The sequence below is a fragment of the Blautia sp. RTP21359st1_E11_RTP21359_211015 genome (assembly GCF_040910705.1).
In the GTDB taxonomy this organism is placed as follows: domain Bacteria; phylum Bacillota; class Clostridia; order Lachnospirales; family Lachnospiraceae; genus Blautia_A; species Blautia_A fusiformis.
Genome location: NZ_JBDGAB010000034.1, coordinates 1 through 40503, shown reverse-complemented (window position 1 = coordinate 40503; position 40503 = coordinate 1). Strand labels below are relative to the sequence as shown.

At 44.5% G+C, this 40503-nt stretch carries 33 protein-coding genes and 1 tRNA gene; 13 read left to right on the top strand and 21 right to left on the bottom strand.

The genetic code is table 11. The features are described 5' to 3' along the window. Positions 1 to 163: 163 nt before the first annotated feature. The gene (locus AB5026_RS12265) at positions 164 to 1186 is read right to left on the bottom strand and encodes an ABC transporter substrate-binding protein (RefSeq protein ID WP_021652568.1); all 1023 of its coding nucleotides are present in this window, start codon (positions 1184 to 1186) and stop codon (positions 164 to 166) included. A 268-nt stretch (positions 1187 to 1454) separates the two neighbouring features. Between AB5026_RS12265 and AB5026_RS12260 the strand changes: the two genes are divergently transcribed. The 7 genes from AB5026_RS12260 to AB5026_RS12230 all read left to right on the top strand — a co-directional run bounded on the left by AB5026_RS12260 (position 1455) and on the right by AB5026_RS12230 (position 8293). Continuing rightward, a complete protein-coding gene (locus AB5026_RS12260) occupies positions 1455 to 2492 on the top strand; it encodes a helix-turn-helix domain-containing protein (protein ID WP_059086116.1) in 1038 nt (345 codons plus the stop codon). Positions 2493 to 2634: 142 nt separating this feature from the next. Next, positions 2635 to 2790 (top strand): hypothetical protein, encoded by a 156-nt coding sequence (locus AB5026_RS12255; RefSeq protein ID WP_021652569.1) that lies wholly within the window; start codon positions 2635 to 2637, stop codon positions 2788 to 2790. Between the two features lie 449 nt (positions 2791 to 3239). Then, the gene (locus AB5026_RS12250; RefSeq protein ID WP_059086915.1) at positions 3240 to 3899 is read left to right on the top strand and encodes an IS607 family transposase; all 660 of its coding nucleotides are present in this window, start codon (positions 3240 to 3242) and stop codon (positions 3897 to 3899) included. After that, positions 3847 to 5010, top strand: coding sequence for an RNA-guided endonuclease TnpB family protein (locus AB5026_RS12245; RefSeq protein ID WP_059086117.1), 1164 nt, complete (start codon positions 3847 to 3849; stop codon positions 5008 to 5010). Before AB5026_RS12250 ends, AB5026_RS12245 begins: the two co-directional genes overlap by 53 nt. Before the next feature lie 177 nt (positions 5011 to 5187). Beyond that, the gene (locus AB5026_RS12240; protein WP_059086118.1) at positions 5188 to 6396 is read left to right on the top strand and encodes a MalY/PatB family protein; all 1209 of its coding nucleotides are present in this window, start codon (positions 5188 to 5190) and stop codon (positions 6394 to 6396) included. A gap of 104 nt (positions 6397 to 6500) precedes the next feature. Continuing rightward, the gene (locus AB5026_RS12235) at positions 6501 to 7859 is read left to right on the top strand and encodes a M20 family metallopeptidase (RefSeq protein ID WP_022426237.1); all 1359 of its coding nucleotides are present in this window, start codon (positions 6501 to 6503) and stop codon (positions 7857 to 7859) included. Between the two features lie 20 nt (positions 7860 to 7879). After that, positions 7880 to 8293, top strand: a complete 414-nt coding sequence (locus AB5026_RS12230) for a C-GCAxxG-C-C family protein (RefSeq protein ID WP_022426236.1) — start codon at positions 7880 to 7882, stop codon at positions 8291 to 8293. A gap of 245 nt (positions 8294 to 8538) precedes the next feature. Here the strand turns inward: AB5026_RS12230 and AB5026_RS12225 are convergent, their stop codons facing one another. After that, the gene (locus AB5026_RS12225) at positions 8539 to 10656 is read right to left on the bottom strand and encodes a glycoside hydrolase family 36 protein (RefSeq protein WP_368213400.1); all 2118 of its coding nucleotides are present in this window, start codon (positions 10654 to 10656) and stop codon (positions 8539 to 8541) included. 260 nt (positions 10657 to 10916) lie between these two features. Here AB5026_RS12225 and AB5026_RS12220 point away from each other — a divergent pair, with 260 nt between their 5' ends. Continuing rightward, on the top strand, positions 10917 to 11864 hold the full coding sequence (locus tag AB5026_RS12220) for an AraC family transcriptional regulator (RefSeq protein ID WP_118752894.1): 948 nt from the start codon (positions 10917 to 10919) through the stop codon (positions 11862 to 11864). 181 nt (positions 11865 to 12045) lie between these two features. Here the strand turns inward: AB5026_RS12220 and AB5026_RS12215 are convergent, their stop codons facing one another. From AB5026_RS12215 to AB5026_RS12205, 3 genes are all read right to left on the bottom strand, one after another. Further along, entirely contained in the window at positions 12046 to 14121 is a 2076-nt protein-coding gene (locus AB5026_RS12215; RefSeq protein ID WP_118752895.1) for a heavy metal translocating P-type ATPase, read from the bottom strand. Between the two features lie 14 nt (positions 14122 to 14135). After that, the gene (locus AB5026_RS12210; protein WP_118752896.1) at positions 14136 to 14468 is read right to left on the bottom strand and encodes a DUF6110 family protein; all 333 of its coding nucleotides are present in this window, start codon (positions 14466 to 14468) and stop codon (positions 14136 to 14138) included. A 259-nt stretch (positions 14469 to 14727) separates the two neighbouring features. After that, positions 14728 to 15186 (bottom strand): transcriptional repressor, encoded by a 459-nt coding sequence (locus AB5026_RS12205; protein WP_021651932.1) that lies wholly within the window; start codon positions 15184 to 15186, stop codon positions 14728 to 14730. Positions 15187 to 15517: 331 nt separating this feature from the next. Between AB5026_RS12205 and AB5026_RS12200 the strand changes: the two genes are divergently transcribed. After that, positions 15518 to 16633: an ABC transporter ATP-binding protein gene (locus AB5026_RS12200; RefSeq protein WP_015527387.1), complete on the top strand. Its 1116-nt coding sequence runs from the start codon at positions 15518 to 15520 to the stop codon at positions 16631 to 16633. A 104-nt stretch (positions 16634 to 16737) separates the two neighbouring features. Then, positions 16738 to 17826: a PucR family transcriptional regulator gene (locus tag AB5026_RS12195; protein ID WP_368213398.1), complete on the top strand. Its 1089-nt coding sequence runs from the start codon at positions 16738 to 16740 to the stop codon at positions 17824 to 17826. 85 nt (positions 17827 to 17911) lie between these two features. Here the strand turns inward: AB5026_RS12195 and AB5026_RS12190 are convergent, their stop codons facing one another. The 3 genes from AB5026_RS12190 to modA form a co-directional block, all read right to left on the bottom strand. After that, entirely contained in the window at positions 17912 to 18961 is a 1050-nt protein-coding gene (locus tag AB5026_RS12190; protein ID WP_110102790.1) for a sulfate/molybdate ABC transporter ATP-binding protein, read from the bottom strand. Beyond that, on the bottom strand, positions 18961 to 19656 hold the full coding sequence (gene modB / locus AB5026_RS12185) for a molybdate ABC transporter permease subunit (protein WP_015527390.1): 696 nt from the start codon (positions 19654 to 19656) through the stop codon (positions 18961 to 18963). The genes AB5026_RS12190 and modB overlap by 1 nt, the downstream gene beginning before the upstream one ends. Before the next feature lie 67 nt (positions 19657 to 19723). Further along, entirely contained in the window at positions 19724 to 20626 is a 903-nt protein-coding gene (gene modA, locus AB5026_RS12180) for a molybdate ABC transporter substrate-binding protein (RefSeq protein WP_173722538.1), read from the bottom strand. Between the two features lie 307 nt (positions 20627 to 20933). On the opposite strand from modA, the gene AB5026_RS12175 reads away from it, so the two are divergent. After that, positions 20934 to 21146, top strand: coding sequence for a molybdopterin-binding protein (locus tag AB5026_RS12175; protein WP_015527392.1), 213 nt, complete (start codon positions 20934 to 20936; stop codon positions 21144 to 21146). Then, on the top strand, positions 21139 to 22059 hold the full coding sequence (locus AB5026_RS12170) for a helix-turn-helix transcriptional regulator (protein WP_147602835.1): 921 nt from the start codon (positions 21139 to 21141) through the stop codon (positions 22057 to 22059). Before AB5026_RS12175 ends, AB5026_RS12170 begins: the two co-directional genes overlap by 8 nt. A 139-nt stretch (positions 22060 to 22198) precedes the next feature. On the opposite strand, the gene AB5026_RS12165 is transcribed toward AB5026_RS12170, so the two are convergent. The 9 genes from AB5026_RS12165 to AB5026_RS12125 form a co-directional block, all read right to left on the bottom strand. Beyond that, entirely contained in the window at positions 22199 to 23773 is a 1575-nt protein-coding gene (locus tag AB5026_RS12165; RefSeq protein WP_368213395.1) for a serine hydrolase, read from the bottom strand. A gap of 52 nt (positions 23774 to 23825) precedes the next feature. Continuing rightward, the gene (locus tag AB5026_RS12160) at positions 23826 to 24902 is read right to left on the bottom strand and encodes an acyltransferase (protein WP_173722536.1); all 1077 of its coding nucleotides are present in this window, start codon (positions 24900 to 24902) and stop codon (positions 23826 to 23828) included. Positions 24903 to 24917: 15 nt separating this feature from the next. Further along, a complete protein-coding gene (locus AB5026_RS12155; protein WP_173722535.1) occupies positions 24918 to 27686 on the bottom strand; it encodes a CDP-glycerol glycerophosphotransferase family protein in 2769 nt (922 codons plus the stop codon). Between the two features lie 23 nt (positions 27687 to 27709). After that, positions 27710 to 29374, bottom strand: a complete 1665-nt coding sequence (locus tag AB5026_RS12150; RefSeq protein ID WP_161209332.1) for a CDP-glycerol glycerophosphotransferase family protein — start codon at positions 29372 to 29374, stop codon at positions 27710 to 27712. Between the two features lie 14 nt (positions 29375 to 29388). Beyond that, positions 29389 to 30585, bottom strand: a complete 1197-nt coding sequence (locus tag AB5026_RS12145; protein WP_021651922.1) for a CDP-glycerol--poly(glycerophosphate) glycerophosphotransferase — start codon at positions 30583 to 30585, stop codon at positions 29389 to 29391. Positions 30586 to 30612: 27 nt separating this feature from the next. Then, the gene (locus AB5026_RS12140) at positions 30613 to 31536 is read right to left on the bottom strand and encodes a hypothetical protein (RefSeq protein ID WP_022426081.1); all 924 of its coding nucleotides are present in this window, start codon (positions 31534 to 31536) and stop codon (positions 30613 to 30615) included. Between the two features lie 24 nt (positions 31537 to 31560). Beyond that, a complete protein-coding gene (locus AB5026_RS12135; RefSeq protein WP_022426082.1) occupies positions 31561 to 32463 on the bottom strand; it encodes an undecaprenyl-diphosphate phosphatase in 903 nt (300 codons plus the stop codon). Between the two features lie 130 nt (positions 32464 to 32593). After that, positions 32594 to 35809 carry a carbamoyl-phosphate synthase large subunit gene (carB, locus tag AB5026_RS12130; protein WP_022426976.1) on the bottom strand — a complete coding sequence of 1072 codons (3216 nt, stop codon included), beginning with the start codon at positions 35807 to 35809 and terminating at the stop codon, positions 32594 to 32596. Continuing rightward, complete coding sequence (locus tag AB5026_RS12125) at positions 35809 to 36885, bottom strand: carbamoyl phosphate synthase small subunit (protein ID WP_015527400.1); 1077 nt, start codon at positions 36883 to 36885, stop codon at positions 35809 to 35811. Before AB5026_RS12125 ends, carB begins: the two co-directional genes overlap by 1 nt. A gap of 237 nt (positions 36886 to 37122) precedes the next feature. Here AB5026_RS12125 and AB5026_RS12120 point away from each other — a divergent pair. Continuing rightward, positions 37123 to 37206: transfer RNA gene (locus AB5026_RS12120), tRNA-Leu, on the top strand. A 67-nt stretch (positions 37207 to 37273) separates the two neighbouring features. On the opposite strand, the gene AB5026_RS12115 is transcribed toward AB5026_RS12120, so the two are convergent. The 4 genes from AB5026_RS12115 to AB5026_RS12100 all read right to left on the bottom strand — a co-directional run. Then, positions 37274 to 37741 carry a signal peptidase II gene (locus AB5026_RS12115; protein WP_021651918.1) on the bottom strand — a complete coding sequence of 156 codons (468 nt, stop codon included), beginning with the start codon at positions 37739 to 37741 and terminating at the stop codon, positions 37274 to 37276. An 81-nt stretch (positions 37742 to 37822) separates the two neighbouring features. After that, positions 37823 to 38515: a zinc ribbon domain-containing protein gene (locus AB5026_RS12110; protein WP_021651917.1), complete on the bottom strand. Its 693-nt coding sequence runs from the start codon at positions 38513 to 38515 to the stop codon at positions 37823 to 37825. A gap of 42 nt (positions 38516 to 38557) precedes the next feature. Beyond that, positions 38558 to 39943, bottom strand: a complete 1386-nt coding sequence (gene clpX, locus AB5026_RS12105; protein ID WP_022426973.1) for an ATP-dependent Clp protease ATP-binding subunit ClpX — start codon at positions 39941 to 39943, stop codon at positions 38558 to 38560. 136 nt (positions 39944 to 40079) lie between these two features. Further along, a partial coding sequence (locus AB5026_RS12100) for a S1C family serine protease (protein WP_368213392.1) occupies positions 40080 to 40503 on the bottom strand: 424 nt, incomplete at its 5' end.

Here is a 40503-nt window from a genome sequence, read left to right as displayed (position 1 = left end):
CTATGGTTTATTAGTTAATACAATTACTATTTTGTCCATCTTCAATTACTTGCATAAATTCGATGGACGCGTCTTATTCCCTCTTTATTACATACAAAAACCTGCGGTTTTTATAAAAGCCGCAGGTTTTTCCCATGTTTTTTTAAACTTTCTAAACTATTTTTTAATTTTCACATGCTTTCTGTGCATACTCTGTCTGCACCAGATTTTCATACGCTGTACGATCCGTCAGCTCACCTGCATCTTCCAGGATATCCTGCAGAAGCTCAAAGCTGTCTTTTTCAAAAATAAGATTTTCTTTCCAGGTATCCTGGTCATAATAACGTTTTACAATGGCAGTAATGGTTTCAAGATCTGTTTCTTTGAACTGCGGTGCGATCACTTCTGCGATTTCCTCCGGCGTATGACTCTGCACATAGTCCATTCCCTTCTGAAGTGCATCGGTAAATTTCTGGATGATCTCAGGATTTTCTTTCATGTAGCTTGCTTTTGCACTGTAGGATGTATATGGTACATAGCCGGATGCCTCTCCGAGAGATGCAACTACATAGCCCGCTCCTTCTTTTTCCAGAATGGTCGCAGATGGTTCGAATTCTACTGTATATGCCGCGGAATCATCACTGGTAAAAGCTGCTGCTGTGGAACCGAAATCAACGCTCTGGTCGATGGTCAGATCCTTTTGCGGATCAATGCCGTTTTTCTTCAGTATATATTCAAATACCATTTCCGGCATTCCGCCCTTACGACCGCCAAGAACCTTCTCTCCTTTTAGATCCTCCCATTTGAAATCAGGCATCTCTTCTCTTGCCACTAGAAAATTCCCCGCACGCTGGGTTAACTGTGCAAAATTTACGACAGGATCCGTGGCGCCCTCCTGATAAGCATAAACAGATGCCTCTGCGCCCATAAATCCAATATCTGCCTCACCGGAAATCACAGCAGTCATCGTTTTATCTGCTCCGAATCCCGTCACCAGCGTCAGATCCAGACCTTTCTCCGCAAAATATCCCTCCTCAATCGCCACATACTGCGGTGCGTAAAAGATTGAATGTGCGACTTCATTCAGTGTAACCTTTGTAAGCTTCTCTTCTGTGCTGTCTTTCTTCGCAGCAAATACTCCCATTGGCAGCGCCGTCACCGCCAGCACAACTGCTGCCGCCAGTGCAATCCATTTTTTATTTTTCATGCAGATACTCCTTTACAGACTTCTTCTGTTAGAGTATGCATAATTAATTAATTGGTGACCAGGGAAACATACAAAGTATCGTAAAACACAGTCTCCATGATTCCTTTTGTTAGGATATGCCCAAAAACCAACTGCTGATCACGATCAACTTTCCCATCAGTTAAAAAATATGAATTTTATTTAACAACAATTCAATTGTGTTCAATTTCCAATCCTGCTATGATTTAATCACAAAAGCTTTTGAAATTTCAATCAGGAGAGAATTAGGATGAATATTGGAAATGTGATAAAAAAATATAGAAAAGAGTCTGGTTTCACCCAGGAGGAAATGGCAAACCGCTTAGGAGTAACTACTCCAGCGGTGAATAAATGGGAGAACGGGAACTCCAATCCAGATATTGAACTGTTAGCACCAATTGCAAGACTGCTACATATTTCCCTTGATACCCTGTTGTCTTTTCATGAAAATCTGACAGACGTTGAAATTACAGAACTTATTCAGGAAATGGACAAAATGTTTTCAGCAGAAGGTTACGAAAAGACCTATCAATGGGCAGTAAATATCATAAAAGATTACCCTAACTGCAACATGCTTATCTGGCAGGTGGCGGTGATGCTTGACTCGCGAAGAATCATAGGTCAGTGTGAGCATCCCGATAAGTACGACGAACAGATTAATTCCTGGTACGAAATGGCACTAAATGACAAGGACGAAAAAATCCAGCACCATGCGGCAGATTCTCTGTTCGGATTCTACTTGCGAAAAGGGAATTATGAAATGGCAGAAAAATATCTGAACTATTTTTCCGACTATGATCCCATGAAAAAACTAAGACTTGGGCAATTATACATGGAACAGGAAAAAACAGAAGAAGCATATGAAAAACTGGAAAATATAATTCTTTCAGAGTATACTACTTTGAATCTTGCCTTTGGCATGATGATCACAAAAGCTCTTGACAATAAAGATCATAAATCCGCAAGATTCCTGGCCGAGAAAATGTATGCATTAGCAGGTATTTTTGAGATGGGAAAATACAATGAATGTGCAACCATGTTTAATGTTGTGGTGGCAGAACAAAATGTAGAAGATACTTTTAAGGTAATAAAACAACTGCTGGAGAATGTCGATACAATCTGTGATTTTCAGAAATCAAGATTATATAAACATATAAAATTCCAAGATGTAGAAAATCCATATGCTGAAGAAATGAAAAAAGAACTGATTGCAGGCTTCCAAAATGAAGAAGACTTTGCTTATATGAAAGGCTATAAACCCTGGAAAAAATTATTAGCAAAGTATTGATCCTGCTTATGTTTATTGCAAAATAAAAAACCTATTCATTCGCAATAGATCACATTTATAGATGAAAGAGATGCAGGCGTCGCGGCTCCTGCATCTCTTTTAACCCATAGGGTGCGTGATTGCAACGAAATTTACCACCTCAATGGATGATAAATTGCAATATATTTCAAAAATAAAAGAAGAACGTAATAAGGCACAGGACGAACTTGCTGAACTAAGGAAAATTCTTGAATTGCCAGATGATATTTCTTTGACAGAACACATTACAAAGATAAAAATAAATATTGACAAGGAGTAATTGAACCAGTATCATATAAGTACAAAGAAGTCTTTTTCCGGAGTGAGAAAGATATTATTACTTATTCAAAGGAAAGGGGCTCTGGACGAGTTCCTTTTTACATTTCATAAAATTTGATTTTATAACATATACTCTGAACACAAAGTAGCTCTGGATAGGATATTCGGAGTTGTAAAACGGCGGAAATATCATTGCTGGTATTTCCGCCACTTCTTTTATAGATTATTCGCACTATTCAATCCATCCACTCAATTACACAAAATCAAATCGTCTCATAATTTACATTAATATATGTACGCCACCCCCAAAATATGATAAGGTGAAGCAAATAGAATTTTTCAGGAGGTTATTAACAGTTAAATATAAATTATAAAATTATAAAATCATATAAGTACATGTTGAGTTTTATAAGATATTAGAGCAGAATATTATTGAAAGGAGTTGATGCTTTGAGTAAATATTATTCTATACATGAATTTTCAAAAATTATAGGCGTATCCGCCCAGACATTACGAAATTGGGATGCCAATGGAAAACTTCATCCGCATCATACTACAGTAAGCGGCTATAGATATTATTCTGACGAGCAACTCAACCAGGTAATAAATGTAAAGCCTAAAAATCGCATTACAATTGGATATTGTCGCGTTTCCAGCCATAAACAGAAAGATGATCTGGAACGACAGATTGATAATGTTAAGACATATCTTCTGGCAAAAGGACAGCCATTTGAGATAATAAGTGATATCGGTTCCGGAATTAATTATAAGAAAAAAGAACTCCAGGAATTGATCAGGCGAATATCTCAAAATCAGGTTGAAAAGGTTGTTGTTTTATATAAAGATCGGCTATTGCGATTTGGTTTTGAATTGATAGAATATATCGCTTCGCTTTATAATTGTGAGATTGAGATTATTGATAATACTGAAAAATCCGAACAGCCGGAACTTGTTGAAGATCTGGTTCAGATAATCACAGTATTCAGTTGCAAATTACAAGGAAAACGAGCGAATAAAGCCAAGAAACTTATCCGGGAACTGATACAGGAGGAAGTAGATGGTAAAAGCCATAAAAGCAATGTTGATACCAAACAATGTACAGAAAACTAAGATGTTTCAGTACGCAGGTGCTTCAAGATTTGCTTATAACTGGGCTTTGGCAATGGAGATAGAAAACTATGAAAAAGGCGGAAAATTCATTTCAGATGCAGAACTCAGAAAAGAATTTACAAAGCTTAGACATTCTGATGAATACGCATGGTTATTGAGTATTTCAAATAATGTAACCAAACAGGCGATCAAAGATGCCTGCACCGCTTATAAGAACTTTTTCAAAGGTTTGCAGAAATTCCCAAGATTCAAGCCAAAAAAGAGATCAATACCGAAGTTCTATCAGGATAATATTAAGATACAATTCAGCAATACTCATGTTAAGTTTGAAGGATTTTCTTCGAGCAGGAAAAGAAATAAACAAAAACTAAATTGGGTAAGACTTGCAGAGCATGGTCGTATTCCTACAGATGCTAAATACATGAATCCGAGAATATCTTTTGATGGGTTGAACTGGTGGATCAGCGTATGTGTGGAATTTCCTGATTGCATAGAAAAACTTAATGATGATGGGATTGGTATAGATCTAGGAATCAAAGATCTGGCTATTTGCTCTGATGGAGCTAAGTATAAGAACATCAATAAAAGTCAGAAAGTAAAGAAACTAGAAAAACAGAAACGCAGATTACAGCGTAGTATCTCTCGCTCTTACGAGAAAAATAAGAAAGGAGAAAGTTACTGCAAAACAAATAATGTAATCAAAAAGGAAAAACTTTTATTAAAACGAAATCACAGATTAACAAATATCCGTAAGAACTATTTGAATCAGACTACATCTGAAATTGTAAGTCGAAAACCAAGATTTATTTGTATTGAAGATTTGAATGTTAGTGGAATGATGAAAAATAGACATTTATCAAAAGCAGTTCAGAATCAGGGGTTTTTTGAGTTTAGAAAGCAGCTTGAATACAAGTGCAGCGATAAAGGGATCCAGCTTATTGTGGCTGATCGGTTTTATCCATCATCAAAGCTTTGCAGTTGCTGTGGAAACATTAAAAAAGACTTGAAATTATCTGACAGAATTTATAAATGTGATTGTGGAAATGTCATTGATAGAGATTTTCAGGCATCTATAAATCTCAAGGCTTATGGAGAAAGATTTGCAAGCTAACACTAAAACGTTAGTGCAAATATGTACGGGTACGTTAATCCGGAATTTACGCCTATGGAGAGTACAAGAACTTGTGAGTAGATAGATATTTATATCATCAAAAGCATACTCGTTGAAGTAGGAATGAAACATAGAAGTTTATAACTTTTTATAAGTTTTCAGTAACGGAGCATTCATATGAAATACGACTTCACTTCCATCATTGACCGACATGGCAGAGATTCCATCGCAGTAGACGGCCTGAAGGGCGATGGTTTCTCTCCTGCCCCGCCGAAGGAGGGCTTCGATGCCATCCCGATGTGGGTAGCAGACATGAACTTTCCTACTGTACCTACCATACAGCAGGCGATCATCGAACGGGCCAGTCACCCGGCCTTCGGTTACTTCGAAGCCCCGCCGGAATATTATAAAGCCATCATCCGCTGGCAGGAAACACGCCACGGTGTCACCGGTCTGAAGCCCAGGCACATTGGCTACGAAAATGGCGTTCTGGGCGGAGTTATCAGTGCACTGAACTGCATCTGCTCCCGCGGTGATAACGTCCTGGTCCACAGCCCGACATACATAGGCTTCACCTCAAGCCTGAAAAACAACGGCTACGAGGCCGTACATTCTCCGCTGGTAAGGGATGAAAACGGCATATGGAGAATGGATTATGCAGACATGGAAAAACAACTCCGTGAAAAGAAGATCCACGCTGCCATTCTCTGCAATCCACACAATCCCTGCGGACGCGTGTGGGAACGCCGGGAGCTGGAAAAAGCCATGGAGCTGTACCGAAAATATGATGTCTACGTCATCTCAGACGAGATCTGGTCTGACCTCATCCTGAATGGCCATAAGCATATCCCCAGCCAGTCCGTCAGCGAAGATGCCCGCCAGCGTACAGCAGCCTTCTACGCTCCATCCAAAACCTTTAATCTGGCAGGACTTGTTGGCAGCTATCACATTGTATACAACAGCTGGTGGCGGGATCGTATTTTGAAGGAGTCCAGTCTGAGCCATTATAATATGATGAATGTTCTGTCCATGCACGCTCTGCTTGGCGCTTATCAGCCTGAAGGCTATGAATGGACCGATGAACTATGCGAAGTACTAAGCGGAAATGTAAGCTTTGCCTGTGATTACATTGACCGGCACTTTAAGGGTGTCAACGTTTCCAGACCGGAAGGCACCTACATGCTCTTTGCCGACTGCACCGACTGGTGTACTGCCCATGGCAAAACAATCGAAGATGTGGAAAAAGCCTGCTGGGATGTCGGCGTTGCCGTCCAGGACGGCAGGATGTTTTTCGGTCCCTGTCACCTAAGAATGAATCTGGCCTCACCCCGTTCCCGCATAGAAGAAGCCTTCCGCCGAATGGATCGGTACGTCTTCAACAGGTAAAAATCCACTCTGCCATTCATTACAATCTATGCTATAATAGAGCTCATAACATCAGCGTTCCATCCTGTCACTTTCCGGAACGCTGTAAACAGGAGGAAATCAATATGGATATTAAAGAGGAAATCCACGCATTATCAGAAGAAATGCTCACAAATCTTGGCAGACTGGTTGCCATTGACTCCCAGCTCGGTACCCCTTCCGAGGGAAAACCATTTGGTGAGGGTCCTGCAAAAGCCCTGGAAGAGGGACTGAAGATTGCCGAAGAACTTGGCTTTAAAACCGTAAACCTGGATAACTACTGCGGTTATGCCGAAATGGGTGAGGGCGATGAGATCGTCGGCATCGCCGGTCATCTGGATATCGTTCCTGTAGGCGGAGACTGGACCTACGATCCGTTCCGCCTTACCCGTGAAGACGATCATGTATACGGCCGCGGGACCACTGATGACAAAGGCCCTATCCTGGAAGCGCTCTATGCCATGAAGCTTCTCCGCGACCACGGCGTGAAGCTGAACAAAAGAGTCCGCCTGATCATGGGCTGCAACGAGGAAACAGGTTCCAAATGTATGGATCACTACAATCAGGTAGCAGAAGAGCTTTCCTGCGGTTTCACACCGGATGCCAGCTTCCCGTGTATCCACGGTGAAAAAGGTCAGCTTGCCATGATCGCCTGCTCCAAAAACACCCGGATTATCTCCATGAACGGCGGTTTTGTATCCAATGCAATGTGTGACACCTGTACAACCATTGTTCCCGATGAGGACGGTCTGAAGGAAAAGCTGGAATCCGCACTTTCCCGGACGAAGCTCCAGGAATATAAGGTAACCGAAGAAAATGGTGAGCTCACCATCTACGCCAAAGGTATTCCGGCTCATGCCAGCACTCCCCATCTCGGTGTCAATGCTGCAGGAGTAACCTTTGAATGTCTGGCAAAAGCAGGCTTTGAAGATGACTTTGTGGAATTCTATAACTCCCATATCGGCACTGCATGTGACGGCTCCGGCATTGGTCTGAAATTTGCAGATGAATACGGCGATCTGACGTTATGCAACGGAATCGTAAAAACAGAAAACGGTGTCATTTCCTGTACCATCGATATCCGTGTTCCGGTAACTCTTAATGAGACCGATATCCGCAAAATGTGCCAGGACAGACTGGAAGATAAAAACGGTCGTATTGAGATCATAAAGGTTGTTGCTCCGTTATTCTTCCCAAGAGAATCTCCGCTGGTAAATGCTCTTTACAAAGCTTACACAGATGTGACCGGCGATACCGAACACAAACCAATGGTCATCGGAGGCGGCACTTACGCAAAATCCCTCAAAAACATCATAGCCTTCGGACCTGAAAAAGAGGGAATTGACTACCGTATCCACGGAGCCGATGAATTTATCCTGGTCTCCGGCATGGAAGAAGCAGTACTGATCTATATGGAAGCGATCAAAAATATGCTTGCGATCTGAAATCAGGAGGATAAGAAATCATGAGTACAAAAGCTGAACACGCTACAAAATTACACGAGAATGGCTGTAACTGTGCACAGGCAGTTGCCTGTTCTTTCTGCCAGGAATTTGGCATCGATGAAAACGAGATGTTCCGTATTGCCGAGGGCTTCGGCCTTGGAATGGGTGTTATGGAAATGTGCGGTGCTCTTTCCGGTATGGCTATGATCATCGGACTTTCCAACAGCCGCGGAAATACCGAAGAAGGTTCCGGCTCCAAAGGTGACACTTACAAAAAGCTCCGCACCTATATCCAGAAATTCAAAGAAAAAAACGGTTCCTGTATCTGCCGTGAATTAAAAGGTGTAGAGACAGGCAAGGTTCTCTGCAGCTGCCCGCAGTGTATCACCGATGCGGTTGCTCTTACAGAAGAATATCTTGCGGAAAACAGATAATCTCATAAAATAAAACAGCAGAATTGTATATTCCCTGTAATCCCGGGACATACAGCTCTGCTGTTTTCTGTTTCTATTCGCTTTTCACTGTCAGATCCTTCACCCATCTGTATTTCTTATAATTCAGGTACACAGCTGGGATCTTTGCAACTTCATCCAGACTGATGAGCTTTCTGGTAAAAATGCCGGCGCTCTTTTATTTTTGCCCACGCCTCTTCGTCAAACTTACGGTCTTTCCTGATTTTCTATTTCATCTCGATCTTAAACAGTCTGGCCGCTTTTTCCTGTGGCATCTTCACTACAAGATTTCCATTTTCGATCTTATATCCGCACATCTCTTCCTTCGGATAGATCACGGATACTCTGCGGACCTGCTCTGCATTTTCCAGCGGGATCACTGCTTCTGTTGTTCCCGGTGTCCATACCGAAAGATAGGTATTCTTCTCTGCTTTCACTCCGTAAGCAAGAACTTCAGATTTCAGAGTTCCAAAACCAAGCGGGAAGAACGGCACGCCGTCACGGACTTCCTCACGGATCTCCTTATACAGGGAGATTCCCTCCTTCATACGGTTCATGGAATTTTCGCCCAGCTTCCATACCATACCGCTGATATATGGGCGGAGAAGCATACCATTTACTACATTGTAGATCACATGCTCTTCTTCATCCTCATACGGATATACCCACATACCACCCTGCTCCGGAGTTACCGCACTGGCTACATTGGCAGCGATATTGGCATTGTAGAGATAATCTGTCTGATCACTGGTAGACTGCAGGCTTAAGATCTTCAGCATACCATAATCCATACGCTGTCCGCCGGAACCGCAGTTCTCCACAACAAGCTCCGGATGATCCCGGAAGATTTCCTCATACCACTGGTGAAGACATTCATAATGCTCACGGATGGCATCTGCACAGCTGTCACTGTTCAGATCACTTCCATATCCCATGGTTACGTTATAGTCCACTTTAAAGTACTCTACACCGTAATCATTGATCAATCTGTCTACTACATCACGGCAATATTTCCGTACCTCCGGATTGCGGAAATCCAGCATATAGCGTTTATTGTCAATGTGGCGTTTTCCATGACGGCAGACAAACCAGTCATCCGGAAGCTTGTTTGCCAGCTCGCAGGCAACTCCCATAACCTCGATTTCCAGCCAGAGTCCCATTTTCAGGCCTTTACTGTGTACATAATCGCAGACTTCTTTCAGACCATTGGGGAATCTTCCGGATGCTTCTTTCCATTCCCCGACACGGTCCCACCAGAATCCGTCGTCATACCAGCCTGCATCCAGGCAGTAATATTCGCATCCGAGCTCTGCTGCCTTGTCAATGATGGAAAGCTCCCGCTCCGTTGTAGGGTCTCCCATCAGGCAATTCATGTAATCATTAAATACCACGTTCAGCTTCTCATCGTCCGTATTCGGTCTGCGTACTTTTCTCCGATATCTGGTCAGTGCCGCTGCTGCCGGATTCAGGCCACCTTTTACAACCGCTGCCCCTGCCGGAACGGTTGTAAAGCTTTCTCCCGGTTTCAGATTCTTATACCAGCCATGCTCCTGCTCTGTGGCGCCGCTTAAGGCAAGATACAGATTTCCGCCCTGTGCAGAGCCATATTCTGCCAGCCACTGTCCGGAGCTTTCAATCTGGAAAATATACGTCTCCCCTGTTTCTCTGTCCTCGGCAATTCCCATGGGAAGATACTCACAGGTAGACCAGGTGCCCTTTCCACTGTAACAATAACGGTTCAGGCCATATCCCTGATGATTGAAGCCATCTACGACCATTCCGTTTAAATTCAGCGTTTCTGCATCGTATTTCTGCCACTGTGCCTCACAGCACCAGCTGTTAAACGGCACATAGATATCTGTTTTTTTATAATAAGGCTTCTCGCCGCCTCTGGAAATTCCCTGATACATAAAAGAAGAAACATAGGTCAGCCCCTGATCCTCGCTTCCCTCGTTGATGATCTCTGTCCAGGTCTGTACTGTCGGCACTCCGTCAAACAGGCGCATATGATATACTGCCTTCAGCTTTTCCGGGGAAATCATTACGATCTCCAGCTCTTTTCCGCCGGCCTGTGCCTTCAGCTCATGGTTCTCATAAACAAAATCCACAGAGGACTGATTGATGTTGTTTTTGTAGGCATGCATGTTTAAGCTTCCTGTGCCGCTTCTGTGGATCTCAACAGCCGGATAACAGATATCATCCTTCGGCTCCATGACTGCTTTTTTTACTTCCTGTGAAGAAAAATCTGCCAGCTCTACCACGCCGTTTTCCCGGATACGAAACTGGATATCCAGGCCATTCTCATGTAATTCGATCATTTTCATGTTTTCATTTCTATAGCTCATAGAAAATACCCTCCGTTTTTCTGATTCTGATCACAGTATAATATCTGTTTTTTTATAAGGTGACAGGTATCATCCCCTGAATGTAAAAATGCAATATATTGTCGTATTTATTTTTGCGTGATATACTGTTTGCTGACAGTAAAGAGTACAGTCAGTCAGACATGTAGGGCGATTTAATCGAATATCTGCATCTGTCCGACTCGCAATTTACAGCTGAAATATTTACATTCCGCTTCGCAGTATACTCAGGAGGTTTTTTCATGCCAGATATTTTCCAGGACTCTTCCCGATATTTCCATATTTCTGCTTTTTATGCTCTCTCCCTGCCTTATTATCATATGGAGCATCACACACATTCCAGCTATGAGATCATGTATATCACCTCCGGTTCCTGCCGGGTTTTCTGTCTGGATGGCACACAGGACACGGAATTCCCACTGAAATCCGGGCAATTTATCTTTATCCGGCCGGATGTACCTCACAGGCTGGAGATTCCGGATGGTTTTCCCTGCTCGATCCTGAATCTGGAATTTTCCCTTACTCCCGAAAAAAGTCCGGTTGCTCTGGAGCTTCTCCTGAAAAAGGATCCCGGATTTTCCTGGTTCTGGAATTTTACGGAAGCCTCCCAGGGCTTTTGCTCCGGCGCGGATTCCCGCAGCTTCGGATACAGCCTGAAGGATCTGCTCACCTTTTTACAACAAAATTCCGGTCAGATACAAAAGGAAGAATTTCTCTTCTTTCTTCTTTTCAGCCGCATGCTTACAGAGCTTGCATTCTGCGCCCGCTCCAGCCGGAGCCCCCAGGGAATCGTCTATCTGAAAAAAGCGCTCCGCTATATTGACGAGCATTATCTGGAAGACATTGATATTCCTGCTATCTCCGCATATGCAGGGATCAACAAATCCTACCTGCAGGCGCTCTTTACAGAAAAAAACGGCTGCACCATCAATACCTATATCAACCGCAAGCGTATGGAACAGGCCGCCTTTCTTCTGTGCAACAGTACTCTGCACATTACGGATATTGCCTTTTCTTCCGGATACAACAGCCGGCAGCATTTTGCACATACCTTCGAAAAATTTTATCATATGAGCCCCTCCAGGTACCGAAGCCTTCATACCCGGCCTCTCCGTTCGGATACCCAAAAGAAACGCTATCATATGACTGACGGACTGATGTTGGAAAGCGAACCCTTTCCTCAGGAATAAAACTTACTTCATACACCTACACCTTCAGGCTGATACCTGCGATCCACGTCTGAGCAGCCTAAAAAAGCCGGCCAGGTACGAAGCTCTTATCTCTTCGATAACCTGGCCGGCTTTTTATATTTATTGTCAAGCGGATATTCGCAATCCTACAGGGGACTTACTTGATTCGGTTAAAAATTTTCTATGGAAGCAGATTCTGCATACTCTTCAGGCTGATCGCCAGTGTGGAGGTATTATGCAGAAGTGCGGATGAAGTCGGCTGCAGGATACCTGCAACGCCACAGGCGATAAGACCTGCGTTAAAGGTAATAATAAAACGGTAATTGCGTCTGATACGCTTCATCAGTGCATTGCTGATCTCTTTCAGAACAACCAGCTCCTGAAGATCATCTGCACCTACAGTAATATCTGCAATCTCCCGGGCAATTTCAGCACCATCACTGATGGCGATACCGACATTGGCTGCGGAAAGTGCCGGAGAATCATTGATTCCGTCACCTACCATGATAACCTTTCTTCCGGCTGCCTTTTCTTTTTCGATGAAGTTGGCCTTATCCTCCGGAAGTACCTCGGAATAATATTCGTCCACTCCCACACGTCTGGCAATGGCTGCTGCTGTACGCTCACTGTCCCCTGTCATCATAACGATCTTGGAAATCCCTGCCCCACGCAGTGCTTCTACAGAAGCTTTCGCCTCCTCACGAAGAGGATCTTCAATACAGATCACGGCTGCAAGGCGTCCGTCAATGGCAAGATACAGATGGGAATACTCTTCCGGAATATTGTCGAATTTCTCCTTGCCATCCTCCGGGATCAGACATTTCTCATCTTCAAATACAAAGTGATAGCTTCCGATCACGGCCTTATGGTCTTCGATCGTAGTGGAAATTCCATGCGCTACTACATATTCAACCTTTGAATGCATCTCCTCATGGGCCAGATGCTTCTTCCTGGCAGCACTGACAACAGCCTTGGCCATGGAGTGTGGGAAATGCTCTTCCATACATGCGGCGATACGCAGCATCTCCTCCGGATCATTGTTGTCAAAAGGAACCACATCCACAACGGTTGGCTTCGCCTTTGTCAGAGTTCCTGTCTTATCAAATACGATGGTATCTGCCTCAGCCATTGCTTCCAGATATTTACCGCCCTTAACTGTAGCCTTATGTGTACCGGCCTCACGGATCGCAGACAATACAGAGATCGGCATTGCAAGCTTAAGCGCGCAGGAGAAATCCACCATCAGGATCGCAAGGGCCTTGGTGGCATTTCTGGTAAGGAGATATGTAAGTGCTGTTCCTCCAAGAGTATAGGGAACCAGCTTATCTGCCAGATGCTCTGCCTTTCCCTCCAAAGAAGATTTCAGCTTCTCAGACTCCTCGATCATGGTAACGATCTTGTCATAGCGGCTGGAACCACCTACCGTCTTTACGCGGATGGTGATCTCACCTTCCTCCACAACAGTGCCTGCATAGGCAACGCTGCCCTCTTTCTTGCATACAGGTACAGACTCACCGGTAAGAGAAGCCTGGTTGACCATAGCCTCTCCATCTGTAACACTTCCGTCAAAAGGAATTACGGTACCCATACGTACAACAACCTCATCTCCCGGCTGGACCTCTCCGGACTCTACCAAGATCTCCTGATCCTCTTTCTTCAGCCATACCCTGCCAACATTCAGGGACATGGTTCTTGCAAGATCACCTACGGATTTCTTGTGCGTCCACTCTTCCAGGATCTCTCCAATCCCAAGCAGGAACATGATGGAGCCTGCAGTACCAAAGTCCTGACGTAATACAGACACTCCAATTGCAGTGGCATCCAGGACCGGCACCTCGATCTTACGGTGAAGAAGTGTATCGATTCCCTTCCAGATATATTTCAGGGAAGTAGCTGTTGTATAAATGGCATTCAGCGGATATGGCAGAAAAAGCCTTCTTCCGTAATGGCAGATCACCTTGGAGATCAGCTTCTCCTGATATTCTGCATTCAGTGCTCTCCCTGAGCTCTGCAGCACCTGTGAAGGAACCTCTACATCCTGATAATGAAATTCGCTGATACCACGGATAACCGCAGCTCTGCTGCCCCGATAATTTACAACTGCGTCACAGGTTCTCTCATATACCTTGGCAGAAACCACTCCATCAAGATTCTCGAGATAATACAACAGCGTATCTGCCTGCCCGTAGCTCATCCTCTTCTGAGCAAGATGGATACGAAGCCGGCCTCTTGTCTCATGTTTGATATAAAATTTCACGGAAAATCGCCTCTTTACTCAGCTGTCTCTTCTGCTGTCTCTTCTGCTGTTTCTTTGAATGCATCCTCATCTGCAGTTTCCTCTGCTTCTGTCTCAACATCCTCTACAGCCTCTTCAGCTGCTGTTCTTTCCTCATTGATCTCCTTAGCTTCAGCATAAATATCTTCAGCATTCTCCTGAAGATTCGTAGCTGTTTTCATGATGCAGTCCTTAGCTCTTAAAACGGCTGCTGTGCATCCTGTGTAAAGCTTCTTCGCATCCTTGCTTGTGAGGATCTTGATTCCTGCTGTACCGAAAAGAACGCCTGCTGCAAAAAGTCCTGATTTCTTGAATTTAAAGTCTGCCATAATAATTTCCTCCTGATATATGATTTTTATTTTTTTCTGATTCCCGGTGAGGATTTTTCATGTCCGCCCCGATATTTTCATTATTATAAAATGTCTGTAAAAAAAAGTCCAGTGTTTTTTGTGTGAATTCAACACAATTCGTTAAATTTTCAGTTATTTTTGCCTAACAGTTAATTTTTACTAATAGTTTAATCTATCTAATTCTTAGTCTGTACAAACCTCTTCTTTCCTATTATATTGTGCCATAGCTTTTCCATACTCACCCGACCTCATGAACAGGCAGCAGCGCCAGGGTACGGATATTCTGTTCACTGATCTCCCCGCAGGCCCGAAGTCCTGCAAGAATCACTTCATTAAGCTTCTGTCCGGACAGATGGCATATCGTATCATCATCCAGTTCTACTGTGCAGACGCCTTTTGTGCTGCATGCCACGCGATACATATTCTTTCGGCTGATAGCACCAATGGATTCCAGCGTATTGACCATACGGTATACTGTAGCTACACCGATCTTCGGATCCAGTGCGGAAGCCCTGTAATAGATTTCCTTACAACAGGAGCACTCTCCCTCCAGGATAATGTCCAGAAGAATCTTTCTCTGTCTGGTGATGCGGAGCCCCTTCTCCTTCAGTTTCTCTATAATAAGATCCCTCTGCATCTCTGTATGTCGGTAGCATCCTGTTTTTTTCTCTTCTGTTTCGGCTTCTGCAATATGCATTCTGATCCCTCCTTTATTGAGAAAACTTTTCTTTTATCTAATAAGTTAGTATACTCCAACTTAGGTTAGTTGTAAATAACTCATTTGAACTTTTTTACATATTGAGGATTCTGCCTGAATACCATATAATGTTTCGTGAACCTGTACATAGGAAACCGTCGTTTTGACAAAATGACGAAAAATCCCCTTTCGTTTTTTCGTCAGAATGACAAGAAACTGCCGGAAACTTTGTAAGATTCAGCTCTAGCCCTTTTCTCTCATTTTCGATATACTGTTAACCAGCAAAGGAAATTACGTAAAAACAATATATTAATTTTGGAGGGAAACAACAATGGCAAGTTTATCATTATCTCACATTAATAAAACTTATCCGAACGGCTTCCAGGCAGTTAAAGATTTCAACCTGGAGATTGAAGACAAAGAATTCATCATCTTCGTAGGACCATCCGGATGTGGAAAATCTACAACACTTCGTATGATCGCAGGTCTTGAGGAGATCAGCGGTGGTACACTTAAGATCGGTGACAAAGTCATGAACGATGTTGAGCCTAAGGACCGTGATATCGCAATGGTATTCCAGAACTACGCTCTGTATCCTCATATGACAGTTTATGATAACATGGCATTCGGACTTAAGCTTCGTAAAGTTCCGAAGGACCAGATTGACAAGGCTGTTCGTGAAGCAGCAAGAATCCTTGACCTTGACAAGCTTCTTGATCGTAAACCGAAGGCTCTTTCCGGTGGTCAGAGACAGCGAGTTGCTATGGGACGTGCTATCGTTCGTAATCCTAAGGTATTCCTTATGGATGAGCCTCTTTCCAACCTGGATGCTAAGCTTCGTGTACAGATGCGTATCGAGATCTCTAAGATCCATCAGAGACTTGGTGCTACCATCATCTATGTAACACATGACCAGACAGAGGCTATGACACTTGGTACCAGAATCGTTGTTATGAAAGACGGTGTTGTTCAGCAGGTTGATACACCACAGAACCTGTATCAGAAACCAGGCAACCTCTTCGTTGCAGGATTCATGGGATCTCCGCAGATGAACTTCCTTGATGCTGTTATCTCCGAGAAAGGCGGCAATGTAGTTGCTACGATCGGTGGTGAGCATGAGGTTATTGTTCCGGCAGCTAAGGCTAAAGTCCTGAAAGACAAAGGCTATGTTGGAAAGAAAGTTGTTCTTGGTATCCGTCCTGAGGATATCCATGATTCTCAGATGTTCCTTGAGACATCTCCAAGCAAACCAATGAACTCCGTAGTTAAAGTTTACGAGCTTCTTGGTGCTGAAGTATTCCTGTACTTCGATGTTGACGGAACTCAGGTTACAGCACGAGTTGATCCTCGTACAACAGCTAAGACCGGTGATCCGATCAGATTTGCATTCGATATGGAGAAAGCTCACTTCTTCGACAAAGAGACAGAGCTTACTATCACAAACTAATTCTCGTCGAATCATAAAAACAGAATGTAACCCCGGGGGATATGATTTCCCGGGGTTTCTTTTTATTTCACTAGTTTTATTTCACATCAGAAAGGACGCTTTTTATGAAAATACAGCAAACAATTCAAAAATGTCTGGATGACTGGAACCGGATCAGCGGTCTTGATTTCTGTATTCTGGATGAAAATGACCAGATATACATTTCCACAGGGGACCGCCGACTTCCTTCTTCTGAAAAGCTTGCTCAGTTCCGGGAGGATCCTGCCTTATGCATCTCCAACCGCAGCTGCAGTCTGTACAAGCTGAACAACACACCTCAGAGCAATATGCTTCTGATCGTATGGGGCTCCGGAGAGCAGGCTTCTACCATCGGAGAGCTTGCTGTCTGCCAGGTAGAAAGTCTCCTCACTGCCTATACGGAAAAAACAGACAAGAACTCCTTTATGCAAAATCTTCTCCTGGACCGTTATTCCCAGGTAGAAGCTTTTAACAAGGCTGCCCGTCTTCATATTACACCTTCTGCCCGCCGTGCGGTATTTCTTGTGGAAACCAAGCAGCACAAGGACGAAAATGCCCTGGCTACCATCCGCAACATCTTTTCTGCCCGTACACGGGATTTTATCACTGCACTGGATGATTCCGGCATCATCGTAGTACGTGAGCTTCAGAGCACCGAAAGCTACGAAGAACTGGAGGGTATCGCATGCATGCTGGTGGATATGCTCAATACAGAGGCCATGACCTCTGCCTGGGTTTCCTACAGCAATGTTGCAGATGATATCATGGAGCTTTCCGATGCCTACAAGGAAGCCCGCACTGCTCTGGAGGTCGGCAAGATCTTTTATGCTGACAAAAACGTTTTCGGTTACAACCGTCTGGGCATCGGACGTCTGATCTATCAGCTTCCCACTCAGGTCTGCAACATGTTTGTAGGCGAGATCTTCGGAGAAGAATCCCTGGAATCTATTGACGACGAAACCCTCAATATCATCCGGACCTTCTTTGAAAATAACCTGAACCTTTCTGAAACCTCCAGACAGCTCTATGTGCACCGGAATACTCTGGTGTACCGTTTTGAAAAGCTGCAGAAGCGATTTGGCCTGGATATCCGTACCTTTGAGGATGCACTGGCCTTCAAGCTTGCCATGATGGTGTCCGATTACATCACCTATTCCGGAAATCATGGAAAATAGATTCTGCTCGTAAAAATCCATCAAAAATGCAGGAACACAAAAAATCCCCGGAAACAGCAAATAATGTCTGTTTCCGGGATTTTCTTTATTTCAGCAGCATCAGATGCTCCGGTGGAAGATACAGATATTCCGGAAGATCTTTATCCGGATCCTCCGTAAAGCTGTTTTTGGGACGCATCCACCATAATCCGGCAGCATTCTCTTCCGCTTTGTTCCGGATCATATACTGATGTTCAAATGTAGTTTCTATGTATTGGTCTACCTGCACTGCCATACAGTTCTCACCCGGCTCTGATTCCGGGCGGATCCAGTGGCCGCGGATCCCTACATGGGTAATATCCTCATCTACATTTTCTTCGGTATGGAGCTTCATTTTCCAGTCCGCCGCATAGATCTCGTGAGGTCCCAGCCTCTCCGCTCTGGAAAAATTCTTACAGCCGGTAAGCTTTGCTGCCTCCAGAAGTCCCGGTCTCTCAAACAGCTGCTTTGTCTCCCCAGTCACAAGGATCCTGCCTTCATGTACAATGGAAAGCTCCCTGCAGAATTTATAGGCCTCATCTCTGCTGTGTGTCACAAGGATCATATCTCCCGGATAGTCCTTGAGGAAATCCTGCATCTCCCGCTGGAGCACATCCTTCAGGTAACCGTCCAGTGCGGAAAACGGCTCATCCAGAAGAATAGCTTCCGGCTCTCCAATCATCATTCTGGCCAGTGCCACTCTCTGCTGCTGTCCGCCGGAAAGCTGTGAGGGCAGGCGCTTCTCCAGCCCCTCCAGATGATATCGCCGGATCAAATCTGCCACTTTTTCTCTGGCGGAGGATTTTTCCCCACGATAACCGCAGCGGATGTTCTGTTCCACTGTCATGGTTGGGAACAGCGCATAATTCTGAAACAGATATCCGATCCGTCGCTTCTGGGGTTTCAAATTGATCCCTTTTTCAGAATCAAACACTGTTTTTCCATTGATAACGATCCTTCCCTTATCCGGTGTTTCGATTCCTGCAATACAGCGTAAGGTCATGCTTTTTCCGCTGCCGGAAGCACCAAGAAGCCCAATGGCTGCCGAACTGCCTTCAAAATCTACCTTCAGGGAAAAATCACGGAAGTTTTTTTCGATATTTACTTTGACTGCCATCAGATCCACCTTCTTGTTTTCATACCTTTTCCGGATACGATATTGATCAGCGCTACGATCACAAAGGAGATCAGCACGATCACAACGACCCAGAATCCTGCAGTTCCGTAATTTCCGGCTGCTGTCTCTGATGCAATGGCAACAGAAACTGTTCTGGTTTTTCCAAGGATATTTCCGGCAAGCATGGAGGTTGCGCCATATTCTCCGATCGCACGTGCAAATGCCAGCACTGTTCCGGATGCGATCCCCGGTCCTGCCGCCGGCATGACTACCCGCCAGAATATCCGGCTGTCGCTCATCCCCAGAGTCTGGCCTGCATGGATAAGATTTATATCCACCTGTTCAAAAGCAGCCCGAGCATTGCGGTACATCAGCGGAAATGCGATCACTGCCGCTGCGACCACACAGCCCTTCCAGGTCTGCACGATCTTAATATCAAAATTATCCAGAAGAAAGCTTCCGAAGGGCCTTTTCAGACTGAAGATCAGTAGCAGAAAAAATCCAGCCACTGTAGGAGGAAGTACCAGCGGAAGAGTAAGGATCCCGTCCAGTACTGCTCTGGCTCCCGGCTTCAGTTTCATGATCTTTCGGGCACAGAATATTCCCAGAAAAAAAGCGATCACTGTGGCTGCCAGACCTGTTTTTAAGGAAATCCACAGAGGACTCCAGTTTATTTCTCTCAAAAATTCTGTCATATTTCATTCCTGTGCCGGCATTTACTGTGTTTCAATATTTACTGTCTGCCGGTTTTCTACACCATACTCATTTGGATGTGCTGTCTACGGAAGCTGTGCTGTCCTCAGCCTCCGTGTTGTCTGCAGAAACTTCTGTGGCATCCTCGGAATCCTCATCCTCATATGCTGTAAATCCATAGCCCTCAAATACCTTGATCGCTGCATCAGACTCTACATAATCAAGAAAAGCCTCTGCTGCCCTGGTATCGTCTTCCGATGCTTCCTTGTCCTCGATAAGTCCCACAGGATAAAGAACCGGCGTCTTAAGGCTGTCTGCCGGCGCCTCTGCGATGATATCTACTTTATCAGTAACAGACGCAGCATCTGTCGCATATACAACACCAACCTCATTGCTTCCTTCACTGACTGCTGCAAGTACATCCGTTACATTCTTACACTCGTTGATCTCCATTTTGTTTACATCGTCCATGATCCCAAGATTGTTAAAGATCTCACGGGCGTACTGTCCCACCGGAACATCCTCTCCTGCAAGCGCCATATTTTCAGCGTCTGTGATATTCTCGAATCCTGTTACCTTTGTCTCTCCGTCCTTTGGTCTGATCAGAACGACTTTGTTCTCAAGAAGATCCTTAACGGTGTCTTCCTTTGTCAGTTTTTCCTCTGTGAGGGCATCCATCTGTTTATCTGCTGCTGAAAAGAAAAGATCACAGCGTGCACCTTCCTCGATCTGTGTCTGCAGTGTACCTGAGCTGTCTGCACTGTAATAGATCGTTACATTCGGATAAAGCTCATTGAAATCCTTCTGGATCTCCTCCATGGAATTGCTGAGGCTGGCAGCAATAAATGCATAAACCTCTCCCTTCAGGTTCTCATCACCTTTCACTTCTGTGTCCGCCGCAAAAACAGTTCCGGTCATAAGGCCTGTTGTTAAAATTCCCGCGGTAAGGGCTGCTAAGATTTTTTTCTTCATCTTTTGTTTCTCTCCTTTTCCGTTTCGTTCAGTTTTGTTTAGTTTTGAATGGTTTTGTTTAATTTTACCGAAAGGAAAGTTTCTTGTCAAGCTATAAGGCATTGCTGTTTTTCTCTACAAGTGCTATCATAAATACATAGTTGACAAGCCAGGCGGATGTTCACGATCCGCTTCGTTTCTTATCATGAGTGGCTTACAGCACTCCTGATACAGACAAATCCCACACAAGGTTCATTGCTCTGCACAACGGAAGCAGAGAACTTGCCTGATCCGGTTCATTCAATATTCAAGAAAAGGAGAATTACTTATGAAACTCAGTGCACGTAATCAGTTAAAAGGAAAAATCATCAACATCAACCAGGGAGCTGTAAATTCCATCGTTTCCATCGATATCGGTGGTGGAAATATCATCACTGCTACCATCTCCTGTGCGGCGGTGGAAGAACTTGGACTGAAAGTAGGCTCTGATGCTTACGCAGTGATTAAGGCAACCAATGTTATGGTAGGTATCGATGAATAAAGTCTACACAGCACAGGAAGTTGCAGATAAACTAAAGATCAAAAAATCCACAGTATATGACCTGATCAAACGCGGAGAGCTTTCCTCCTCCAAAGTCGGCAAACAGCTGCGGGTCAGCGAGGAACAGCTGTCTCAGTATCTTAAGGGTTCGGAATGTTCTGCGTCTTCTGCTCAGTCTTATGATCACCAGCCGGAGAGTTCTCTTTTGAAAAGGGATTATCTTCTGCATTCCAGTGGACTGATCATCAGCGGACAGGCTTCTCCGGCTCTGGATTTTCTCCTAAATCAGCTTCCCACACACCCGGACAATCTGCCGGTTCTGCAGTCTCACATGAACACCTACAACGGACTGTATTCTCTCTATTTTGAAAAAGTCCACATTGCCTGTGCATCCGCCTCACCGGAAGATATCCATAGCCTTATACCCGGTATCCCACTGACTGTGATCTCTCTGTGTCAATATCCTGTCGGCTTCTATGTAAAAAAAGAAAATCCCAAGAATATCCGGGGATTTTCTGATCTTACACGGGCAGATATTATTTTTGTGAACCGCGAAAAAGGAAGCAGCCGTCGTATCCTTCTTGACCGTACACTTCTGTCTTCCGAAATTTCACCGGATTCCATATCCGGATATCGAAATGAGCTTGTTACCGATCACTCCACGGCTGCTGCAGTGGCTGGCGGACAGGCAGACATAGCTCTTGGCGAGGCCTGTGTAGCGAGAAGCTTTCCGGAGCTGGATTTTCTTCCTGTTTGCCAGGAATCACTCTTCCTGGTTATGCAGACCAAAAATCTGAGCACCCCCGGCTTTCAGGCCGTAGCGGAAACCATTGCATCCGAACCTTTCCGCCGGTTTTTAGCTCTTCAAACCGGATACGATACTACTAACACCGGAAATATCCGGCATATTTAGGGCTAAGAAAAACGCTTATGTAAAAAATTCTTCCACAACCATTTCTTTGATAATACAAAATCAGCCAGCACGTCAATGATCACTCCTTATTTTTGCCCAATTAAGGAAGTTTCTTGATCCTATGACTGCTGGCTGATCTTTATTTATTCAGATATTGATATACTCTTGAAGAAATCGAACGAATTCCGTACAGTAAATGATCTTCGGAAGCGCCTTCTGAAAATATACATAATACATAATTTGTTTTCTTTCCATAGACGATTGCCATATCATGCTGAACTGAGCTTGTCTCACCAGTTTTGTTCGCGCATACTATACCTGTCGGAAGACCTGATGGAATTTTGTATCGTTTCGTCTGATGCAGTAAAAGATTTAGCATTTCTCTGGAATACTGTTGAGAAACACACTGACCTCGATAGATTTTTTCTAAGAGTATCCCACAATCTTTTGCAGATGCCGTGTTACGCCAGCCATCACTGCTCCAGGCAGAAGAAGACGGATGCAGGGAACTGTGACAACCGGTATTTTTGTAACCGTTCTTTCGAAAATATTGGTTCACTACAGCCGTTCCTCCTACAAAGCTTCCGCCTCCCTGACGCCTTACCAGTTCATTATAACATTCATTATCACTGACGGTGATCATATCCCACAGCAAGCTGTACACACCGGAGCTGTATTGCATTTTTCCCTGACGGATCTGATCATAGACCGACGCCATCACAAATGCCTTGATCGTACTTGCCGGATACATTTCCCGATCATTTATGTTTACAACATTTCCTGTTTTCAGATCTTTTATATAAACAGACCAGTCTCCACCGTAGGCAGAAACAAAGCTCTCCAATTCCGATTTAAATGCACTTAGAGCATACTCTGATCTTGTACTTTTTCTTCCCTGCCAGTCCACATACTGACCATCCGGTGTTTTCATATTTTTCGCAATGGTTCCGTTCGATTTCAGGTAATAACCATCTTTCCACCGGTTCACCAGCATTTTTCCATTTTGGTCTACATAATATTGCTGGCCCTCACAGGTTACCCACCCTGCCTTCTGCACCATTCTTCCGTTATCATTGCCAAAATAATAAATTCCGTTAAACTTTTTTCCCTGAACTGTTTTGTTCACTTTATGAAAAGACGGACACATGCAGATTCTTCCGGTTCCATAGAAATAATAATAACCACCTTTAAAATTACGCCCACCGAATCTTCTCTGTCTTATATAGCGTACTGTTCCACGATCAGCCAGTTTTCCGTACGCTTCCACATAATAAATGCCTGCGATAATTTTTTTGCCCCGTACCTTCTGTTCAGCTATGTTTACAAAGCCACGCTCTCCCTTTGAAATTCTTCCATTGGAGTCTGTGATGTGGTATTTATCAAAGCGGACACCAGAAACTGTCTTTTTATCGAAATAATAAACGGATTGCTTTCTCAAAAGTTTTCCGTTTTTATCAAACATATAAAATCCTGTTTTTAAAAACTCTGTCTTTGGGATTGACAAATAACGTAATCCGGTAAGTTTTCGCTTATTAGAATCTTTCAAATACCAGTTCCCGCCAGATTTCTGAAGATAATTTCCACTGTTATCCCAAAATCGTACCGTTCTTTCAGCAGCCTCGACCTTTATCTCTGTACTTCTGGCACCAATAATACATCCAAAAACCACTACTAATATCAACCAATATATACAAACTGTTTTTTTTGCTTTCATACTTTAACAAGACCTGCCACAGACGATGGCAGGTCTTTCTCCTTTATCTTTATTATCCTATTTTCACACAGATGTTCTGGATCAGGCGGTTGTATCCGCTTACCTTTTTCAGCCATTCCAGCGCTATGGACACTGCCAGTGAAGCCAGCAGAAGCGTCAGTGTATTGGTCAGAAAATATCCACTCACATACACAAAAGAAGATTTTCTTATAAATGTATGTATCAGAAATATATTCATGGAATGTTTTCCGAGGAACAATAAAATCTGTCGCACTCCCGGAATGACATTAATAAATTCGCAGCAAAATGCCATAAATACAATTGGATACACACCCCAGTGGATCTCACTGTATACCGTCAGCGGCAAAGTTCTGTACGCTTTATACAAAATAAACACCGCAAGAAACTCCAGAAGAAATTTGAAAACATGCTTCATTCCAGCATTCCATATCTTAAACCATCGGTTAAACAGATCATACTTGGCTACACACATTCCCATGAGAAATACCGGTAAAAATGCATAAATACCCGTAATTCCCATAACCTCCAGGGAAATTATCCGTGGAAATGCCGCAACAGCCACAAGAATAAATACCAGATATTCTTCCTTTATCATAAACAGTGGCACACAGATGATAAAAATGATCGCCGCACTCATATACCACCAGGTTCCGTTCAGAGTCGAAGTTCCGAAAAGTTTCGCCAGACCAAAAAAATCCAGCACCATTGCGCTAACACCTTTGGCAATATTTCCGTTTCCGAAATATCTGGCCACGGCATAGCCGTTATAAAGCTGTGAGCTCACAACAGAAAGCCCCCATATAATCCAGAACCCTCCCATTGTTTTTATCAGTCTTTTGGCTGTCCACTTGCCAGGTGTAGAATTATTTTTTCTGTAACTGAGATACAGTCCGTATCCGGAAATAAATGCATAGATCGGTACACAGATCTTAAATGTTCTGCACAGATACATGATCCGATCTGCTGAAAACGGAGTGAAAACAACATTCAGCCCCTCAAATCTGTCTTGACTCAGATACATATGATGGAACAGCATTATAACAATGGCAATGCCCTTCATCGCCTGAGAATTATATTTATCAAACTTTATTGCCTGCTTTCCTTCCAAAATCCAACCTCCATATTACCGATTCTCGATGATCCTCTCATAAACTCGTTTGGAACAGTTACGGTCATTAAATGCAAAGGTCTCATCCATTCGTTTCCGATATTCCTCTTTCATCTGACAGCTGTCTGCCATATATTCGATGATCCGGTCCACAGTTCCGTCCAGTGTATGCTCCACCTCTCCGAAGCCATCTCTCTCATAGTCAAAGTATCCCTCTGTGTAGGAATGCGCGCCACTGAAAAAGCTGTCTCTGTCAAACTGGGAGTATACGATGGGTTTTCTCAAATATGCAAAATCAAAGGCAACCGAAGAATAGTCCGTGATCATCAGATCTGTCTGGGCAAAAATGTCCTTGTAGGAATAAGACGAATCCATAAATTTTACCCGTGGATCATGACGGAACATATGCAGACCGTCAATGGTATTTGGGTGAGGCATGAAGCAGATGGTATATCCGTACTTCTCTGCCGCTCCCAGAAGTCTTTCGTTGTTGAGAAGATCATCATAAAAATGGAAATATTCGCTTTCCTGAAATTCTTTTCCAAGCTGCCATACCCCTCTGGCATCGGTTCCTGAGGAAAGGCTTTTGCGCCAGGTAGGCATCACCGTCACATACTTACGCTCATCATGGACCAGACGGTCATAACGCGGCATTCCCGTAAGCCAGATATTTTTTTCCGGATAAAAATAGTCATAGGTAAAGGCAGAATCATATTCCGGCTTTGTGCTGACGATAAATCCGAAAAGATTACGGTTGTATTTGTTCAGCCACTTGGACTGGTTGTCTTTGGTCACACCATGCTGTAAAAATACCAGCTTTTTGTCATAGATGATATCGCGGTACAGATACTCCAGCTTTCCAAAAGGATTGATCACCGGTTTGTTAGCCTGGGAGGACAGTGAAAATTCATTCAGCAGGAACAGAAGCTTATGCTTCCAGGAGAAAGGCTCCACAACCTTTCCAAGCTTCTTCATTTCCACATAATCCTGTGTATCCTTGTTGACTACAAAGTACGGCTCCACCGTAGGGTCCGGATTGGCGCAGAGATAGCGGAACATCACTTCGCCGTTGTCATCTCCGCGTGTTGTACGATCGGAGATCAGCCAGATCTGCTTTTTCTGCTTTGCCTTCTGCATCTCGTAGAGCTTACGTACGAGAACTGCCTTTTTTCCGGCCTTTCCCTGAGAAAATATTGCTTTGGTGCGTTTTTTCTTCAGCTGTTTCTCCCTACTCTGACTGTATGGCTCTACCGTTACTTCATACTGATGGCCCAGAACCTTTGCATCTTCCTGATCCTCTCCACGGATCATCCGGACTTTTTCGTTAAGATACAGAAGCTTATCCTCTATATGCAGGAAAAGCGGCAGCTTCTTTGTAAATGGCACATATTTTCCGTAGGAAATATTGTACATTTTATTTATATGTCCATCTGTGCCTGTGCCCCAGCTGATAAACTCCCGGATCTCGGAAAGCGGAATGTCCACGATATACAGCTTCTCAACGGCACTTTCTTCTCTGCACCAGCCGGTTCTTTCCAGTGTATATTTCCATCTGGCTTCATAGGTGTTGCCACCAGTCATCATATATGCACGGTTTGTCCTGCTCACAGGCTCCACAATGGAAAATTCACAGTGCAGCTGGTCTTTTTCCGGCTGGAATATCTTGACACGGAGATTGTCATATATGGGATTCAGGATCGTGTCTGCCTGATCCGGAAATTTTTTGCATATATCCGGATAATATTTCCGGAGAAGATATACTTTGTTTGCCCTGCTGATATGCTGATTGGACATCACGATCTCCGGAAACTCCATCTGCTTCAGGAAGCTTTCGATACCTTCCTCATATCTGCACTTTTTCTCTTCATCAAGCTTCTCGTTATCAAATATGATATCAGCTATTTTTGCGCTGTAATACAGCAGCACATAATCTGCATTTTTTTCATGAACAGGATTTTCTTTTATTCTGCAGTCTGCGATCTTTCGGAAAAATTCCTGATAAAATACCTCCAGCTGGTCCGGATCCTGCAGCATATTCTTCCAGTCCTCCACCATGAGATGGTCCGCAAGGATCTGCACATAGATATCTTCCCCTGAAGCCACTCCCAGACTCCGGCAGCTTACAACGGACTGATATACCATGGTCATCACATCCAGATACCAGATCTCCGGACGGATCTCGGATACCCATTTCACCTGATCTGCGGCAAATGTGTAAGCGGTATACAGCTGATGCAGAAGATATACATTGTTATCCAGCGTTGTTTTTTCGGTGAAACGGTTACAGTAATTATTATGCTCCCGCACATAGATATTTCCTTTTCCACGGATCTTTGTTAGGACAACATCTCTGTTTTCTTCCTCAAAGCAGCGTCTGATCTCTGCACTGGATTTTGGGGAAAAACGGATTCCGGCTTTTGCAAAAACAACATAGCTTCCAGCTATCTTATCCTTCAGCTCCGCCACAAGATCCCCACATTCCAGTCCGTCAATATATAAAAGATCCCGGTCATCCAGCATCTCCCGGAAACGAGGATCCTCCGGATTGAACTCTCCGTAGATCTTATCCAGCTCTTCGTCCTTGAGCTCTTTCTCCTTTTCTCCGGCTTCCTCCAGCTCCCGCATGTCCCGTTCATCAGGAATATCCATATCTCCTGCAATGCATACTGCAAGGATCTGTACCGTTCCTTCCGGTGTGACCTCACGTACATTTTTAAAGGTTCTGTAAAGCTTTGCGGTATCTTTTGCAAAAACAACTACTGAAAATTCATACTCCCTGTTCATATTGCTCCTTTTGTATCCTTACATTAAAATTTTTTCTCTTTCAGCCTTCTTTTCAGTTTGTCCGGTATTTGAGCATTGGCTATATATTCATAAATTCGTTTGCTGTTGTCATTGTCCCTGTAGGGAAGAAGCTCATCTCTTCTTCCTGAAAATTCCGGTTTTTCACGGAATCCGTTCCTCGCATATTCTCCGATAAGGTCTACCAGCTGGTTCTGATCCCATGCCAGATCTCCGAAAACATCTTTTTTGTAGTCCATATAGCTTCCCTGGACTTTCTCATAGGTTTCCAGATCAAAGGGATAAAATACCACCGGTTTTTCCTGATAGTAGACATCCCAGGAAACAGAAGAATAATCGGTGATCAGCATATGACAGCTCATCAGAAGCTGATTCAGCGGCATAGTCCCAAATGGGATCAGACGGATATGCCTGTCTTCCACCTGAAAGCTCCGGATATGTTCCCGGAATTTCGGATGGATATAAAAATTCAGCGTGATATTTTCCTTTTCCAGAAGAGTCTTAAGCCTCTCATCCTGCAGAAATGCTTTATAACGCTGATAGTATTCACTTTTTTTGAACTGCTCCTCGCTGATATCCTCCAGCCAGCTTCTCCATGTAGGCATCAGCAGGATCTCTTTATGAGCCGGATCCGACTTGTCCTCCAGCACATCCCATCTGGCCAGTCCGGTGATAATGATCTCTTCATTATCGTATCCGAAATAATCATGGATGATCTTCTGTTCATAACCCGAAGACACCACAAACAGTGCCATCTGATTGCCTCCGCCTTTATGGAAGGTCCTGTGGCATTGCTTGAAGCCCATCACTCCATGCTGGAGAAATACGATGTTCTTCCGTGCCTGATACAGAACCTTGTAGATGCTGTTGGGCGAATCCCAGATATAAAAATGCCGGATTGCATCGGTAGATATCAGATACCGTGCAGCGCTGAGATAGATCATGTACTTAAATGACATGAACTGGATCACATTGGCATCATACTCTTTTACAGCCTGATAATCCGGACATTTTTTATCTATTACATAAAAAATCCGACTTCTGTCCTTCTCCGGTGCATGCTCCATACAGTACCGGAAAAAATAGAGGCCGTTGTCCTGTGCCATTGTACAGTATTTCTCGCAGATCAGCCATAATTTCTTATGATCCCAGTAAGGTTTCAGGATAAAATAGCAGAATAATGCAAGAAATTCTTTTGCTATAAATGCATAGCTGTCATATTTCGGATCATATTTCCGGTATTGAATGGTAAACTGCCTTGCTCCGTTGACAAAGGGATAAACCATATGCCCATCCCCGGTTCTGGTCCATCTTGGAAAAAGGATCAGCTTAAGTTTAAGTTTTGAACTTAAGCCTCCCAGGATCGCATCCTCATAATTTCCTTTTCCTTCTTTATCCACAGATGCCACCACATCCCAGAATGCGGTTTCCATCGGATACTGATCTACATTGATCTGTGCATGATACACGATCGTATTTCTTTTTTTTGCTGTCTGCATTTCAAAAGGAAAACTTGTATCCAGCACTGCATTTCGCTGTTTCAGCTTCAGGGAACGGATCCTTCCTCTGGATCCTTCCAGCTCAAAACTGATCTTTATGGTTCCTTTTGTCAGCGAAAATTTTCTGGTTTTTACCTTGATCTCCGCCGGAGCTTCCATTAACTGCTGCAATTTTTCACCACCTGTTACATTTCTTTGATTGCTTTGTAATTTCTTTCACAGTTCTTTGTATCCCACAGATCAAAATATTTTCCGTGTCTTTCCAGATAGATCTCTTCATTGGCAAATCCCTGCTTATGCAGGCGGATCAGCCAGTCCGTTACTTCCTGTTCCGTTACACATACCGGACCGAAGCCATCTTTCCGGAAATCAAAATACCCGATCTGATGATGACTTTGCCGGAATTTTTCATTGTCAAACTGGTAGTAGACCAGTGGCTTTTTCATGTAGGCAAAGTCCATGGCCACACTGGAAAAATCAGTCACCAGCACTGCGGACTCTTTAAGGAGTGTCTGCACATCGTACTCAGGCCAGGACGCCACTGTGATCTTCGGATGATCCACATGAAAATATTTCAGGAACCGATGCATTTCCCTGTGCGGATAAAAGATGATCTGAAGATCGTTCTCCTCAATATAGCGGATCAGTCTCTCATCCTTGAGAAGTGCATCCCAGTACCGGTAATAATCGGTTTCCATGAATTTCTGTGCTTCCAGCTCGTGATCAGAGGCTGAGATCTCATTGCGGATATACATACGCCAGGTCGGCATGATCAGGATCTGGTTCTTTTTTACCTTCATATCATGAAGCTGGTCAAAACGACACAGTCCCAGCTCCTGCACATAGCCTTCCGGATATCCGTACCGGTCATTGACATATTTCCACTCATCATAGGTACTGGTAACAAAAAGGCTCATTTTTGTATGCGGATAGTACAGAAAACTAAGATCTGCCGTAATGATCCCATGCTGCAGGAACGCCCGCTTGTTCCGTAGGATTCCGTAAACCTCCAGCACATAGCAGATGGCTGCGTTTGGTTTTCCCATTTTCTGGGAGCTGATATTTTTTGATGCAGCCAGATAGTAGATCCAGTGGCGGAAGCTTCCATACTGGATCACAGGTCCCAGATTTTTTACCCGGGCATAATCCGGAGATTTTCTATTGATGGCGTACACTGCATCCTCACTGGTATTTTCTCTCAGATATTTGTACAGCCAGAATCCGTTATCCCGGCATTCATTCTCTGTATCACAGAGAAGCCAGAGATCCCTGCGAAAAAGTCTGTAGACCATCGCAATGGGAAATGCCAGGATAAACTTGATGATGTGAAGCAGATCCCCAGGTTTTACTCGTTTCAGTTTTTCAAGAAATGTCTGTTCCATGTTTCCCTCTGTTTACAGGATCCCGGTTTATTCCTCTGACCAGTCTCCGTTATCATCCCAGACAATCTCTCCGTCTCCGCTGTCATCTGTATCTGTACTGTTGTCAAGAGAATCGTCACCGCTTCCGCTGTTGCCGCTGTCATCTACATAGTCGCCGCTATCATCACTGCTGTCATAGTTTCCATCATCACTGCTGTTGTCGTAGCTTCCGTCATCGCTGTTGTCGTAGCTTCCGTCATTACTGCTGTCATAGCTTCCGTCATCACTGTTATCATAGCTTCCATCATCACTGTTGTCATAGCTTCCATCGCTGCTGTCGGAAGAAGTATCCGTGATACCGGAAGAACTGTCTGTCAGATCTGAAGCATCTGTGCTGTCTGCGGAATCACTGCTGTCCGCCTCACTGTTATCCGTTTCCACATTACCAATAGTGCTCTTCTCACTCTTGTCACTGAGGCTTGTATAGGTCAGGTATGCTTCTCCGTTATCGATCATCAGTTTTGCCTTTTCCATATCGCTCAGTTGTACACTGTAGATCTCATAGGCATTTCCGTCTCCGTCTACGATCTTCATATCATAGATGGCATCTCTTGCAGAATCCGGGGTGTAATACATCTGCACCTGCTCCGCATCTTTGATGGTAGCTTCTGCAGGAACAAGACTTTTGCCCCATTCTTCCCCTCCTGCCGCGCGGAGATAGATCTCACGGATCTCTCCCTTCGTGCTGTTGGTAAGATAAACAAATTTTGCAGTACTGGTCTTTACACCGATCAGCTTCGGTGCAGGTGTAGATGTGGGAAGCGGTGTGGATGTAGCCGGTGCAGCCGTAGGTGCGGCTGTAGGAACCGGTGTTGGTGTCACCTCTGCTGTTTCCTTTGATGATTTTCCACAGCCGGCAATACCAAGCGCCGTCACTGCTGTCAGTACGATCAAAAGCTTCTTATATTTCATAATGATTACCTCCAGATTGCAGTTTTATGCTAAAAATGTTTTTCCAACGAAGTATCCGAGCACCAGGATACCAAGAATGATCCTGTACCAGCCGAATACTTTAAAATCGTGTTTCTTGATATATCCCATCAGGAATTTGATGGCAAGAACAGATACCACAAAGGATACCACAACACCTACGATCAGGATGATCAGCTCTGTGGAGCTGAAGGCAAAACCGAATTTGACCAGTTTCAGAAGACTTGCTCCGAACATAACCGGAATTGCCAGGAAAAAGGTAAATTCTGCTGCAACTGTACGGGATGTTCCTGCAAGGATTCCTCCGATAATGGTAGATCCGGAACGGGATGTTCCCGGAATCACGGAAAGCACCTGGAAGCAGCCGATGATCAGCGCTGTCTTAAAGGAAAGCTCATCCAGTCTGGTGCAGGTTGGTCTGCGGCGTTTGTTGTAGTTCTCGATAACGATAAAAAGCACACCATAAACGATCAGCATGATGGCAACGACCACATAGTTGTAAAATTTCTTTTCAATAATGTCATTAAAAGGAAGAGCGATGATGATCGTCGGCAGACATGCTACCAGGATCTTAAACCAGAGGATCCACTTATCCTTATCACAGTATTTTTCTACAAAAGTAAGGACAGTTCTGGATACTGCCGGCTGTTTACGCAGTGCCATCTGTGTTTTCTTCGGGATTTTTCTTATGTAAAAAGGCCACAGCTTGTTCCAGTACAGTACAACAACTGCCAGGATCGCGCCAAGCTGGATCACCACCAGGAAAAATTCCATAAATGCCTCGGATACATTCAGCTTGATAAACTCATCCACAAGGATCATATGTCCGGTACTACTGATCGGAAGCCACTCGGTGATTCCCTCCACAATACCGAGAAGGATAACCTTCAGTAATTCTATAAAAATCATGTTAACTCCTTTCTAAAAGCAAGATAAGGACAGGGCCGGTATGTGAACGACGGCCCCGTCCTTATCAGTATATTACATATTTGACAATTCGTAAACTTTTAATTTTTTATTTCACAAAATTTACAATTTTTTATCGATTGTCGATGGTGGCGATATCTACCAGAGTCAGGTGGTTCAGGTCTGTATTCTCAAGACTTGTGACCAGAGCCTCTGCAGTATCAAGACTTGTAAGCACATTGACACCTGTCTCGATAGCATTACGACGGATCACGAAACCATCCTTCTGGTGCTCAACACCCTGTGGCGGTGTGTCGATAACAACATCGATCTTGTGGCCAAGGATCAGGTCCATCAGGTTCGGAGACGGCTGCTCCAGCTTGTTGGTACGTGTTACCTTGATTCCGTTTTCAGTCAGTACGCTTGCAGTACCTCTTGTTGCAAAGATACGGTATCCCTGAGCTTCGAAACGTTTTGCGATCGGAATGATGTCCTTCTTATCCTCATCTTTTACAGTGATGATCATCTGTTTGTGCTTCGGAAGACGGATTCCGGCTCCGATGAAGGCTTTGTAAAGAGCCTCGTTAAAGGTTTTTGCAATACCAAGGCACTCACCTGTGGATTTCATCTCAGGTCCGAGGCTGATATCTGCGCCTCTGATCTTCTCGAAGGAGAATACCGGCATCTTGATTGCGAAGTACTCTGCTTCTTTCTGAAGTCCCGGTGTGTAACCAAGCTCTTTGATCTTATGTCCAAGGATAACTCTTGTTGCAAGCGGAACGATCGGGATTCCTGTTACCTTGCTGATGTACGGTACTGTACGGCTGGAACGCGGGTTAACCTCGATGACATATACATCCTCGCCTACAACGATGAACTGAATATTGATCATACCGATTACATGAAGTGCCTGTGCAAGACGGCGTGTGTACTCGGCGATGGTATCTTTTGCTTTCTGGCTGATGGTCTGTGCCGGATATACGGAAATACTGTCTCCGGAATGGATACCTGCACGCTCGATGTGCTCCATGATTCCAGGGATCAGGATGTCCTCACCGTCGCATACTGCATCGACCTCGATTTCTTTACCCATCAGGTACTTATCAACAAGGATCGGATGCTCCTGTGCGATCTGGTTGATGATTCCGATGTACTCTTCCACGTCCTCATCGCTGACAGCGATACGCATTCCCTGTCCTCCAAGTACATAGGACGGGCGGACAAGTACCGGATAACCCAGCTCATTGGCTGCTTTTTTCGCCTCTTCTGCTGTGAATACGGTATGTCCCTTCGGTCTCGGGATCTCACATTTCTCAAGGATGGCATCAAAGAGCTCTCTATCCTCTGCAGCATCTACGTTCTCAGCAGATGTTCCGAGGATCTTAACGCCCATCTTGATCAGTGCCTCTGTAAGCTTGATAGCTGTCTGTCCACCGAACTGAACAACAGCTCCGTCCGGTTTCTCGATATTTACAACATTCTCAACATCTTCCGGTGTCAGCGGCTCAAAATACAGCTTATCTGCAATATCGAAGTCTGTACTTACTGTCTCCGGGTTATTGTTGATGATGATCGTCTCATATCCTTCTTTCGCAAATGCCCATGTACAGTGTACAGAGCAGAAGTCGAACTCGATACCCTGACCGATACGGATCGGGCCGGAACCAAGTACCAGGATCTTTTTCTTATCTTTTGTTTCTACAGCTTCATTCTCTGTCTGCTCATCGCCGTATACAGAATAGTAATATGGTGTCGCTGCCGCAAACTCTGCTGCACAGGTATCAACCATCTTGTATGCTGCACGGATGCCGTACTCTTTACGCAGGTCTTTGATCTCAGCTTCTGTCTTTCCTGTCAGGTCTGCGATGATGTAGTCCGGGAACTCCAGACGTTTTGCTTCCAGAAGAAGGTCTTTGTCCAGCTTCTGAGTTTTCAGAGCCTGCTCCATCTCAACAAGGATAGCCAGCTTATCGATGAACCAGATGTCGATCTTTGTGATATCATGAAGCTTCTCCTGGGAAACATTTCGTCTCAGGGCTTCTGCGATTTTCCAGATACGGCGGTCATCCACAATGTTCAGCTCGTCCATCAGTTCTTCATCAGAAAGATGTGAGAAATCATAGGACATCAGACTGTCTACATGCTGCTCCAGGGAACGGATAGCCTTCATTAAAGCACCCTCAAAGTTATGGCAGATACTCATAACCTCACCGGTAGCCTTCATCTGTGTAGTCAGTGTACGTTTTGCTGTGATGAATTTGTCAAATGGCAGACGCGGGATCTTAACAACACAGTAATCCAACATCGGCTCGAAGCTTGCGTATGTTTTGCCTGTGATGGCGTTCGGGATCTCATCCAGTGTGTAACCCAGTGCGATCTTGGCTGCAACCTTGGCGATCGGATAACCGGTAGCCTTACTTGCAAGTGCGGAGGAACGGCTTACACGAGGGTTAACCTCGATAACGCAGTACTCAAAGCTCTCCGGATGAAGAGCGTACTGTACGTTACATCCACCTGTGATGCCAAGCTCTGTAATAATGTTAAGAGCAGATGTACGGAGCATCTGATACTCTTTATCTCCTAAGGTCTGGGAAGGAGCAACTACGATGGAGTCACCGGTATGGACACCAACCGGGTCAATGTTCTCCATGTTGCAGACTGTGATGCAGTTTCCTGCGCTGTCTCGCATTACCTCGTACTCGATCTCTTTCCATCCGGCGATACATCTCTCTACAAGAACCTCGCCTACACGGGAAAGACGGAGACCATTCTCAAGGATCTCACGAAGCTCCGGCTCATTATGCGCGATACCGCCGCCGCTTCCGCCAAGTGTATATGCAGGACGGAGAACAACCGGATAACCGATAGTCTGAGTAAACGCAACACCGTCTTCTACAGTTGTTACGACCTTGGATGCTGCAACCGGCTCGCCGATCTTTTCCATTGTATCCTTAAATTCCTGACGGTCCTCAGCTTTACGGATCGTTGCTGCTGTGGTACCGATGAGACGTACATTGTGCTCTTTCAGGAAGCCCTTTTCCTCAAGCTCCATGGCAAGGTTCAGACCTGCCTGTCCGCCCAGTGTAGGAAGTACACTGTCCGGTTTCTCTTTGAGGATCAGCTGCTCTACGACTTCAACAGTCAGAGGCTCGATGTAAACTCTGTCTGCGATGTCTTTATCTGTCATGATGGTAGCAGGATTGGAGTTTAAAAGTACAACCTCCATGCCCTCTTCCTTCAGGGAGCGGCATGCCTGGGTTCCTGCATAGTCAAACTCTGCTGCCTGGCCGATTATGATCGGGCCTGAGCCGATTACAAGTACTTTTTTTATGTCCTTATTCCTTGGCATTATTTCTCTCCTCCCATCATCTTCATGAATCTGTCAAAAAGGTAACTGGAATCCTGTGGTCCAGGGCATGCTTCCGGATGGAACTGTACAGTAAAGATGTTCTTTCCGTTATATGCCATACCCTCGTTTGTTCCGTCGTTGACGTTTACAAATGCAGGATGTGCGATATTTTTCTCCTCAAGTCCCTCTGCGTCTACAACATAGCCATGGTTCTGGGAGGAAATATATACTCTTCCTGTCTCAAGATCTTTAACCGGATGATTTCCGCCTCTGTGACCGTATTTCATCTTATGGGTGTCTCCGCCTGTTGCAAGAGCCATAAGCTGATGTCCAAGACAGATGGCAAAGATCGGTACATCAGAGTCGTAAAGTTTTTTGATCTCTTTAATAATAGAAGTACATTCCTTCGGATCTCCAGGTCCGTTGCTGAGCATGATGCCGTCCGGATTGTCTCCAAGGATCTCTTCTGCAGATGTCAGAGCCGGGTAAATAGTAACCTGGCATCCTCTCTCATTCAGTGAGCGTGCAATGTTTTTCTTGGCGCCCAGATCAAGAAGGGCAACCTTCGGTCCGTTCCCCTTAAGCACTTCCTTTTCGCGGCAGGAAACCTTCTCTACCACTTTTCCTGTTGTATATGCTTTTAATCTGGGGATGATTGTATCCAGGTCATAGTTCTCATCAACTGTGATCATTCCGTTCATGGTTCCCTTCTCACGAAGGATCTTAGTCAGTGCTCTGGTATCAATTCCTGCGATTCCCGGAATGTCGTTTTTGCTCAGAAAATGCTGAATGGTGTCTACGCTTCTGAAGTTGCTGGGAACTCGTGATAATTCGCGTACAATAAATCCGTCAATCCACGGCTTCCTTGATTCCTGGTCATCATAACAGATTCCGTAGTTTCCGATCAGCGGATATGTCATACACACCGCCTGTCCTGCGTAAGAAGGATCTGTCATTACTTCCAGATAACCGGTCATGGAAGTGTTAAAGACAATTTCACTGATGACTTCCCTTGCAGAACCAATGCTAGTTCCTGTAAATACATGGCCATCTTCCAATATCAGAAATGCTTTCATACAATCTCCCTTTCTTTGTTCTCTTATTTTATCCTAAATCTTCAAGATTGTATCACAGGAATCGTCATTTTTCAACACCATATGCAAAAAAAATGTATAAAACTAACTTAAAATATTTTTTTTGAATTTTTTTAATTTTTTTGAATTTTTCTATTGACATTATCCAATTCCTGAGTTATTATAAGTGAGCAGTCGACGAGCGGAGCAAACAAAGCAAAGCAAGCCGGTTGAAAAAATGCAGGAATGGCGGAATTGGCAGACGCGCAGGCTTCAGGTGCCTGTGGTCGCAAGATCGTGTGGGTTCAAGTCCCATTTCCTGCATTCTTTTTTATTTTATCCAAAATCAAAAAAACAGAAGCGCCCAACACCGGCACTTCTGTTTTTTTATTTATTTTTCTTTTTCAGAAAAGATCTCGCTCCCGCCCCAGAGAAGCGCACCTGTAAATATGAAAAGATCCGAAATATTAAATACGACCTTCTTAAGCTTCGGATTTTCCACATTCAGGCTCATATAATCCGTGACGTATCCCTTTCTGCGACGTTCCGTATAATTATTCAGACCGCCGCCCAGGATCATGGAAAGCCCAAGCTTGGATATGCGTGTGCCTTTTTCTCCGGAAGTACGTATATACTCCCAGATCGCACCGCCCAGCACCATAGATGCAAGATCTCTCAGGAATTCTTTATCTTTGTTTTTTAATATTCCAAGCATCATCCCATGATTATGGCAATTTCTTACGATCAGTCTGCCTCCCAGGCACTTTTCCTTCAGATCTTTCTTTTCCGATGTGTTGATTTTTTTCTTTATATAATAGTCTGTACCAAAGATTCCCGCCGTCAGTAAATTCCACAACATTATTCCCCCTCCTTATTTCTGTGGTCTGCATAATATTCAGGCAGGCTCCCACTGGGGAAAGCCTGCCTTATATGCTTATGGTTATTCTGTTTTTTCTTCTATTGTTTCTGTATTTTCCGGATCAGCCGCAGGCTCCTCTGTTTCTGTAGATCCCACTTCCGTTCTTTCCTCTTCCAATTCCGGATCTGATCCTGATGTTTCTGTTTCTGACGCTTCTGCGGTTTCTGCTGTTTCTACTACTTCTGACGCTTCTACTGTCTCTTCCGGATCTGCTGCCACTTCTGTAGCTTCTGCGTTTTCTTCCGCTTCTGTCTCCGGTACTTCTGTCACCTCTGCCTCAGCAGCCTCTTCAAGCTCCTCATCTGCCTGCTCGATCACATCGGCAGCTTTCTCTTCCAGCTCCGCTGTAGGACACGCCGCTCCGCAATACGGACAGAAGCTGGCCTCCCGCATCACCGCCTTATGGCAGGCCGGGCAAAACTTCTCCCCTTTGCTGGCAGCGATCGCATCTCTGTAGTGATCTGCCTCCAGCATATGCTGGCTGATCTCCTCGCAGATAGCTCCCGTCTCACCGTCAACGGCTTCTCCCTGCTCATAACGTGTATAGATCATCTTTCCGATATCCATCATCAGCTTTTCGGTCATACGCTCCTGTGCAGAGAGTTTGTTACGGATCTTCTGGATCTCATAGAGATTCTCTGCCCTGGAACTTAAGCCCTTTGCCTTTCTTGTCAGTGTGTTTCCCAGATCATCCCAAAAACTGCTTTTTGCCATATCTGTCACGCTCCTTTATATATTAAAGAATCTTCTTGTTTCTTACCCTTCCAGTGCCGGGATCTCCTGGCCACGCATAAGGATCTTCGGACCTCCGTTGCCCTGAATGTATCCCTCTGTGATCACAACCTCACCGATATTGTCGTCCTTTGGGATCTCATACATGATATCCAGCATATACTCCTCCAGGATAGCCCGGAGAGCTCTGGCCCCTGTATGGCGTTCCAATGCCTTACGGGCAATGGCATGTAAGGCACCGTCCTCAAACTCCAGTTTTACTTCATCCAGTGCCAGAAGCTTCTTGTACTGTTTCAGAATGGCGTTCTTCGGCTCCTTGAGGATCTTCACAAGCATGTCTTCCGTCAGCCCGTTCAGGGTAAAGATGATCGGAAGACGACCGATAAATTCCGGGATCATTCCAAATGCACGGAGATCATCTACCGTTACTTTCTCCAGCACATGCGGATCATCATCATATTTGTCCTTCAGATCTGCATAAAATCCGATAGACGCCTGTTTATTCAGTCTTTCTTTGATGATATTCTCAAGATCCGGGAACGCACCGCCACAGATAAACAGAATGTTCCTTGTATTTACAGTCACCATAGGTACCATGGCATTCTTGCTGGTAGCACCCACCGGAACTTCCACTTCACTTCCCTCCAGAAGTTTCAGAAGTCCCTGCTGGACAGCCTCTCCGCTGACATCTCTCTGGTTGGTATTCTTCTTCTTTGCGATCTTATCGATCTCATCGATGAAAATGATCCCGTGCTCTGCCTTCTCCACATCATTATCTGCAGCCGCAAGGAGCTTGGATACTACGCTCTCGATATCATCACCGATATAACCAGCCTCTGTAAGAGATGTGGCATCTGCAATGGCAAGCGGTACCTGAAGAAGTCTGGCAAGCATCTTCACCAGATAAGTCTTACCGCAGCCTGTAGGTCCGATCATCAGCATATTGGATTTCTCGATCTCAATATCATCCATGGTATCTGTGGCAACTCTTTTATAATGGTTGTATACACCTACAGACATTACCTTCTTGGCATATTCCTGTCCGATCACATATTCATCCAGAGTTGCTTTGATCTTATGTGGTGCAGGAATATCTTTGAGATCGATCACCGGCTTCGGAGTCTCTGATTTTTTCTTGATCTTCTTCGCCTGGTTTCCGGGATTCTGGAAACTGCTGAGATCGATCATGCTCACATTCGGCATGTTAAAAAGATCGGAATAATTTCCATTGTTCATCTGGGTGTTCATAGTATCAAAGCTTTTCTGCATGCAATCCGCACAGATATGTATATGATTAGGAAGGTCGATCATCTTCCCTGCCTGACTCTCCGGTCTGCGGCATAAAAAACAGAATTTCTCGTATTTCTGCTCCTGGTCATTGTCTTTATTATTATCAAACTGATCTGCCATAACATTTCCTTTCTGGTTTTTATTATGCATATTATAGCACATAATCCGGCTGTATCAAATTAAGTTTTTATAAACCGGGGAGCTGCATGTTCTTATGCAGCTCCCCGGTTTATAAATGGTTATCCTGTATTTTCTTTTATTTGTCAGAAGAGGGTTTGCTTCCGAGGGTCACTTCAACCGTCTGTTCCTTGTACTCTCCGCTGTTCGCTCTGGAGATCACCACTTCGATGGTTTCTCCTGCCTCATAATACTGCAGCTTATCAACAAGGTCATCCTTGCCGCTTACCTTCTGTCCATCCAGCTTCACAATGATATCGCCTTTTTTGATCCCTGCATTATCTGCTGCGCCACCTTCCGTTACCTCAGTAATAAAAGCACCTGCCGGCATATTATACATCTGGATGGCTTCTGTTGTAAGATCAGCAGCCTTGACTCCCATATATCCTACCTTGGAAGAATCTTCCACCTTATCTCTGGTTTCGCGGTTCATCAGTTCTTCCAGGATCGGCTCTGCCTTGGAGATCGGAATGGCATATCCCATGCCTTCCACCTGACTGTCT

What these genes read in the sequence shown, in the direction of transcription:
- AB5026_RS12265 (WP_021652568.1), bottom strand. Translation starts at nt 1,186, where the DNA reads ATGAAAAATAAAAAATGGATTGCACTGGCGGCAGCAGTTGTGCTGGCG.
- AB5026_RS12260 (WP_059086116.1), top strand. Translation starts at nt 1,455, where the DNA reads ATGAATATTGGAAATGTGATAAAAAAATATAGAAAAGAGTCTGGTTTC.
- AB5026_RS12255 (WP_021652569.1), top strand. Translation starts at nt 2,635, where the DNA reads ATGGATGATAAATTGCAATATATTTCAAAAATAAAAGAAGAACGTAAT.
- AB5026_RS12245 (WP_059086117.1), top strand. Translation starts at nt 3,847, where the DNA reads ATGGTAAAAGCCATAAAAGCAATGTTGATACCAAACAATGTACAGAAA.
- AB5026_RS12240 (WP_059086118.1), top strand. Translation starts at nt 5,188, where the DNA reads ATGAAATACGACTTCACTTCCATCATTGACCGACATGGCAGAGATTCC.
- AB5026_RS12235 (WP_022426237.1), top strand. Translation starts at nt 6,501, where the DNA reads ATGGATATTAAAGAGGAAATCCACGCATTATCAGAAGAAATGCTCACA.
- AB5026_RS12230 (WP_022426236.1), top strand. Translation starts at nt 7,880, where the DNA reads ATGAGTACAAAAGCTGAACACGCTACAAAATTACACGAGAATGGCTGT.
- AB5026_RS12225 (WP_368213400.1), bottom strand. Translation starts at nt 10,656, where the DNA reads ATGAGCTATAGAAATGAAAACATGAAAATGATCGAATTACATGAGAAT.
- AB5026_RS12220 (WP_118752894.1), top strand. Translation starts at nt 10,917, where the DNA reads ATGCCAGATATTTTCCAGGACTCTTCCCGATATTTCCATATTTCTGCT.
- AB5026_RS12210 (WP_118752896.1), bottom strand. Translation starts at nt 14,468, where the DNA reads ATGGCAGACTTTAAATTCAAGAAATCAGGACTTTTTGCAGCAGGCGTT.
- AB5026_RS12205 (WP_021651932.1), bottom strand. Translation starts at nt 15,186, where the DNA reads ATGCATATTGCAGAAGCCGAAACAGAAGAGAAAAAAACAGGATGCTAC.
- AB5026_RS12200 (WP_015527387.1), top strand. Translation starts at nt 15,518, where the DNA reads ATGGCAAGTTTATCATTATCTCACATTAATAAAACTTATCCGAACGGC.
- AB5026_RS12195 (WP_368213398.1), top strand. Translation starts at nt 16,738, where the DNA reads ATGAAAATACAGCAAACAATTCAAAAATGTCTGGATGACTGGAACCGG.
- AB5026_RS12190 (WP_110102790.1), bottom strand. Translation starts at nt 18,961, where the DNA reads ATGGCAGTCAAAGTAAATATCGAAAAAAACTTCCGTGATTTTTCCCTG.
- modB (WP_015527390.1), bottom strand. Translation starts at nt 19,656, where the DNA reads ATGACAGAATTTTTGAGAGAAATAAACTGGAGTCCTCTGTGGATTTCC.
- modA (WP_173722538.1), bottom strand. Translation starts at nt 20,626, where the DNA reads ATGAAGAAAAAAATCTTAGCAGCCCTTACCGCGGGAATTTTAACAACA.
- AB5026_RS12175 (WP_015527392.1), top strand. Translation starts at nt 20,934, where the DNA reads ATGAAACTCAGTGCACGTAATCAGTTAAAAGGAAAAATCATCAACATC.
- AB5026_RS12170 (WP_147602835.1), top strand. Translation starts at nt 21,139, where the DNA reads ATGAATAAAGTCTACACAGCACAGGAAGTTGCAGATAAACTAAAGATC.
- AB5026_RS12165 (WP_368213395.1), bottom strand. Translation starts at nt 23,773, where the DNA reads ATGAAAGCAAAAAAAACAGTTTGTATATATTGGTTGATATTAGTAGTG.
- AB5026_RS12155 (WP_173722535.1), bottom strand. Translation starts at nt 27,686, where the DNA reads ATGAACAGGGAGTATGAATTTTCAGTAGTTGTTTTTGCAAAAGATACC.
- AB5026_RS12145 (WP_021651922.1), bottom strand. Translation starts at nt 30,585, where the DNA reads ATGGAACAGACATTTCTTGAAAAACTGAAACGAGTAAAACCTGGGGAT.
- AB5026_RS12140 (WP_022426081.1), bottom strand. Translation starts at nt 31,536, where the DNA reads ATGAAATATAAGAAGCTTTTGATCGTACTGACAGCAGTGACGGCGCTT.
- AB5026_RS12135 (WP_022426082.1), bottom strand. Translation starts at nt 32,463, where the DNA reads ATGATTTTTATAGAATTACTGAAGGTTATCCTTCTCGGTATTGTGGAG.
- carB (WP_022426976.1), bottom strand. Translation starts at nt 35,809, where the DNA reads ATGCCAAGGAATAAGGACATAAAAAAAGTACTTGTAATCGGCTCAGGC.
- AB5026_RS12125 (WP_015527400.1), bottom strand. Translation starts at nt 36,885, where the DNA reads ATGAAAGCATTTCTGATATTGGAAGATGGCCATGTATTTACAGGAACT.
- AB5026_RS12115 (WP_021651918.1), bottom strand. Translation starts at nt 37,741, where the DNA reads ATGTTGTGGAATTTACTGACGGCGGGAATCTTTGGTACAGACTATTAT.
- AB5026_RS12110 (WP_021651917.1), bottom strand. Translation starts at nt 38,515, where the DNA reads ATGGCAAAAAGCAGTTTTTGGGATGATCTGGGAAACACACTGACAAGA.
- clpX (WP_022426973.1), bottom strand. Translation starts at nt 39,943, where the DNA reads ATGGCAGATCAGTTTGATAATAATAAAGACAATGACCAGGAGCAGAAA.